The 57,512-nt window shown below is 74.5% G+C and carries 43 protein-coding genes (1 of these 43 only partly in view); 25 read left to right on the forward strand and 18 right to left on the reverse strand.

Translation table 11 applies throughout. The features are described 5' to 3' along the window. The first annotated feature begins 58 nt into the window (after positions 1-58). Positions 59-658, forward strand: coding sequence for a snapalysin family zinc-dependent metalloprotease (locus tag J0910_RS18230; RefSeq protein WP_420159739.1), 600 nt, complete (start codon positions 59-61; stop codon positions 656-658). A 110-nt stretch (positions 659-768) separates the two neighbouring features. Here J0910_RS18230 and J0910_RS18235 read toward each other — a convergent pair whose 3' ends face one another. Next, positions 769-1,440, reverse strand: coding sequence for an HNH endonuclease family protein (locus J0910_RS18235; protein WP_420159740.1), 672 nt, complete (start codon positions 1,438-1,440; stop codon positions 769-771). A gap of 283 nt (positions 1,441-1,723) precedes the next feature. Here J0910_RS18235 and J0910_RS18240 point away from each other — a divergent pair, with 283 nt between their 5' ends. After that, positions 1,724-2,251, forward strand: a complete 528-nt coding sequence (locus J0910_RS18240; protein WP_420159741.1) for a hypothetical protein — start codon at positions 1,724-1,726, stop codon at positions 2,249-2,251. Positions 2,252-2,413: 162 nt separating this feature from the next. After that, positions 2,414-3,757, forward strand: a complete 1,344-nt coding sequence (locus J0910_RS18245) for a DUF418 domain-containing protein (protein ID WP_420159742.1) — start codon at positions 2,414-2,416, stop codon at positions 3,755-3,757. 510 nt (positions 3,758-4,267) lie between these two features. Here J0910_RS18245 and J0910_RS18250 read toward each other — a convergent pair. From J0910_RS18250 to J0910_RS18260, 3 genes are all read right to left on the reverse strand, one after another. After that, on the reverse strand, positions 4,268-5,641 hold the full coding sequence (locus tag J0910_RS18250; protein ID WP_420159743.1) for a DEAD/DEAH box helicase: 1,374 nt from the start codon (positions 5,639-5,641) through the stop codon (positions 4,268-4,270). Between the two features lie 255 nt (positions 5,642-5,896). Then, positions 5,897-6,100, reverse strand: coding sequence for a cold-shock protein (locus tag J0910_RS18255; RefSeq protein WP_420159744.1), 204 nt, complete (start codon positions 6,098-6,100; stop codon positions 5,897-5,899). Between the two features lie 430 nt (positions 6,101-6,530). Then, positions 6,531-7,478, reverse strand: a complete 948-nt coding sequence (locus tag J0910_RS18260; protein ID WP_420162016.1) for an NAD(P)-dependent alcohol dehydrogenase — start codon at positions 7,476-7,478, stop codon at positions 6,531-6,533. Positions 7,479-7,609: 131 nt separating this feature from the next. Here J0910_RS18260 and J0910_RS18265 point away from each other — a divergent pair, with 131 nt between their 5' ends. The 3 genes from J0910_RS18265 to J0910_RS18275 all read left to right on the forward strand — a co-directional run bounded on the left by J0910_RS18265 (position 7,610) and on the right by J0910_RS18275 (position 10,161). Next, positions 7,610-8,293 carry a TetR/AcrR family transcriptional regulator gene (locus J0910_RS18265; protein WP_420159745.1) on the forward strand — a complete coding sequence of 228 codons (684 nt, stop codon included), beginning with the start codon at positions 7,610-7,612 and terminating at the stop codon, positions 8,291-8,293. Between the two features lie 106 nt (positions 8,294-8,399). Next, positions 8,400-8,882 (forward strand): MarR family winged helix-turn-helix transcriptional regulator, encoded by a 483-nt coding sequence (locus J0910_RS18270; RefSeq protein WP_420159746.1) that lies wholly within the window; start codon positions 8,400-8,402, stop codon positions 8,880-8,882. 34 nt (positions 8,883-8,916) lie between these two features. After that, positions 8,917-10,161, forward strand: coding sequence for an FAD-dependent oxidoreductase (locus tag J0910_RS18275; protein ID WP_420159747.1), 1,245 nt, complete (start codon positions 8,917-8,919; stop codon positions 10,159-10,161). Positions 10,162-10,327: 166 nt separating this feature from the next. Here J0910_RS18275 and J0910_RS18280 read toward each other — a convergent pair whose 3' ends face one another. Both J0910_RS18280 and J0910_RS18285 read right to left on the reverse strand, forming a co-directional pair. Further along, on the reverse strand, positions 10,328-10,558 hold the full coding sequence (locus J0910_RS18280) for a hypothetical protein (protein WP_420159748.1): 231 nt from the start codon (positions 10,556-10,558) through the stop codon (positions 10,328-10,330). A gap of 9 nt (positions 10,559-10,567) precedes the next feature. Next, a complete protein-coding gene (locus J0910_RS18285) occupies positions 10,568-11,143 on the reverse strand; it encodes a hypothetical protein (RefSeq protein WP_420159749.1) in 576 nt (191 codons plus the stop codon). A gap of 920 nt (positions 11,144-12,063) precedes the next feature. On the opposite strand from J0910_RS18285, the gene J0910_RS18290 reads away from it, so the two are divergent. Then, complete coding sequence (locus tag J0910_RS18290) at positions 12,064-13,455, forward strand: AMP-binding protein (RefSeq protein WP_420159750.1); 1,392 nt, start codon at positions 12,064-12,066, stop codon at positions 13,453-13,455. 1,418 nt (positions 13,456-14,873) lie between these two features. Here the strand turns inward: J0910_RS18290 and J0910_RS18295 are convergent. Then, positions 14,874-16,100 (reverse strand): ROK family transcriptional regulator, encoded by a 1,227-nt coding sequence (locus J0910_RS18295; protein ID WP_420159751.1) that lies wholly within the window; start codon positions 16,098-16,100, stop codon positions 14,874-14,876. Between the two features lie 111 nt (positions 16,101-16,211). Here J0910_RS18295 and J0910_RS18300 point away from each other — a divergent pair, with 111 nt between their 5' ends. From J0910_RS18300 to J0910_RS18345, 10 genes are all read left to right on the forward strand, one after another. Then, entirely contained in the window at positions 16,212-17,486 is a 1,275-nt protein-coding gene (locus tag J0910_RS18300) for an ABC transporter substrate-binding protein (protein ID WP_420159752.1), read from the forward strand. After that, on the forward strand, positions 17,483-18,400 hold the full coding sequence (locus J0910_RS18305; RefSeq protein WP_420159753.1) for a carbohydrate ABC transporter permease: 918 nt from the start codon (positions 17,483-17,485) through the stop codon (positions 18,398-18,400). Before J0910_RS18300 ends, J0910_RS18305 begins: the two co-directional genes overlap by 4 nt. After that, entirely contained in the window at positions 18,397-19,275 is an 879-nt protein-coding gene (locus J0910_RS18310) for a carbohydrate ABC transporter permease (protein WP_420159754.1), read from the forward strand. Before J0910_RS18305 ends, J0910_RS18310 begins: the two co-directional genes overlap by 4 nt. A gap of 56 nt (positions 19,276-19,331) precedes the next feature. Beyond that, on the forward strand, positions 19,332-20,585 hold the full coding sequence (locus tag J0910_RS18315; RefSeq protein WP_420159755.1) for a Gfo/Idh/MocA family protein: 1,254 nt from the start codon (positions 19,332-19,334) through the stop codon (positions 20,583-20,585). A gap of 398 nt (positions 20,586-20,983) precedes the next feature. Then, the gene (locus J0910_RS18320) at positions 20,984-22,228 is read left to right on the forward strand and encodes a sensor histidine kinase (protein WP_420159756.1); all 1,245 of its coding nucleotides are present in this window, start codon (positions 20,984-20,986) and stop codon (positions 22,226-22,228) included. Beyond that, a complete protein-coding gene (locus tag J0910_RS18325) occupies positions 22,228-22,671 on the forward strand; it encodes a roadblock/LC7 domain-containing protein (RefSeq protein WP_017592882.1) in 444 nt (147 codons plus the stop codon). The genes J0910_RS18320 and J0910_RS18325 overlap by 1 nt, the downstream gene beginning before the upstream one ends. Then, a complete protein-coding gene (locus tag J0910_RS18330) occupies positions 22,668-23,042 on the forward strand; it encodes a DUF742 domain-containing protein (RefSeq protein ID WP_420159757.1) in 375 nt (124 codons plus the stop codon). Before J0910_RS18325 ends, J0910_RS18330 begins: the two co-directional genes overlap by 4 nt. After that, positions 23,017-23,622 (forward strand): GTP-binding protein, encoded by a 606-nt coding sequence (locus tag J0910_RS18335; protein ID WP_420159758.1) that lies wholly within the window; start codon positions 23,017-23,019, stop codon positions 23,620-23,622. Before J0910_RS18330 ends, J0910_RS18335 begins: the two co-directional genes overlap by 26 nt. Before the next feature lie 47 nt (positions 23,623-23,669). After that, positions 23,670-24,926 carry a styrene monooxygenase/indole monooxygenase family protein gene (locus J0910_RS18340; RefSeq protein ID WP_420159759.1) on the forward strand — a complete coding sequence of 419 codons (1,257 nt, stop codon included), beginning with the start codon at positions 23,670-23,672 and terminating at the stop codon, positions 24,924-24,926. A gap of 131 nt (positions 24,927-25,057) precedes the next feature. Then, the gene (locus tag J0910_RS18345; RefSeq protein ID WP_420159760.1) at positions 25,058-26,764 is read left to right on the forward strand and encodes a formate--tetrahydrofolate ligase; all 1,707 of its coding nucleotides are present in this window, start codon (positions 25,058-25,060) and stop codon (positions 26,762-26,764) included. Positions 26,765-26,930: 166 nt separating this feature from the next. Here the strand turns inward: J0910_RS18345 and J0910_RS18350 are convergent, their stop codons facing one another. Continuing rightward, a complete protein-coding gene (locus J0910_RS18350) occupies positions 26,931-27,620 on the reverse strand; it encodes a nitroreductase (protein WP_420159761.1) in 690 nt (229 codons plus the stop codon). Positions 27,621-27,718: 98 nt separating this feature from the next. Between J0910_RS18350 and J0910_RS18355 the strand changes: the two genes are divergently transcribed. The 4 genes from J0910_RS18355 (at position 27,719) to J0910_RS18370 (ending at position 31,032) form a co-directional block, all read left to right on the forward strand. Continuing rightward, the gene (locus J0910_RS18355; protein WP_420159762.1) at positions 27,719-28,303 is read left to right on the forward strand and encodes a TetR/AcrR family transcriptional regulator; all 585 of its coding nucleotides are present in this window, start codon (positions 27,719-27,721) and stop codon (positions 28,301-28,303) included. Positions 28,304-28,487: 184 nt separating this feature from the next. Then, positions 28,488-28,967, forward strand: a complete 480-nt coding sequence (locus tag J0910_RS18360) for an RrF2 family transcriptional regulator (RefSeq protein ID WP_420159763.1) — start codon at positions 28,488-28,490, stop codon at positions 28,965-28,967. A gap of 458 nt (positions 28,968-29,425) precedes the next feature. After that, a complete protein-coding gene (locus J0910_RS18365; RefSeq protein ID WP_420159764.1) occupies positions 29,426-30,526 on the forward strand; it encodes an MFS transporter in 1,101 nt (366 codons plus the stop codon). Between the two features lie 74 nt (positions 30,527-30,600). Beyond that, positions 30,601-31,032 carry a RidA family protein gene (locus tag J0910_RS18370; protein ID WP_420159765.1) on the forward strand — a complete coding sequence of 144 codons (432 nt, stop codon included), beginning with the start codon at positions 30,601-30,603 and terminating at the stop codon, positions 31,030-31,032. A gap of 427 nt (positions 31,033-31,459) precedes the next feature. Here J0910_RS18370 and J0910_RS18375 read toward each other — a convergent pair whose 3' ends face one another. The 7 genes from J0910_RS18375 to moaA all read right to left on the reverse strand — a co-directional run bounded on the left by J0910_RS18375 (position 31,460) and on the right by moaA (position 46,105). Further along, positions 31,460-31,885, reverse strand: a complete 426-nt coding sequence (locus tag J0910_RS18375; RefSeq protein ID WP_420159766.1) for a CBS domain-containing protein — start codon at positions 31,883-31,885, stop codon at positions 31,460-31,462. Positions 31,886-32,428: 543 nt separating this feature from the next. Then, complete coding sequence (locus tag J0910_RS18380; protein ID WP_420159767.1) at positions 32,429-33,613, reverse strand: hypothetical protein; 1,185 nt, start codon at positions 33,611-33,613, stop codon at positions 32,429-32,431. Positions 33,614-33,673: 60 nt separating this feature from the next. Beyond that, entirely contained in the window at positions 33,674-37,396 is a 3,723-nt protein-coding gene (locus J0910_RS18385; RefSeq protein ID WP_420159768.1) for a hypothetical protein, read from the reverse strand. Next, complete coding sequence (locus J0910_RS18390; RefSeq protein WP_420159769.1) at positions 37,393-39,816, reverse strand: hypothetical protein; 2,424 nt, start codon at positions 39,814-39,816, stop codon at positions 37,393-37,395. The genes J0910_RS18385 and J0910_RS18390 overlap by 4 nt, the downstream gene beginning before the upstream one ends. After that, entirely contained in the window at positions 39,813-43,322 is a 3,510-nt protein-coding gene (locus J0910_RS18395; RefSeq protein ID WP_420159770.1) for a DUF6603 domain-containing protein, read from the reverse strand. The genes J0910_RS18390 and J0910_RS18395 overlap by 4 nt, the downstream gene beginning before the upstream one ends. Positions 43,323-43,795: 473 nt before the next feature. Then, positions 43,796-44,983 carry an RtcB family protein gene (locus tag J0910_RS18400; RefSeq protein WP_420159771.1) on the reverse strand — a complete coding sequence of 396 codons (1,188 nt, stop codon included), beginning with the start codon at positions 44,981-44,983 and terminating at the stop codon, positions 43,796-43,798. A gap of 132 nt (positions 44,984-45,115) precedes the next feature. Continuing rightward, positions 45,116-46,105, reverse strand: coding sequence for a GTP 3',8-cyclase MoaA (moaA, locus tag J0910_RS18405; protein WP_420159772.1), 990 nt, complete (start codon positions 46,103-46,105; stop codon positions 45,116-45,118). Positions 46,106-46,505: 400 nt separating this feature from the next. Here moaA and J0910_RS18410 point away from each other — a divergent pair, with 400 nt between their 5' ends. Further along, on the forward strand, positions 46,506-47,330 hold the full coding sequence (locus tag J0910_RS18410) for an alpha/beta hydrolase (protein ID WP_420159773.1): 825 nt from the start codon (positions 46,506-46,508) through the stop codon (positions 47,328-47,330). A gap of 248 nt (positions 47,331-47,578) precedes the next feature. Here the strand turns inward: J0910_RS18410 and J0910_RS18415 are convergent, their stop codons facing one another. Beyond that, positions 47,579-49,450 (reverse strand): AMP-dependent synthetase/ligase, encoded by a 1,872-nt coding sequence (locus tag J0910_RS18415; RefSeq protein WP_420159774.1) that lies wholly within the window; start codon positions 49,448-49,450, stop codon positions 47,579-47,581. Between the two features lie 125 nt (positions 49,451-49,575). Continuing rightward, positions 49,576-51,003, reverse strand: coding sequence for a MocR-like transcription factor YczR (yczR, locus tag J0910_RS18420; protein ID WP_420159775.1), 1,428 nt, complete (start codon positions 51,001-51,003; stop codon positions 49,576-49,578). A 64-nt stretch (positions 51,004-51,067) separates the two neighbouring features. Between yczR and yczE the strand changes: the two genes are divergently transcribed. The 3 genes from yczE (at position 51,068) to J0910_RS18435 (ending at position 54,782) form a co-directional block, all read left to right on the forward strand. Further along, entirely contained in the window at positions 51,068-51,751 is a 684-nt protein-coding gene (gene yczE / locus J0910_RS18425; RefSeq protein ID WP_420159776.1) for a membrane protein YczE, read from the forward strand. Between the two features lie 448 nt (positions 51,752-52,199). Further along, positions 52,200-53,996, forward strand: a complete 1,797-nt coding sequence (locus tag J0910_RS18430; RefSeq protein WP_420162017.1) for a glycoside hydrolase family 15 protein — start codon at positions 52,200-52,202, stop codon at positions 53,994-53,996. A 72-nt stretch (positions 53,997-54,068) separates the two neighbouring features. Further along, a complete protein-coding gene (locus J0910_RS18435) occupies positions 54,069-54,782 on the forward strand; it encodes an MgtC/SapB family protein (RefSeq protein ID WP_420159777.1) in 714 nt (237 codons plus the stop codon). A gap of 1,471 nt (positions 54,783-56,253) precedes the next feature. Here the strand turns inward: J0910_RS18435 and J0910_RS18440 are convergent. Further along, positions 56,254-57,512 carry the 3' portion of a protein kinase domain-containing protein gene (locus J0910_RS18440; protein WP_420159778.1) on the reverse strand. Its footprint extends 433 nt past the window's final position, so the window shows 1,259 of its 1,692 coding nt (coding positions 434-1,692); the start codon falls outside the window, past its right edge — the gene reads right to left on this strand; its stop codon occupies positions 56,254-56,256.

Consider the following 57,512-nt stretch of genomic DNA (forward strand, 5'->3'; position numbering starts at 1 on the left):
AGCCCTCGCCGGGCACCCGCAGTGCGACCTCTTCGCCCCCGCTCAGAAGGAGATGCGCATGCTGCGAAAGTCCCCCCTGCTCTCCCTGCTCACCACGGCGGCCGCCGCCTGCCTGCTCTCGGTCGCCGCGCCCGCCGCGGCCGGGGCGGCGACGTCGGCCCCGCAGCCGCGGGCCCAGGACGACGCCGCGGTCCAGCAGACCACGCTCCGCTACGACGACAGCCGCGCCGGCGAGTTCAAGGACGCCGTGGCGGCCGGCGCCGAGTCGTGGAACGCCTCCGTGGACAACGTCGAGCTGGTCCCCGCCGGGCCCGGGGAGCACGCGGAGATCACCGTCATCGCCACCGACGGGTGGCCCCAGGCGGTGCTCGGCCCGGTGCGGCCCGGCGGGTCGGTCTGGATCGAGTTCGGCCGCCAGGCCGTCCGGGAGGGCCACGACCCCACCCGGATCGCCGCCCACGAGATGGGGCACAGCCTCGGCCTCCCCGACACCAAGCCCGGCCCGTGCTCGCAGCTGATGTCCGGGGCGAGCGGAGGGGTCGGCTGCACCAACGCCACGCCGGACGCCCAGGAGCGCGCCCGGGTGGAGCGGCTGTACGGCTCCGGGGCCGCGAGCGAGCTGCCCGCCGACGGCCGGGTGCTGGTCGACGCCCCCTGACCGGTTCCCGCACCGGGCCCGGTACCGGGCCCCGATGAGACGGCGGCGCCCCGCCGGCCCGGTGGCCGGCGGGGCGCTCCGCGCCGCCCGCCCGGGGCGGCGCCGGTCCGTCAGCAGCCGTTCAGCACGCCCTCCAGGGCGCTCTTCTCCGCATCGTCGACGGCCAGGTCGTAGCGGTGCTTGGAGTTGATCCAGGCCTTGGCGTAGTCGCAGTGCGACTCGGCCCGCGGGGGCATCCAGTCCGAGGGGTCCTTGTCTCCCTTGGACTGGTTGCTGGAGCCGGTGACCGCCCACAGCAGCGGCCCCTCGACGTTGTTGGCGAAGGAGGTCCGCTTGGCCGAGCTCCACGAGTCGGCCCCGGAGCGCCACGCCTCCTTCAGCGCGACCATGTGGTCGATCTGGATGTCGGAGGCGTCGTCCGCGGTGACGCCGTCGAACTCACTGAACCAGCTGCCGGCCACCGCGCGGCAGGCGTCGTCGACCTCGACCCCGTCGCCGTCCCGGCGCAGCACGTACTCGCGGGCGTTGCAGTTGCCCTCGACGGCGTTCCAGTGCGGGAAGAGCGAGCGGTCGTAGGGGGAGGACTCCGACTCCTCGCGGACGTCGAGCCCGGCGAGCTGCGTGCGCGCGTCGGCGGTGGAGGGGATGCCCGGCGGGAGCGAGGCCGCCTGGACCCCGGCCCCGGCCGGGGAGGCGAACGCGGCCAGGCCGGCGGCGGCGAGCAGGACGGCGGCGGCTCCGCCGAGGAGGGTGCGGGGGAATCGGGGGGTTCGGTAGGGCATGGTGCTCCGTTTCTCCGGATAGAGCGGGTTCTCCGGCACCTTCGAGGGTGGACCGAACCGGCCCGGACCGCAATGACCGCCGGTTAAGCGTCGATGACGATGTGCGGCCGCGGCCATGGCCGGCGGGTGTCGGCCCCGGTCGGGCGGCCGCGGCTCCCCCGTCCACAGGCCCTTGTCCACAGGCCGCGGATCCGGTCCCCGCGGAGGGCCCCGGGCGGCCACGCTGATGGGGCACGAAGCAACCGGACACCGGGCGCGTCCGCGCGCCGGATCGGAGGTCACCATGGGTAGGGTCGTTCGCGACTGGGGCATCGTCCTCGTACTCCTGGCGGGCGTGCTGTCCGCCGCGGCGCCGGCATCGGCCGGCGCCGCCTCGGGGGCCGTCCCCCTCTCCCACCCGGAAGGCGGCACCTTGGACGGGTTCGCGATCCACCACGTCCCCTCCCCCGCGGCGGGGGCGGACGTCTTCGACACCGACTACGAGTGGGGCGGCGTCTCCTTCGCCGCCCGGTTCTGGGAGCGCGAGGCCGACGGCGGCCACCGCGTGGAGATGCAGGTCCTGGTGATGCGGGGCGGCTCCCTGGACTCCGCGGCCGCGCTCCGCTCCTTCCTCGCCGAGTACCACGAGCGCGACGCCGCCACCTGGGCGCCGGCCGAGTTCGACCACGACGGGGCGCCCGGCTTCCTCGGCGAGCGGGAGGCCTTCTGGCTCCAGGAGCCCGGGGTGGCGGTGGAGGTGCGCGACTCCTCCGGCGTCCTCGGCCGGGAGGAGCTGGTCGCCACCGCCCTGGGGGTGCGGCCGGAGGAGTGAGGCCGGCCGCGCCGCGGGCGGGGCCGCGCGGGCGCCCCGCCCCTGCTCCGACTTGGGTCGCCCGCCGGTCGAACTTCCGTCGCCGCGCGCCCGGTCTTCGGTCGGGGCGCCGGGTACCGGCGGCCGACGCGGCGGCGGGCCGCGGATTCCTAGGGTCGCGGTATGCACAGAGCCACTGAGGAGAACGGGACGGGCGGCGCACCGGAGCGGCCTCCGGCCGGGCGCGCGGGCGAGGAGGGGGCGAGCGAGGCGCGGGCGCACCGCGGCGGGGTCGGGTCCGCCGAGCGGGCGCTCGCCCCCGACCTCGCCCGCGGGATGATGCTGCTGCTCATCGTGGCGTCCAACACCGCGTTCCACCTGTGGGCGGCCGAGCACGGGCCGTCCGGGTGGCACCCGGTCGACGGGTCGCCGCTGGACCGCGCCGTCCAGTTCCTCATGATCGTCATGCTGGACCTGCGGGCCTACCCGCTCTTCGCGTTCCTGTTCGGCTACGGGATGATGCAGCTGCTGCTGCGGCAGAAGGCGCACGGGACCCCGGAGCGCACCGCGGTCCGGCTGCTGCGCCGGCGCGGGCTGTGGCTGATCGTCTTCGGGTTCGCGCACGCCGCACTGCTCATGGCCGGCGACATCATCGGCTCCTACGGGCTGGCGAGCCTGGTCATGGTCTGGCTGTTCATCCGGCGCGGCGACCGGACCCTGCTCGTCGCGGCGGGCGTGTTCGCCGTGCTGCTCTGGATCCCCGCCGCCTCCGGTCTGTGGGACATCGCGACGCAGGGCCTGGGGAACATCCCCGGGGCGGGCGCGGAGCCGTCCACCGCCGCCTACGCCGCCGAGCGGGCGGACCCGCTCGCCGCGGCCGCCACCCGGCTCACCACCTGGGGCTTCGTCACCATCGGCGGGGGCCTGCTGTCGTTCGGCGGGTTCGCCATGATGCTGCTCGGGTTCTGGTCGGCGCGGCGCAGGATCCTGGAGGAGCCGCACCGGCACCTGCCGCTGCTGCGGTGGACCGCGGTGCTGGGGATCGCCCTCGGCTGGCTCGGCGGCCTGCCGTCGGCGCTGGCCCACATCGGCCTGCTCGACGCCTCCCCCGGCGCCCTCTCCGATTCCGGCCCGCTGCTCGCCCTGCAGGACGCCACCGGGATCTTCTGCGGCCTGGGCTACGTCGCCCTGTTCGCGCTCGTCGCCCACCGGCTGTCGGCGCGCCGCCGGGGCACGGCGTCGAGCGCCGTCGCGGCGCTCGGCAAGCGCTCGCTCTCCGGCTACCTGACCCACTCGCTGCTGTTCTCCCCGGTGCTCGCCGCCTGGGGGCTGGGCCTGGGCGCTTCGCTGGGCAGCGCGACCATGGCACTGTTCGCCTTCGGGGTGTGGCTGGCCACCGTGGCCGGCGCCTACGCCCTGGAGCGCACCGGGCGCCCCGGTCCGGCCGAGGCGCTGCTGCGGCGGCTGATCTACGGCCGCTCCGCCGCCGGAGCCGCGGGACGGGGCGGGGCCGCCGCCGGGCGGTGAACCGCGGGGCGGCCCGCCCTGCGGGGGGCGGGGGGCGGCGATCCCGCACAACCGCCTCCCCCGCCCGGAAGGGCCGGGGTCCGAGGCCGGCACCGGCCGACCCGGCCCGCGTCATCCGGTTCCGCGCCGCCGGTGACGCACCACCACCCTGCGCCCTCAATTCAAGTTTGTCAACCGAAAAAGTAGGAAATCAATCCGGACACCCGGCGGCCAGGGCGGACCACTCCATCGGGGCGACACTCGCGACACCGACTCCCTACTGAACAAGTAGGAATTATGATTGACTGTTCCCTCGGCGGCCCGCACCGGCCCGGTAGACCCGGCCCGGCCCGGCGGCGGAGCCGCCGTTCGGGCGGGCAGCGGAACCGGCGGCGCGATACGCCCGGCCGCGCCCCTCCACCGCCGGGACCCGGCGCGGCGGCCGGTGCGCCGGACGGCCTCGGCCCACCCCGGCCGAAAGGGCGGGCCCCTCCGCCGCGGACGGCGAAGGGGCCCTGGCGGTACGGGCGGCTAGCGGCGCGGGCGGCGCCGGCCGCGGGAGGACCGGGGCGCCGGGGACGCGGACGCGGCCTCGGGCACCCGGGCCGGGACGCCCGAAGGGGCGCGGGCACCGGTGATCCGGGCCAGTTCGGCGTCGTCCGGGCGCACCTGCGCGATCCGCGCGTCGATGCCGGCGCGCTCCATCAGCCGCGCCATCTCCCGGTGCTGCTGCGGCAGCACCAGGGTGACCACGCTGCCGGACTCCCCGGCCCGGGCGGTCCGGCCGCCGCGGTGCAGGTAGTCCTTGTGGTCGGCGGGCGGGTCGACGTTGAGCACCAGGTCGAGGCCGCCCACGTGGATCCCCCGGGCCGCCACGTTCGTCGCGACCAGCGCGGTGACCTCGCCGTCCTTGAACTGGCGGAGGGTGCGGGTGCGCTGCGGCTGCGAGCGGCCGCCGTGCAGCCTGCCCGCGCGGACGCCGCTGGCGAGCAGGTGCTCGGTCATCGCGTTCACCGCGCGCTTGGTGTCCAGGAACATGATCACCCGGCCGTCGCGGGCGGCGATCCGCGTCGCCGTCGCCTTCTTGTCCGCGGCGGAGACCTGGAGCAGGTGGTGCTCCATGGTGGTGACCGCGCCGGCGGAGGGGTCCACCGAGTGCACCACCGGGTCCTGGAGGAAGCGGCGCACCAGGGCGTCGACGTTGCGGTCCAGGGTCGCGGAGAAGAGCATCCGCTGGCCGTCCCCGGGGACCTGCCGGAGGATGGCGGTGACCTGCGGCATGAAGCCCATGTCGCACATCTGGTCGGCTTCGTCCAGGACGGTGGCGCCCACCTCGTCCAGCAGGCAGTCGCCCCGCTCGATCAGGTCGCGCAGCCGCCCCGGGGTGGCGACGACCAGGTCGACCCCCTGGTGCAGCGAGCGGGCCTGCCGGGACAGGGACATCCCGCCGACCACGGTGGCCAGGCGGACCCCCACCGAGCGCGCGTAGGGCGCCAGGGACTCGGTCACCTGCTGGGCCAGCTCGCGGGTGGGGGCGAGGACCAGCGCGCGGGGGTAGCGGGGCCGGGCGCTTCCGCCGCGGAGCCGGGCGAGCAGGGGCAGGCCGAAGGCCAGGGTCTTACCGGAGCCGGTCTGGCTGCGGCCCAGGACGTCCCGCCCGCTGAGCGCGTCCGGCAGGGTCGCCGACTGGATGGAGGAGGGGGTGCTCAGGCCCTGGCGGCCGAGCGTCTCCAGCAGCCGGACCGGGAGGTCCAGCTCCTGGAAGGAGGCGGCCGGGGGCAGGGCCGGGGTCAGCGGCTGCGGGGCCGCGAAGTCGTCCCGGGGAGCGGCGGGGCGGGACGGCCGGCGGCCGCCCCTCGGCTTTCCGCCGCCGCGCCTTTTGTTCGTACGGACGGTGTCGTGCATATGGGACCTCTCGAATGAGCGGCGCCCGCCGGAAGGGGAGGAATGCATGGCCCCCTGCTGCTCGAAGACTGTCGGGCGATGCGCCGGGATGATGGCACAGGGGCGCCCGTGGGGGGCGCTTGCGGAACCCGCGGGGCCGCGAACGCGGCCGCCGCCGTCTCCGGGGCGGCCGGGGCCGGGCGGGTTCGGAGAAAACAGGCGGGACCCGCCCCCGGGAGGGCGGGCCCTGCGAAGACCTGGGGGGTCGAAACGCCCCTAGGCCGAAGTGATGTTCTCGGCCTGCAGGCCCTTGGGGCCCTGGACGACCTCGAACCGGACCGCCTGGCCCTCGGCCAGCTCGCGGTATCCGGAAGACTGGATGTTCGAGTAGTGCGCGAAGACGTCGGCGCCTCCGCCGTCCTGCTCGATGAAGCCGAAACCCTTTTCGGCGTTGAACCACTTGACCGTACCGGTCGTCATATCTTTTCTTCCCTGCTCTGCTGATTCAGGAAGATCCGCACTGCGCGGTCCTCCCATCGCTACGGCGATGATTTCCCGAGTGGAGATAACGATGGAGAGGACCTGGCCACCGGGCCGGTCGAAACAAAAGTCAAGCGGGAACCACTACTGCAACTCCGGTCAAGCTAGCATACGGATCCCGCTCCGGACAGCGCCGACGCCCCGTGGTGGGATGGCTCACTTCCGCGGGGGCGGCCCGCTCTCTCCATTTCCGGGGTGAATTCCCCGGGCCCGGCCGCCCTCCGGCCCCCGGTGCCGGCGGCGCCCGCTTCCCGGACGGAGAGGCGGAAGGGCGGGGAGGGTCCGGGCCGGCCCCTCCCTCTCCCCCGTCCGCCTCCGGCGGGCGCCCCGCTCCCTCGCTCCCCCGCCGGGAAGGGCCGGGGCGCCCGGGTCAGTCGATCCGCAGCACGTGCTTGCCGCGGACCCCGCCGTCCTCCAGGGCGCGGTGCGCGGCGGCGACCTCGGCGAGCGGGCGGACGGTGTCCACCACCGGGCGCAGCTCGCCGCGCTCCGCGTACCCCGCCAGCTCGGCGAAGAGGTCGTGCCCGGGGTTCCCGCTGAAGAAGCGGACCCGCCCGCGGCCGTGCACCGCCGAACCGGCGATGTAGCCCAGCGAGGGCAGCGGGTTCCGCATGTCGAAGGCGACCGCGACCATCCGGCCGCCCGGGGCCAGCAGCGCCCGGTACTCCGCGAGCCGCGTGCCCACCGCGTCCAGCACCACGTCGAACCGGCCCACCTCGGCGGGGGCGGTCCCGGTGTGGTCGAAGACCTCGTCGGCCCCGAGCCCGCGGACGAAGTCCAGGCTCGCCGGGCCGGTGAGCGCGGTGACGTCGGCCCCCAGCGCCTTGCCGAGCTGGACGGCGGCGCTGCCCACGCCGCCGCCGGCGCCGCGCACCAGCAGGCGCTCCCCCGGCCGGAGCCGGGCCTTGTCGCGCAGCGCGGTGATCGCGCTGGTGCCCCCGGCGACCAGGGAGACCGCCTGAACCGGGTCGAGGCCCTCGGGCGCGTAGGCGAGCAGCCGCGGGCGGACCACGACGTACTCCGCGGCGGTGCCGAACCGGCGCCCCAGGCCTCCCCAGACCCGCTCGCCCGGTTCCAGTCCGCGCACGCCCGGCCCGGTCGCGGCGACCTCGCCGGCGAAGTCGATCCCGACGCGGTTGGGGAAGCGGCGCCCGGTGAGCAGCCGGATCCGACCGGCCCGCGCGTGCAGCTCGCCGCTGTTGACGGTGGCGGCCCGCACCCGCACCAGCACCTCCCCCGGCCCGGGCCGGGGCCTGGGGACCCTGCCCACGTAGAGGACCTCGGGAGGCCCGTAGCGGTCGTAGAGGGCCGCGCGCATCTCGTCCACGTTCTCATCCCGTCTCTGCGGTTCGGTCCGCCTCGTCCTGCGGCCGCGGCGCTCCGCGCCCGGCCATCCGGGTCAACGCGGTAACCGGAGGGCCCCTTCCGGTTCCGGATAAAGTGAGAGGCATGCGCGAGCGGCCTTCTCAGAAGCACCGGTCCGGCGGCCCTTCCGGCCCGGGGGAGGCGGCGGAGGGGCTGCGCGCCGACGCGCGGGAGAACCGGGCCCGGATTCTGCGGGCCGCCCGCGAGGCCTTCGCCGAGCAGGGCATCGACGTGCCCGTCACTGCGATCGCCCGGCGCGCCGGGGTCGGCGTCGCCACCCTCTACCGGCGCTTCCCCACCCGCGACGCGCTGGTGGCCGAGTCCTTCGCCGAGCGGTTCACGGCCTGCCGGGCCGTGCTCGACCGGGCCCTGGCCGACCCGGACCCCTGGCGCGGGTTCTGCTCCTTCGCCTGGCAGCTGTCCGCGATGCAGGTCGCCGACCGCGGGTTCAGCGAGGCGTTCCTCGCCCGCTTCCCCGGCGCCGTCGACCACGACCGGGAGCGCGCCCGCGCCGAGGAGGAGATCGGCCTGCTGGTGGAACGGGCCAAGGAGAGCGGGCGGGTCCGGCCCGACGTCGACCGCTCCGACGTCCTTCTGCTGCTGCTGGCCAACTGCGGCGTCGCGGCGGAGGCGGGCCCGCACGCCCCCGCGGCCTCCCGGCGGCTGGTCGGCCATCTGCTCCGGTCCTTCCAGGCCGATCCCTCCGCGCCGCTTCCCGAGCCCGCACCGCTGGACCTGGGCGGGGCGGCCGGCCTGCCGCGGCGCTGAACCGGCCTTCCGGCCCCACTCACGATGGACACCCCCTTGCCATGCACCGCCGCGCCGCCTACATTTGCAAGGACACAATGTTTGCAGGTTCGCAAGAAAGGCGCGGATGCACGGCGAGGATCGGGAGCGGCTGGCCGGGGACATGATCGACCTCTGGCGGTCGGTGCCCTCGGAGGTCGTCGGGGCGCTGCAGGGCGCCGAGGGGGCCGGCATGACGATCCGCGAGTTCGCGGTGCTGTACCTGGTCTCCGAGGCCGGCCGACCCACGCAGCGGATGCTGGCCGAGCGGATCGGCCGCTCGGACTCGGCGGCCAGCCGGCTCGTCGACCGGCTCACCGGGCTGGGCCTGGTGCGGCGGGAGGAGGACCCGGACAGCCGCCGCTCGCGCCGGGTCGCCATCACCGAGGAGGGGGCGGCGCTGCTCCGCAGGCTGGAGCGGATGCGGGTGGAGCCGCAGGTGCGGATGGTGGAAGAGCTCGGCGCCGAGGACCGGGAGCTGGTGGTCCGCGCGATGGGGCTGCTGGCCGACGCCGCCCGCAAGCGGAGCGGGGCGCGCCGCACCGCCGCCGAAGAGGACCTGGAGCACTAGCGAGGAGTATCGGCGCAGAACAGGAGGCAGGACGATGACCGAGCGGACGACCTGTGCGATCGTCGGCGGAGGCCCGGCCGGAATGGTGCTGGGGCTGCTGCTCGCCCGCGGCGGCGTGGAGGTGACCGTGCTGGAGAAGCACGGGGACTTCCTCCGCGACTTCCGCGGCGACACCGTGCACCCGACCACCCTGCGGCTGCTGGACGAGCTCGGCCTCGGCGAGCGCTTCGCCGCGCTGCCGCAGAGCAGGATCGACGAGGCCGCCTTCCGCGACGCCGCCGGCCGCCGGGTGGTCTTCGCCGACTTCAAGCGGCTGCGCATCCCGTTCCCCTACATCGCGATGGTCCCGCAGTGGGACCTGCTCGACCTGCTGGCCCGCGCGGCCTGCGAGGAGCCGTCCTTCACCCTGCGGATGGACGCCGAGGCGACCGGGCTCATCCGGGAGGGCGGCGCGGTGGCCGGCGTCCGGTACCGGGACCGCCGCGGCGGCGGGGAGCACGAGCTGCGCGCCGACCTGACCGTGGCCGCGGACGGGCGCAACTCGGTGCTGCGCAAGGCGGCCGGGCTGGTGCCCCGGGAGTACCGGGTCTCCTTCGACGCCTGGTGGCTGCGGCTGCCGCGGCGGCCCGAGGACGACCTGGGGGCGCTGCAGCCCAACATCAGGGCGGGCCGGATGGCGGTGGCGATCCCGCGCGAGGGCTACTTCCAGATCGCCTACCTCGGCCCCAAGGGCGACGACGCGCGGATGCGCGCGGCCGGGGTGGAGCGGTTCCGCGAGGAGCTGGCGGAGTGCCTGCCGCTCTTCACCGACCGGGTCGGCGAGATCGCGTCGATGGACGACGTCAAGCACCTGGACGTCCGGCTGAACCGGCTGCGCCGCTGGCACGTGCCGGGGCTGCTGTTCATCGGGGACGCCGCGCACGCCATGTCCCCGGTGGGCGGGGTCGGGATCAACCTCGCGATCCAGGACGCGGTCGCCGCCGCACGCCTGCTCGCCGGGCCGCTCCGGCGCGGCCGGCCGTCCCCGAGCGACCTGGACCGGGTGCGCCGCCGGAGGCTGGTGCCCACGGTGCTCATCCAGGGGATGCAGCGGCTGATGCACAGGGCCCTGCTCGAGTCCGTGCTCTCCCGCCGCCGCTCGGGCCCGCCCGAGTTCGCCCTCCGCCTGTTCCGCCGGGCGCCCTGGCTGTCGGCCGTCCCCGCCCGCCTGGTCGGCACCGGCGCCCGCGCCGAACCGACCCCGTCCTTCGCCCGCCGCCGACCCACCGCCCCTCGCTGACCCCGGCCCCGGGACCGGGCACGCCCATCCGCCCCCTATTCCAGGTTGACTACGAGGGCCGTGGCCTGTGCGGCTGCGTCGTCGGAGACACTCTCGCCCCACCCCTCCAGGGCCGCCTTGAGTTCCTCCACCTCGGCCTCGTATTCGCCGGACAGGCCTTGGGCCACTATCGGAGCCGGGTGTCCTCGCCCTGGTAGGCGTCGAACATCTCCAGGGCCTGCAGCCGGTAGGAGAGCATGCCGACGGCGAACTCCATGTCGGAGTCGACGTGGCCGGGCGGAGACTCCATGGCGTCCTCGGGGCGCTTGCCCCCGGCTCTCTCTTCGTCTTCTCCGGTGTCCACTCGGACCAGGTAGACGGCGGCAAGGGCCAGGCCCCACAGGATTCTCTTCTTCATGACGGACTTTCACCCATGGACGAGAGTGTGCAGCGACTGGATCGCCGCGCTGAAGAACACGGACAGCGGAATGACGAGCACCGCACCGACGGCCACGCCGGCGGTGGCCGCGAAGAAGAGGCCCCAGCACACGTTGGACATCCGGTCGTAGACCGCTCGGGCGCACCAGGCGCCGATCCCTCCCGCCAGCCCTCCTCCCAGCGCCGCCCCCGGGAGGTTGAAGATGAGCAGTGGCAGGGAGAGCAGCAGGGAGAAGCTCGCCACGGCGAGCAGGACGACGGGCCTCAGGTAGGCCCGCCACGTCTGGAGCGGGTGGATCAGGCTGCGCAGCCAGGCGGCCGCGAGCGCGGCCAGGGCGATCCCTGCCAGGAAGGCGTCCACTCCGAGAACGGGGACCAGGGGAGGATGTCCGACACCGCTCGCCATGGCGCTGCCGGCCGCCGCGCCCGCCAGTGTGAACAGCACCAGGCAGTCGCGCGGCGCGGAGCGGGGCCGCCCCGGCGGGGGCACCACCGCCAAGACGGCGCTCAGCACCGCCCCGGCGGCGGCCCCTCCCCCGAGCAGGAGGGCCAGGTCAGGATGCATTACCGGTACCTTCCGGGTTCACGCGCCACAACTCCTTCTCTGCGACGGGGAGTCCAAGAGTCCCGAGATCGAGTACTGCTGGCACCGGGCCAAGGTCCGGTGGCTCGCCCGCCCGTTCGAGGAGTACCGGGAGTACTGGTAGACCTCGTAGGTCGGGAAATGGTCGGCGACCAGCCTGGCGTCGAACCTGCCGCCTCCCCGGTGGGTGATGGTGGTCCTGGTGTCGATCTTGCCGAGGAAGCGGCTCGTGGAGTTCGCCGCCTTCCAACTGGAGGAATGTCGCGCAGAGGGTGAGCGCGAGAAGGAGCGCACACGCCTTCGTTTTCTTCATGCGGCACGGTTCTCATGGTGGGGGATGAAGAGAGAAGGCCGGGCCGACCGCTTTTCCACTTCCAATTGAAGGAATGGCCGCTCCGCGATCCGAATCAGAGCTTCAGGCAGCGAACAGGGAAGATGCCGCAGATGTTTCCTATAGAAAAAACCCGACTTTGGAGCTGCGGACGATCTGGACGACGCAGAAAAAATAGGGCACCTACCCCTGAAACCGCAATGCATGACGAAGATCACAGGGCCATCGGGTTATTTATCCGGATGCACTCATCTGCGAAAATGAGAGGATTCCCGGACGACCGCCCTTTGGGTTCGAGAGGATTCCAAGACTGTCGGCACTCTATTTGCGGATTGACAGCCGGAAGGCGTTGTCCCTCCATGGGGTCCGGTGGTACCCCGCGCTCTCGTGCGGGGAGGTGTGGTGGCGGGCCTTGTGGAGGAACGGAGTTCGCCGCCGGGTCTGCGGTGGCGCGTGGGGCGGGTGGACCGGGCAGAGGGGCGGGCGGGGCGGCGTGCCATCCTTGCCCTGGGCGGTCCCGGCGCGGTCGGAGGTGCGGCGGGGCGGACCCCGCCCGCGGAGGAGAGTGAGCATGCTGCTCGGAGAGCCGGCCGGAGTACGGAGCGGCCTTCCCGCGGTGCGGGTGGGCGAGGAGTCCATCGACCGGGAGGGCCTGTGGGAGGCGGCGTCAGCGGTGGCCGCGCGGGTCGGCGGGGCCTCCGCGGTGGCGGTGCACGGTGAGGCGTCGCTGCGCACGGTCGTCGCCGTGGTCGGCGGCCTGCTGGCGGGGGTGCCCGTGGTGCCGGTCCCGGCCGACGCCGGCACCGCCGAGCGGCGGCACATCCTGCGCGACTCGGGTGCGCGGCTGTGGGTCGGACCGGAGCTGGACGAGGTGGACCTCCCGGTGCTCCCGGTGGACCCGGCCGAGCGCACCCCGGTCCGCTCCGGCGGCGAGCCGGACCCCGGCGCCACCGCGCTGATCATGTACACCTCCGGCACCACCGGCTCGCCCAAGGGCGTGCTGATCCCGCGACGCGCCGTCGCCGCCTGCCTGGACGGCCTGGCCGAGGCGTGGGTGTGGACCTCCGATGACGTGCTGGTGCACGGGCTCCCGCTGTTCCACGTGCACGGCCTGGTCCTGGGGCTGCTGGGCGCACTGCGCACCGGCAGCCCGCTGGTCCACACCGTCCGCCCCCGGCCCGCGGCCTACGCGGCGGCGGCCGAGGCCGGCGGGACGCTGTTCTTCGGGGTGCCGACGGTGTGGTCGCGGATCGCCGCGGACCCGTCGGCGCTGCGCCCGCTCTCTGCGGCGCGGCTGCTGGTCTCGGGCAGCGCGGCGCTGCCCGAGGGCGTCGCCCGCGCGGTCCGGGAGGGCAGCGGCCGGTCCGTGGTCGAGCGGTACGGCATGACCGAGACGCTGATCACCCTGGCGGCCCGCGCCGACGAGCCGCCGCTGACCGGGTGGGTGGGCCGCCCGATCGCCGGCGTCGAGGCGCGGCTGGTCGGCGAGCGGGGCGAGGAGGTCCCCGCCGACGGGCAGAGCATCGGCCACCTGCAGATCCGCGGCGCCACGCTGTTCGACGGCTACCTCGGGCTGCCCGAGGAGACGGCGAAATCGCGGACGGCCGACGGCTGGTTCGGCACCGGCGACGCGGCCGCGCTCGATGCCGAGGGCCGGTACCGCATCGTCGGCCGGACCTCGGTGGACCTGATCAAGAGCGGCGGGTACCGGGTCGGCGCCGGGGAGGTGGAAGCCGCCCTGCTGGACCACCCGTCGGTGCGCGAGGCGGCCGTGGTCGGCGAGCCCGACGACGACCTCGGCCAGCGCATCGTGGCCTACCTGGTCGGCGACGGCATCGTGGAGGAGGACGTGATCGGCTTCGTGGCCGCCCGCCTGTCGGTGCACAAGCGCCCGCGCGAGGTCCGCGTGGTGGAGGGGCTGCCCCGCAACGCCATGGGCAAGGTGCAGAAGTCGCTGCTGTGACCCGCGTCCCCGTGTGCCCTTCCGCCTTCTCCCCAGGGCGATGATCTTGAGGCTGCTGCCCTATCAGAGCGCCTCGCCGTCAAGTGGCCGTCGCAACGAGGAATTCGAGGAGGAAACGAGGGACGGGAGGGGGCCGGTCGCGGCCGGTCAAGCGTGGCGCCCCACGGGGCGAGGGTTCAAGCGGGCGGCGACGGCACGAGGAAGGGACGGGGCGAAGGTGATCGCCCGGGCGCGGCACCCCACAAAGCGAAGCTTCAAGCAGGCGGCGAAGGCAGGAAGGGGCACCGGCCGGTCGGTCAAGCGCGGGCCCCACGAGGCGAAGCTTCAAGTAGGCGGCGACGGCACAGGTAGCGGCGAGGCGGAGGCGGTCGCCCGGGCGCGGCGCCTCGCGGAGTGCAGGTTCAAGCGGGCGGCGAGGGCGGGAGCGGGGGCGGGGCGCCGTGTTCACCGGCCCCGGCGCGGCGCCTGCTCCCGGCGAGGGAGGCGGCGCCCCGGCGAAGGGAGCGGGCCCGCCTGCTCGCGCCCACCGGCGGATTTTATCCCTCTATGCCGGGTTTGCGGCGAGGGACGGGTGGGAGTGGGGGCGCCCTGCGTACCTCCGCGACACCCCGAATGTCATCTACCAGCGAGTAGTAAGCCCCAAGACCCCCACCGCCCCCTCCCCGGTCACCCAGAGTGGCCGAAGCGGGGCCCTACAGGAGAACAAAAGCGACATCCCGCCCCCGCACCCGCCCTGCCCGGGTTTCGGCCCCCGGCATCCCGGCCTTCCGGGCGGCTCGAACCCCTCACCACCGGCCCGGCCAGGGCGATTCGGGCCCCGGGAGGCCCGATCCGGCCCGGGATGCGCACCCCGGAGTCACCGGGGTGTTCTCGCGGTGTACAGGGCGCCGCACCCCGCCATCACCCTGCGTATTCACCCGGCTCAGGGAGGGGAGGCGGTTTCCCAGGCGGCCGGCCCGCCCCTTCCTCCGCCGTCACCGCCTGCTTGACCCCCCACCCCGTGAGGCGCCGCGCCCGGGTGGGGTGCTCGGCCCGGTTCCTGCCTGCGCCGTCGCCGCCTGCTTGAGCCTGTACCTCGTGGGGCCCGCACCCGGCCGACCGGCCGGCACGCCTCCCTGCCTTCGCTGCTTGCTTGAACCCTCACCCCGTGGGGCGCCGCGCCCGGGTGACCGCCTTCGCCCTGCCCCCACTCCCTCCGTCGCCGCCGGTCTGAACCCTCACCCCCGAGACGCCGCGCCCGACCGACCGGCCGGTCCCCCTCCCCGCCGTCGCCGCCCGCTTGAACCTCCGCCCCGCGAGGCGCCGCGCTCGGTTGGGGCGTCCAGCTCGGTTCCTGCCTGCGGCGTCACCAGGGAGACCCCGGGCGGCGGCCCGGCGGGTTCCCGGGGTCGCGGCGGTGGGAGCCCTTGCGGGCGGTCTCAGGCGGTGACGGTGGTGAGGACCGTCTCCTCGAAGGACTGCAGGGCGTGGTGGACCGCGCCCAGGACGGCGCCCTGGTCGCCGGTCTGGGAGAGGGCGACCTCGGGGGTGAAGAGCAGGCGGTCGGCGAGTTCGGCCTCCAGCGGGGCGCGCAGCAGGTCGCCCATCCGGGACACGCCGCCGCCCAGGACCAGCATCTCCGGGTCGAGGACGAGGAGCATGGGGGCGATGCCCTCGGCGAGGCGGCGGGCGAGGCGGGCCAGGACGCGCTCGGCGGCGGGGTCGCCGGCGCGGGCGGCGTCGGCCAGGGCGGGCAGCCGGGCGTCGCCGGCGGCCTCGCGCAGCCCGCGCAGCGCGGCCGTGCCGCCGGAGCGGTCCAGCTCCTGCTCGGCCATGGCGGCGATGGCGTCGGCGTTCACCCGGGCCTCCAGGGCGCCGAACCCGGCGGGCGGGCGCTCCCCGCCGGACATCCGGGTGTAGCCGACCTCGCCGCCGGCGCCGTGGTGGCCGCGGAGCAGCCGGCCGCCGATGGTGACGCCGGCGCCCAGGCGCTGGCCGAGCAGGAGCAGCACCACGTCGCCCCGCCCCCGGGCGGTGCCGATCGCGTGCTCGGCGAGCGCGGCCAGGTTGGCGTCGTTCTCCATCCGCAGCGGGCAGGGCAGGACGCCGGCCGCCCAGCCGGTGAAGTCCGCCTCCTCCCAGCCCGGCAGGGCCGGGGCGACCGCCACCCCGCGGCCGTCCGCGGCGACCACGCCGGGGGTGGCCAGCGTGGCGGCGTAGACCGGTGCCGCGCCGCCCGCGCCGCGCATCGCGTCGGCGACGGCCTGCCCGGCGGACTCCAGGCGCTCGGCGGCCGGGGTGGCCGGGTCGACCGCCCGCCGCCCCCAGGCGCGCGGGCCGCCGCGCAGGTCGGCCCGGCAGGCGGTGACCTTGTGCGCACCGACGTCGATCCCCAGCACCCAGCCGGCCTCGGCGTTGAAGGCGTAGGTGCGCGCCGGGCGGCCCGGCGAGCGGCGGCCGCCCTGCGGGACGCCCTCGGACTCCAGCAGCCAGCCCTGCCGGGTCAGCGACTCGGCCAGCGCCTCCACCGTGGGCCGGGACAGGCCGGTCCCGCCGGCGATCCCGGCGATCCGCTGCGGCTGGGCGGACGCGCGCAGCAGCCGCAGGACGTGCGCGGTGTTGGCCCGGCGGACCCGGGCCATCGATCCGGCCGGCGGTCGGGGCACGGCTTCCTCCTCCACTCCGGTGCGCGGGCACTGTGACCGTTGACACATCCGCGCCGCTCCTGTTCGATTAGTAAACCCTTTTTCGTAAATGCGCGCCCCCCAGGAGGCTCCATGGGCCGCCCGCGACCCCCCGCGCGAATCCGGACCGCGGCCGCCGTGCTGGCCGCACTCGTCCTGACCGGCGCGCCCGGCTGCGCCGGCAGCCTCCCCGACGCCGCCGAGGGCGCGGTGGTGACCTTCGCCGTCACCCGCGCCTCCGGCGGGAACATGGCCGGGATCGTCGAGGAGTTCAACGAGGCCAACCCGGACGCCCGGGTCCGGCTGGTGCACCTGGCCGCCGACGCCGACGCCCAGCGCACCGCGATGGTGCAGGACCTGCAGGCCCGCACCGGCCGCTACGACGTGCTCTACACCGACGCGGTGTGGACCGCCGAGTTCGCCGCGCGGGGCTGGCTGGAGCCGCTGGACGCCGAGCGGTTCGCCGGGCCGGACATCCTGCCCGCCGCGGCCGAGACCGGGATGTACCGGGGCCGGCTGTACGCGGCGCCGTTCGCCACCGGGACCGGGATGCTCTACTACCGCAGCGACCTGGTCGAGGACCCGCCGACCACCTGGGAGGAGCTGATCGCGGCCTGCCCGATCGCCGAGGCCGAGGGGATGGACTGCTACGCGGGCCAGCTCAGCCGGTACGAGGGGCTCACCGTGAACGCCACCGAGGCGATCGCCTCGGCCGGCGGCGAGATCATCGACGAGCGGGGCGAGGTGGTGGTGGACTCCGCCGAGGCCCGCGCCGGCCTGGGCTTCCTCGTCGACGGCCTGCGCGAGGGGCGCATCCCGCGGGCCGCGCTGACCTACATGGAGGACGAGTCCCGGCTGGCGTTCCAGCGCGGCGAGCTGCTGTTCATGCGGAACTGGGCGTTCGCCTGGCCGGCCATGCAGGAGCCCGGTCCGGAGTCGAGGGTGCAGGGGAGGTTCGACGCGGTGCCGCTGCCCGGCGACGGCGGCCCCGGCACCGGCACCCTGGGCGGCAACAACCTGGCGCTGTCGGCCTACAGCGGGCACAAGGAGGAGGCGCTGCGCTTCATCGAGCACCTGCAGAGCGAGGCGGTGCAGCGCGACTGGATGGCCGAGACCAACACCCCCACCTCCTGGGCGTCCAACTACGAGGACGAGGAGCTGATGGCGGGCGTCCCGCACCTGGTCCGGCAGTACGCCGCGCTGCAGTCGGTGCAGCCGCGGCCGGTCTCGCCCCGCTACAACGACGTGACCAACGCGGTGCAGCGGCACGTGCACGCCGCGCTGACCGGCGAGAAGTCGGTCGACCGGGCGGTCACCGACCTCCAGGAGGAACTGGAGACCGCGGTGGAGGGGGTGGCGGGACCGTGAGCGCCCCTTCTTCCCCCTCCGCCCGCGCCCGCCGCGGCGAGCGCGCCGCCGAGCGCCGCCTGGCCTTCTGGCTGCTGGTCCCGGCCCTGGCCGCGCTGGGCCTGGTAGTGGCCTATCCGGTGGCCTCGGCGGTCTACCGGTCGTTCTTCGACGACCCGATCGGCGCCGAGCCGTCCTTCGTCGGCCTGGCCAACTACGCCCAGGCGCTCATCGGCCACGACCGGGAGGAGTTCTACGCGGCGCTGACCAACACCGTCTTCTTCACCGCGGTCAGCGTCGTGCTGGAGACCCTGATCGGGCTGGCGATGGCGCTGGTGATGCACCGCGCCTTCCGGGGCCGGGGGATCGTCCGGGCCGCGGTGCTGCTGCCCTGGGCCCTGCCGACCGCGGTCAGCGCGGTGATGTGGGGGTGGATGCTGCAGCCGGACGGGATCGTCAACGCGCTCACCGGGACCGAGGTCGTCTGGGGCGGCGGCGAGTGGCCGGCGAAGTGGTCGATCGTCTTCGCCGAGGTGTGGAAGACCGCGCCGTTCGTCGCGATCCTCGTCCTGGCCGGGCTGCAGGCCATCCCGCCGCACCTGTACGAGGCGGCCGCGATGGACGGCGCCTCGGCGTGGCGGCGGTTCACCTCGATCACGCTGCCGCTGGCCAAGCCCGCCCTGGTGGTCGCGGTGCTGTTCCGCACCCTGGACGCGCTGCGCATGTACGACCTGCCGCAGATCCTCACCGGCGGGGCGAACGACACGGCGACGCTGTCCATGCTGGTGGTGCAGGCCGCCACCGGGGAGCTGAAGCAGGGGTACGGCGGCGCGCTGTCCACCATCACCTTCCTGTTCGTGTTCGGGTGCGCGTTCCTGCTGATCCGCACCCTGGGCGCGAACGTGTTCCGCCCGGCGGAAGGAGCCTCCCGATGACCGCGACCGCACCGGCGCGCGCGCCGCGCCGCAGCGCCGCGCGCCGCCGCCTGCCCGGCTGGGAGAAGTGGGTGATCGGGGCCGGGATCGCGCTGCTGGTCCTGTACTGCCTGGCGCCGTTCTCCTGGATGCTCGTCTCCAGCCTGAAGGGCCCCGCGGAGATCACCACCCCCCGGCTCTGGCCCGAGGACCCGACGCTGGTGAACTACCGGGGCGTGTTCGGCGGGGCGAACCACTTCGGCTACGCGGTGCGCAACAGCGCCGTCATCGCGGTCTCCACCACGGTGCTGGCGATGGTGATCGCGACGGCGTCCTCCTACGCCCTGGCCCGGCTGCGGTTCCGCGGCCGCAACCTGCTGCTCGCCCTGGTGCTGGCCTGCTCGATGTTCCCCGGGGTGGCCATCGTGACCCCGCTGTACCGGCTGTTCAGCGACTGGGGCTGGATCGACGAGTACCAGGCGATGGTGGTGCCCAACATCAGCTTCGCACTGCCGCTGGCGATCTTCGTGCTCACCACGTTCTTCCGGGAGATGCCCTGGGAGCTGGAGGAGGCCGCGCGGGTGGACGGCTGCGGGCCGGTCGGCGCCTTCGCCCGGGTGATCCTGCCGCTGGCCGCGCCCGGGGTGGCCACCACCTCGCTGCTGGTGTTCTTCGCCGCCTGGAACGAGTACCTGATCTCCAGCGTCGTCTCGATCACCCTGGCCTCCACGCCGGTGACGGTGGCGCTGGCCAAGTTCGCCGGGGACACCGAGTTCCAGCAGCCGTTCGGCTCGCAGATGGCGGCCGGCGTGGTGGTGACGCTGCCCCTGGTGGTGCTGGTGCTGCTCTTCCAGCGGCGCATCGTGCGCGGGCTTTCAGCCGGGAGCCACCGGTGAGCGGCGGGCCGGGCCGGACGGGCCCGGGAACGGACGGATCGATGGGGAGGTCGGCCATGGCGCCGGTTCGTGTACTGGTGGTGGGGGCGGGGTCGCGGGGCTCCGCCTACGCGCGCTGGATCCGGGAGCACCCGGAGGCGGCGGAGGTGGTGGCGGTCGCCGAGCCGCGGAAGGAGTACCGGGATCGGCTGGCCGGGCTCGCCGGGCTGGGGCCCGAGGCGTGCTTCGCCGACTGGCGGGAGGCGGCGGCGCTGCCGCGCCTGGCCGACGTGGCGCTGGTCTGCACCCTGGACGACGCCCACCTGGAGCCCGCCGTCGCGCTCGCCGGGCGCGGCTACCACCTGCTGGTGGAGAAGCCGCTGGCGCAGACCCGGGCCGACTGCGAGGCGATCGTGGCCGCGGCCCGGCGCGCCGGGGTGCTGCTCGGCGTCTGCCACGTGCTGCGCTACGCGCCCTACACCCGGGTGCTCAAGGGGATCCTGGACTCCGGGCGGATCGGCGAGATCGCGAGCGTGGAGCACCTGGAGCCGGTGGGGTTCTGGCACCAGGCCCACTCCTATGTGCGCGGGAACTGGCGGCGCACCGACGAGGCGGCCCCGATGCTGCTCGCCAAGTCCTGCCACGACCTGGACTGGCTCCGGCACGTCGTGGGGCGGGAGGCGGTGGCGGTCTCCTCCTTCGGGTCGCTGCGGCACTTCCGGCCGGAGGAGGCTCCGCCGGGCGCCGGGGAGCGCTGTCTGGAGTGCGCGGTCGAGCCGGACTGCCCCTACTCCGCGCCGCGCATCTACGGCCGGTTCCTGGAGCAGGGGCGCACCGGGTGGCCGCTGGACGTGCTCACCCCGGAGCCCACCCCGGAGCGGGTGGCCGAGGCGCTGCGCACCGGCCCCTACGGCCGCTGCGTCTACCACTGCGACAACGACGTGGTGGACCGGCAGGTGGTGGCCCTGGAGTTCGAGGGCGGGGCGACGGCGTCGTTCACCATGACGGCGTTCAACCGGCCCCGCCCGCGGCGCACCACGGTCTTCGGCACCCGCGGGGAGCTGCACTGCGACGGGGAGGCCATCACGGTCCACGACTTCCTGACCGACTCCACCGAGACCGTCGACGCCTCCGCGGAGAACGACGGCCTGATCGGCTCCGGGCACGGCGGCGGCGACGGCGGGCTGCTCGCGTCCTTCCTGCGCGCCGCCTCCCAGGGCGATCCGGCGCTGGTGGAGACCAGCGGCGAGGACGCGCTCGCCTCGCACCTGCTGGTCTTCGCCGCCGAGCGGGCCCGGACCGAGCGGCGGGTGGTCTCCCTCCCCGAGTGAGCCGCCCACCGCGCCGCCCCGCCGCTCCCGCCGCCTCCGCGCCGGCCGGGAGCGCGGGGCGGCGCGGGAGCGGCCCGCCCCCCGAAAACGCGAAAGCGACTAATCGCAAAACAATGCGTTTTCAGTCGAAGAAGCCGCTTTAAGGACATCTGCGGTTTTCCGCATCACTTCGTTTATGGCAGGCTGTGCCCCGTCCGATTCGGCGGCCGGTCCGCCGAAAAAGGCGCCGAGAAGGGCGCGGCCGACCCCGGACCGCCCCAGCCACCCCGTTCACCGCGGGTTTTCGGCGTTCTCCGGCGCAGCGAACCGAATACGAGACGAAGAAGGAAGCCGTCGCGCATGTCCCCTTGCGGAGCCCCCCGCACCCGCCTGCCCGGCGCGACTCCGGAACGGCGCCGGTGATCCGCTCGCGACTGCGCCGCCTCTTCGACGGCCGCACCCCCGAGCGCTCCTCCGGCCGGCCCGCCGCACCGCCCGCGGCGGCCCCTCCCCCGGCGGCCCCTGCGGCACCGCAGGCCTCCGCGCCGCCCGCGCCCGCCCCCTCGGCTCCGGCCCCCGCTCCGGCGGCGCCCCAGCCGCCGCCCGGGCGCACCGCCCCGGCCGCACCGCCCGCCGACCGCGCCCCCGCCCCGCTCTCCGCCCTGTGCGACCGGTTCGCGATGCGCATCCTGGTCCTGGCCGAGCAGCAGCGCGAGGCCCTGGACGGGCTGGAGCGCGACGAGCAGGACGCCGACCGCCTCAAGCGGCTCTACGACATCGACCACGCCACCGCCCAGATGCGGCGCGCCGCCCGCGAGATGCGCGTCCTGTCCGACCAGGGCGACGACGACCTCGGCGGCCGGGACGCCTCGCTGGTCGACGTGGTGCGCATCGCCGCCGCGTCCATCGAGGCCTACCCGCAGGTGTCGGTGGGCAGCGTCGCCGACCTGTCGGTGCCGGCCTACGCCGCCGACGACGTGGCGTCGCTGCTGGCCCCGCTGCTGGACAACGCCGCCCGCTACTCGCCGGGCCCGGTGAACGTGAGCGCGCACCCGCTGGAGACCGGCGGCGCGGTGTTCCGCATCACCGACTCCGGCATCGGCATCGACGAGGCGCGGCTGGAGGCGCTCAACGCCGAGTTCGCCGGCCCGGTCCCGCCGGTGGAGCGGCTCACCGACAACCACACCGGCTTCGCCGTGGTGCACCGGCTGGCCCGCAGGCACGGCGTCACCGTGCACCTGGCGGCGCGCGCGGCCCCGGGCGGCACCACCGCCTCGGTCTCGCTCCCGGCGCGCCTGGTCGGCGAGGCGGTGGACCGGCCGCAGGTGCTGGGCGACCGGCCCGGCGCGGGGCCGGCCGGCCCCGCGCGGCCGGGCGGCCCGCTGCTCTCCCCCGGCCTGCCGGGACCGGGCGGCGCGCCGCCGCCCGAACCGCCGCCCCCGCTCCGCCCGGCAGCCGGCGAGCTGCCCCGGCGCACCCCGCGCAGCCTGCGCGCCGACGGCGCCGCCGGAGGCCGGGAGCGCCCGCACCGGCAGGGCGGCCCGGCGGCGGACGGGCCCGCGGCGGCCGCGTCGTTCGCCGACGACCTGGAGGCGTTCGCCTCCGGCGGAGCCGCGCCGGAGGCCCCGAAGCCCCACGACCCCCCTGAGAACGAGGTGCCCTGATGGACGGCGCGCTGGACGGGCCGCGCAGCCCCCGAGACTTCGCCTGGCTGGTGAAGGACTTCGCCGCCTCCACCCCCGGGGTGGCGCACGCCCTGCTGGTCTCCTCCGACGGGCTCCCGCTCATCGTCTCCGAGGGGCTGCACCCCGACACCGCGGACTCGCTGTCCGCGATGACCAGCGGGCTGCTCAGCCTCGGCCGGAGCATCGCCGAGCACGTCGACGAGCCCGGGTGCGACCAGATCATGCTCAAGTTCCCGGCCGGGCACTTCCTCTTCATGGGGATCGGCGGCCTGGCCGGGCTGGCGGTGCTGGTGCGCGAGGGCGCCGCCCTCGGCGCGGTCGCCCACGAGATGACCCGGCTGGTGGAGAGCGTCGGCCACGTGCTCACCCCGCGGCTCCGCGACGACCTGCGCGGCCTGGCGACCGGTCAGGGCGCCTCGTGAGGCCGCCGCACGGGCCGGGCCCCGGGGGCGCCAACCCGTGGGTGCGCCCCTACGTGCTCACCGGCGGCCGGACCCGCGCCCGGCAGCGGCTGCACGTGCACACCCTGGTCGCGGTCCCCTACTACGACCCCGGCTACGCCGACCTGCTCCCGCCGGAGGCCCGCTCGCTGTACGACAGGGCGCACACCGCGGTCCAGTCGATCGCCGAGCTCTCCGCGCACTGCAGCGTCTCGCTCGGCGTGACCCGGGTGCTCCTCGGCGACATGGCCGCCCGCGAGCGCCTGGTGGTCAACCCCGAGGCCTACACGTCCCCCTACGACCCCCGCCTCCTGGAGAGAGTCATCGATGGGCTTCACCAGCTCGCCCGCTAGCGCCCCGCGGCTCGCCTCCGCCAAGATCGTCGTCGCGGGCGGGTTCGGGGTCGGCAAGACCACCATGGTGGGCGCGGTGTCGGAGATCCCCCCGGTGAACACCGAGGCGTGGATGACCCAGGCCGCCCGGACCGTCGACCCGCTCACCGGCGGGTCGGGCAAGGTCACCACCACCGTCGCCATGGACTTCGGCCGGGTCACCCTCGCCGAGGACCTGGTGCTCTACCTGTTCGGCACCCCCGGCCAGCCCCGGTTCTGGCAGATGTGGGACGACCTGAGCCGCGGCGCCAGCGCCGCCGTGGTGCTGGTGGACACCCGCCGGCTCGACGTGTCCTTCCCCGCCGTGGACTACTTCGAGAACGATTCCGACGTGCCGTTCGCGGTCGCGGTCAACCTGTTCGACGGCGAGCAGACCCACCGGCTCGACGACGTGCGCGAGGCGCTCCGGCTCTCCCCCGGGGTGCCCCTGCTGGCCTGCGACGCGCGCAGCCGGGAATCGGTGGTGCGGACCCTCGTCGCGGCGCTGCGGCACACCATGGACACGGCGGCCCCCGAGCGCGGCGGCGCGGCGGCCCGATAGCGGTTGCGGGCCCTTCGGAGCGGCCCGGTGGACAGGAGGAGAGCGCGATGCGCAGAGTACTGGTCGTCGGTTCCGGGCAGTCGGGGATGCAGCTGGCACTGGGGCTGCAGGCCCACGGCTACGAGGTGACGGTGATGTCGGCCCGCACCCCCGAGGAGATCCGCGAGGGGCGGCCGATGTCGACGCAGCTGATGTTCGCCCCGGCGCTGCGGATCGAGCGGGAGATGGGCCTGGACTTCTGGGCCGACCGCACCCCCCGGTGCGTGGGGTCCCGGCTGAGCATGGCCCCGGCCCCCGGCCACCTGGCCGCCAGGTTCCACCTGACCTGGGACGAGGAGGACTACGCCCAGTCGGTGGACCAGCGGGTGAAGATGTCGGCCTGGCTGGAGCTGTTCGAGTCCCGGGGCGGCGAGGTCGTCTACCACACCGCGATGACCTCGGAGCTGGAGGAGCTCACCCGGCTGTACGACCTGACCGTGATCGCCGCCGGCAAGGGCGAGCTGGTCGAGCTGTTCGACCGGAACGACGAGCACTCCCCCTACGACCGCCCGCAGCGGATGCTGTCGGTGATCTACCTGGAGGGGATGCGCCGCCCCGCCGACGACCCCGACCCGCGGCTGCACGTGACCTTCTTCCCCGGCAGCGGCGAGGTGGTCAGCATGCCCGGCCTCACCACCGGCGGCCGGCCCTGCGAGATCCTGATGTGGGAGGCGGTGCCCGGCGGGGCGCTCGACTGCTGGCAGGACCGGCCCTCGCCGGAGGCGTTCCTGGACCGCACGCTCGGCCTGCTCGCCGAGTACGCGCCCTGGGAGCACGAGCTGTTCACCGACGCGGTCCCCACCGACCGGCGGTGCACCCTGTTCGGCGGGTACGCCCCGATCGTGCGCCACCCGGTGGGGCGGCTGTCGGCCGACTCCCACGTGCTGGGGATGGCCGACGTGGTGGTGGCCAACGACCCCATCTCCGCCCAGGGCGCCAACAACGCGGCCCGCTGCGCCGACGTCTACCTCAAGGCGATCCTGGAGCACGGCGACCGCCCGTTCGACCCCGCCTGGATGCAGCGGACCTTCGACGCGTTCTGGGAGCACGCCGAGCACTCGACCCGGTTCAGCAACATGATGCTGAACCCGCCGGAGCACGTGCAGAAGGTGCTGGGCGCCGTCGCGGACAACCCCGCGGTCGCCCGCCGCCTGGTCTACGGCTACAACGAGCCCTCCGACCTCCAGCACTGGCTGTACACCCCGGAGCAGGTCGACGCCTACCTCGCCTCGGTCGCCGACCAGGCGTCGGCCCCGCCCGCCTGATTGCGCATAGCAGAACTCATTGCGCCATGGACAACTCTCGCTGAGAATGTGCGGTGTGGTACCCGGCCGCTCATCGTCGGGTCCCGGGCGGTGCCGCGCGGCGCCGCCCGGGGCCGTCAGGGGTGTTGTGCATGACGCTGCCAAGTGACCTGGAGATCGCGCGCGAGGCCGCACCGGAGCCGCCGGCCCGGATCGCCGAGCGCATCGGCATCGGGCCGGAGCTGGTCGAACCGTACGGCGACGGGGTGGCCAAGATCCGGCTCGGCGCCCTCGACCCGGCGGGGCCGCTCGGCTCCCGGCCCCGGGCCAAGTACGTCGTGGTCACCGCGGTGACCCCCACCCCGCTGGGCGAGGGGAAGACGACCGTCACCGTGGGGCTGGGCGACGGGCTCAACCGGATCGGGCGCAGCACCGCGGTGGCGATCCGGCAGCCGTCGATGGGGCCGGTGTTCGGGATCAAGGGCGGCGCCGCCGGCGGCGGCTACAGCCAGGTGGTGCCGATGGAGCGGCTCAACCTGCACCTCACCGGGGACGTCCACGCGGTGGGCGCGGCGAACAACCTGCTGGCCGCGCTGCTGGACAACCACCTGTACCGCGGGAACGCCCTGGACATCGACCCGGACACGGTCTCGCTCCGCCGCGCGCTGGACGTCAACGACCGGGCGCTGCGCACGGTCGACACCGCCGTCGGCCCGGCCTCCGAGGGCGAAGCGCGCCGGACGGGGTTCGACATCACCGCCGCCTCGGAGGTGATGGCGCTGCTGGCGCTGGCCCGCTCGCTGCCCGACGTGCGGGAGCGGCTGGGCCGGATCATCGTGGCCGAGGACCGGGCGGGGCGGCCGGTCACCGCCGAGGCGCTGGGCGCGGCCGGCGCGATGGCCGCGGTGCTGCGCGAGGCGGTCAAGCCCAACCTGATGCAGACCCTGGAGCACACCCCGGCCCTGGTGCACACCGGGCCGTTCGGCAACATCGCCACCGGCAACTCCTCGGTGATCGCCGACCTGATCGGGCTGCGCGCCGCGGAGTTCCTGGTGACCGAGGCGGGGTTCGGCGCGGACATGGGCGCGGAGCGGTTCTTCAACATCAAGTGCCGGGTCTCCGGCGAGGCCCCGGACGCCGCGGTGGTGGTGGCGACGGTGCGGGCGCTCAAGGCGCACTCGGGCCGGTTCGAGGCGGCCGCGGGCCGGCCGCTTCCGGAGGAGATGCTCAAGGAGAGCCCGGAGGACGTCCGGGCCGGCGGGGCCAACCTGCTCAAGCAGATCGAGAACTGCCGGCTGCACGGCGTCACGCCGGTGGTCGCGGTGAACGCCTTCCCCACCGACCACGCGTCGGAGATCGAGGCGGTGCGCGGCCTGGCCGCCGAGGCGGGGGTGCGCAGCGCAGTGTGCACCAACGTCGCCGAGGGCGGCGAGGGCGCCCGCGACCTCGCGGCGGCGGTCGCCGAGGCGGCCGAGGAGCCCTCGCGCTACGCGCCGCTCTACCCGCTGGACGCCTCGCTGAAGGAGAAGGTGGAGACGGTCGCCCGCGCCGTCTACGGCGCGTCCGGCGTCACCTACTCCGAGCGCGCCGAGCGCCGGCTGCGCTTCTGCGAGCGCAGCGGGCTGGGCACGCTGCCGGTCTGCATCGCCAAGACCCACCTCTCGCTCTCCTCCGACCCGGCCCTGCGCGGCGCCCCCACCGGCTGGACCCTCCCGGTCCGCGACGTCCGCCCCTCGGCCGGCGCCGGGTTCGTCTACCTGATCTGCGGTTCCATGCAGACCATGCCCGGTCTGGGACGCACCCCGGCGGCGCTCGGCATCGACCTCGACGACCAGGGCCGCATCACCGGCCTGTTCTGATACGGAGCCGTTCCCGCCGGGAGGCCGGCCGGACGCCCCCTCTGCGGCGCGCCGCGGGGGCCGGCGGAAGGCCTGCGCCCGCGGGCCGGCCGCGGCATGGCCGGGTGTCCGCCGGGGGCGGTCCGCCGGTCCGGCGTCGAGGGCGGGAGCGGCCCCCGGGGCCGCTTCAGCCGTGGAAGGTCGTGGTCTCCTCCAGCGCGGCGCGCCCGGTGTCGATGCGGTTCACCCGCGCGGCGCCGTCGGCGTATCCGAACGAGACCCCCACGAGCAGCCGCCCCTCGGTCACGCCGAGTTCGGCGCGCACGTCGTCGGCGTAGAAGCTCAGCAGCCCCTGAGGGCAGGCCGCCACGCCGTAGGCGGTCATCGCCAGCAGCAGGGTCTGCAGGTAGGCCCCCACGTCCCCGGCCAGGCGGGCGTCGCCCCGGCCGGAGACGAAGAGGAACGCCGCGTGGGGCGCGCCGTAGAACCCCAGGCTCTCGGCGTCGTAGGCGGCGCGCGCCGCGCGGTCGCCCGGGCCGATGCCCAGTGCCCCGTAGAGCCGGCCGCCGAAGGCGGCCCGCCGCTCCTGCTGCACCGGGGAGTAGATGTCGTCGCTGTAGGGGAAGTCGGCCGACGTGCGACCCGCGGCATGGGCCGCCCGGAGCCTCGCCGCCAGGCGGTCCCGCACGGCCCCGCCCACCACCTCGACCCGCCAGGGCTGGGCGTTGGAGTTGGACGGCGCCAGCGAGGCCAGCGAGAAGACCGCGCGCACCGTCTCCTCGGGCACGGGGTCGGGGAGGAAGGCGCGCGTCGCGCGCCTTGCGCGGATCAGCCGCTCGGCGGGGCCGCTCAGCTCGGTGCGGTGGGGTCGGTTCATGGAGGCTCCTCAGAGATCAAAGTAAACGTTTGCGTTTACTTGGTCGCCGAGCATAGCCGCACCCCCGAGCGGAGTAAACGCGGGCGTACACTTGCCGCATGGCCGAGGCGAGCGGAGCGAAGCGGCGGGGGCGCGGCGCCAGGGAGCGCATCCTGGCCGCCGCATCCCGGCTGTTCGCGGCCCAGGGGATCGCCGCGACCGGCATGGAGCAGATCGCGGCCCAGGCCCCGGTCTCCAAGCGGACCCTCTACGCCCACTTCCGGACCAGGGACGAACTGGCCATCGCCCACCTGCAGGCGCTGGTCTCCTCGGGGGCCACCATGGAGGGCGCGCTGCTCCGCACGGACCTCGGCCCCCGCGAGCGGATCCTGCTGCTGTTCGACCCGCCGCCCGCGGACACCCCTGCGGTGCGCGGGTGCCCCTTCATCGACGCCGCCGCGGAGTTCCCCGACCCGGACCACCCGGTCCACGCCTACGCCCGCGAGCAGAAGCTCCGCATGGTGCGGCTGGTGTCCGACCTGGTGGCGGAAGTGGGCCACCGCGACCCCGACGCGCTCGCCGAGCAGCTGGTCACCCTCGCCGACGGCGCCGCCAGCCGCGCCATGGTGCTGAACCGCCCGGACTACGGCCGGCACGGACGGGCGGCCGCCGAGGCCCTGCTGGACCGGGCCCGGCAGGGCTGAGCCCGCCTCCGCCCCGCCTCCTCCGGAGCGCCGGCGCCCCCCAGGCCCGGCGGCGCGCCCGGACTCCGGACCGGGTCCGGAGTCCGATCGGGAAGGAGCACCGCGAAGGCCGAGCCGGGGCCGTCCGCCCGCCGATCCCGGCGGGGGCTGGACAGATGATCCTGGACATGTATTATCCAGGACCATGCGGATGGGAGAAGGCGTCGAATGGGCGCTGCACACCTGCCTCAACCTCACCTGGGCCGAGGCGGGGCGGGCGGTGCCCGCGTCGCGGCTGGCCGCCTACTACGAGCTGCCCGCCGCCTACCTGAACAAGCAGCTCCAGGCACTGGCGCGGGCCGGCCTGGTGGTCTCCGCACCGGGGCCGCGCGGCGGGTTCCAGCTGGCCCGCCCGCCCGAGCGGATCACCCTGATGGACGTGGTCGCCGCCATCGAGGGCGCGGAGCCCGCCTTCCGCTGCACCGAGATCCGCGGGCGGGGGCCGGCCGGCGGCGGCCCCTTCCCCACCGCGTGCGTGATCGACCGGTCGATGCGGGCCGCCGAACTCGCCTGGCGGCGCGAGCTGGCCTCGCGGACCCTCGCCGACGTCAAGGCGGAGGTGGAGCGGGAGGCCCCCGGCGCCCCCGCGCGCTTCCGCGGCTGGCTGCCCGAGAAGGGAGCCTGATCCGGAATGCCCCGACCCGGGCGTCCCGCCGCGGACGAATCCAGGATATTCCCCATCCGGATAATGGGTTCACCGAGGACGGACCCCGGAGCGGCCGCCTCCACGGGGCCGAACCCCCTCCCCCGGCGGCGATCCCGCCGCCCCGGACGGCCCGGCGGCGGGCCGCCCGACCGCACACCCCGCCACCCCCGGGACCCCCCTCCCGAGCGGCCGGAGACCCCGGCCCCGCCCACCCGATGAGCACCGCCCGCACCGGGCTCCCCCTTTGAAAGGAAATCCTGGATGTTCCCTATCCAGATGATCGGATCGAGCCGCCGGCCGGCGGCACCGGACCGCACCGGGAAGGCCGCGTCGTGAAGCAGAGCACGGGAACCACCGGGGCCCCCGCGTCCGCGCGGTCCGGGCGCCGGGGCGGAAGCCCCGCCGTCTGGACGGTCGCGCTCGGCATCTTCACCCTGATGACCTGCGAGCTCCTCCCGGTCGGACTGCTCACCCCGGTCGGCTCCGAACTGGGTGTGGCGCCCGGAACCGCCGGGCTGATGGTCACCGTGCCCGGCCTGGTGGCCGCGGTGAGCGCGCCCGCGGTCAGCGTCGCCGGAGGCAGGTTCGACCGGAGGGTGATCCTCGCGGTGCTGATCGGCGGAACGGCGGCGGCCAACCTGGTCTGCGCGCTCGCCCCGCACTTCGCCGTCCTCCTCGGGGCCCGGATCGCGGTGGGGGTCGCCATCGGCGGCTTCTGGGCGCTGGGCGGCTCGCTGGCGACCCGCCTGGTCCCGGCGGAGAAGGTGCCGCGGGCCACCGCGATCGTCTTCGGCGGGGTCTCGGTCGCCTCCGTCGCCGGGGTGCCCGCCGGGACGCTCCTCGGCGACCTGGCCGGATGGCGGGCCTCGTTCGCCGCCCTCGCGGTCCTCGGGGCGCTGGCCACGGTCCTGCTGGTCGCGCTGCTCCCGGCGCTGCCGCCCGAGCGGCCGGTGGACGTCACGACGCTGGGCCGCCTGCTCACCACCGACCCGGCGGTGCGCACCGGGGTCGCGGTCACCCTGCTGCTCATCGGCGGCCACTACGCGGCGTTCACCTTCGCCCGGCCGCTGCTGGGCGGGTTCTCCGGGCTGCAGGCCGAGCACATCGGGCCCGCCCTGTTCGGCTTCGGGGCCGCCGGGATCGCGGCCAACTTCGTCCTGGGCCCGCGCACCGCGCAGGCGCCCAAGACCTCCCTCGTGCTGATCGCCGGCGCGCTCGCCGCGGTGCTCGCGCTCTTCGCCCTGCTCGGCGGGGCGGCGCCGGCCGGGGCGGTGCTGATGCTCGGCTGGGGCCTCGCCTACGGCGCGGTCTCGGTCGCCCTGCAGAACTGGATGCTGGCCGGCGCGCCGGAGGCCGCCGAGGCGGCGACCGCGCTGATGGTGTGCGCCTTCAACCTGGCGATCGCGCTGGGGGCGCTGGCCGGCGGGGCGGTGCTGAACGCCTCGGCCGAGCCGGCCGTGCTCTGGTGCGGCGCCGTACTCGCCCTCGCCGCGGCGGCGGCCATGGCGGCGGCCCGCCGCCCCGGCACCGCACCGTGAGCACCCCGGGGGCGCGGCCGGACCGCGCCCCGGACCTCCACCGGCAACCGCGTGAAAGAACGGGAGTACCTCACATGGCACCCGCCATCTCCAACCCCGACGGCCTGCACGACCCCACCGGCTTCGGCTACAGCCACATCGCCGAGGTCTCCGGCGGCCTGGTCCTGATCGCCGGGCAGTACGCCTCCGACGCCGAGGGCGGCGTCGCGGCGGAGGACTTCGCCGCACAGGTCGAACTGGCCTTCGCCCGCCTGGGGACCGCGCTGGAGGCGGCCGGACTGGGCTACGCCGACGTCGCGGCGCTGCGCACCTTCGTCGTCGACCACGACCTGGACCGGCTCGCCGTCATCGGGCGGGTCATCGCCGGCATCTGGGGCGACCGGCCGCCGGTGCAGACGCTCACCGGCGTCGCCTCGCTGGCCCTCCCCGGGATGCTCTTCGAGGTGGACGCCACCGCGGAGCGCCCGCCCCGGACCGGCCCGTCCCAGGACCGGGCCGACGACTGACACGGCCGAAGGGCGGCCCGCGCCGCGGAAGGCGGACGGGACCGGCCACGGCCCCACGCCCCGGACACGCGCTCGGACGCGTCCTCCGGAGGACGGCCGGGCCGACGGCGGCTCTCGGGCGCCGACGACGAGTCTCCCCGGCGGCCGCCCTCACCGGGCGGTGGGCGCCCCGAGGCCGCTGCGGGCCGGAAGGGAGCCGGAAGGGAACCGGAGCGGCCCCGGCCCTCCGGCGCCCGCCGCCCCTCGGAACCGGCCGGACCCGCTCCCCCGCGACCGCCCCGAAACCGATCCGGAGATCCCCGCCCGGAGCCGCCGGTCCGCCGGGGCGGCCCCCGGGCCGCCGCGGGGCCGGAAAGCACGGAAGCGGCCCCGGTGGTCCGGCTCCACCGTGCCTGTGGAGCCGACCGGGCGCCGCTTCCGAGTCCGGTCAGGTGTAGACGCGCTCCACGAAGTGGGCGAGCTGATCATCGCTGAGGTGGCGGGCCAGGTCCGCCTCGCTGATCATGCCGATCAGCCTCTTGTCCGCGTCGATGACGGGCAGGCGGCGGATCTTGTGGCCCTCCATCTCGGAGAGGACGGCGCCGACGTCGGCGTCGCTGGAGATCCAGCGCGGGGTCCCCTGGCACAGCTCGCCAGCGGTGACCCGGGCCGGGTCGTGCCCGGCGGCGACGCAGCGGACGACGATGTCGCGGTCGGTGATGATGCCGCACATCCGGTCGTCGGAGCTGCCCGGGTCGGAGACCGGGAGGGCGCCCACGTCGAATTCGCGCATCATCTGCGCGGCCCGGTCCAGCGTCTCGGTGGCGGGAATCCAGTGGGCCCCCGGGCTCATGATCTCGGCTGCGGTGGTCATGGCCTTCTCCTGTCGCTGCTCGGGGCGGAGGCGACCCGCCCGGCCGTGCGGTCGTACTCCGAGAAGCGGCGGGTCAAGCCTTCCGCCGGTGTCGTGCACCCCGGCCCCGCGCCGGGGCCGGGTGGCGCCACTGCGCCGGAAGGACGTGCTCGTCCCGCTGGTCATCCTCCCCACCGCGGCCGCCGGTCATGGGCGGACCGGCCCCGAAGTGGGCTCCCACTGGCGAAGAGTTGGCGGAGGCGTGGTGTGCGGGCCGCCGTCCCGGCCGGTCCCGCCGGAGAAGGCGCCGCGGGGCTCCGCAGCCGGGGCGCGGACGGGTGGCGCCGGGGGCCGCTAGCGGCATGTCCGATCCTGCTTTCCCTCCTGCGCTGGAGGACCCGGCCGGGTTCGGTGGCTCCGACGAACCCGAGTTCGAGATGTTCGATGGGTTCGAGTCGCCCGAGGAGACCGCGGACCGGCTCGACATGCGGACCGGCGAAGACGCGACCTCTAGAGAACTCTGGATGTACAGCACCTCCCCTTCCGCCCCCAGAGAGGCGACATTCACCTCTCTAGAAACCAGTCCGGGTCCCGGAAAGGCAACCAGAAGGCCTCCGCCCGAGACCCCTTAGGGTTGCCCGCATCGGTAGAGAATTCAACAGTGCACCTCGCCCCGACCACCAAAACAAAAGTCTCCATCCCCAAATCCTCTTTAACCCTGGCCTCCTTCTTGCGAATAATTTTCCCCCTTTTATTTTTCACCGTCGCCGTCACATGCGACTCACAGAACTCCCCGGTGCCGCCAAAGCTCTCAACGCAACCAATGATCACCCCGTACATGCCTTCATCCAGAGTAACGGGATTCTCGAGCCTCAGCTTCTTCATCCTTTTAATGACTCCGCCGTCGGCCTTCAGCTCCCCGTTGACGGTGACGTTGCGCGCGGTGATGTCTCCCCCGACGACCTGCACCTGGGCGAGAAGGGTGTGCTCCACCTTGGAGTGGTCGGCGTGGGTGGCGGTGAGCTGGTAGGCGGTGGTGGTGTACAGCGGCCCCGTGTTGAAGATGGTCTGGGTGCTGGCGAGCTTCCGCGGGGTCCCCCCGTTGGCGCTCAAGGTGTAGGTCACGGTGGGGTCGGGCGGAGCCGACCAGGTCAGGGTGGTGCCGCTCTTCCCCGCCTGGTCGACCGAGATGACGGGGATCGCCGCCTGGAAGTCGCGGAGGTAGTAGCCGCTGGGGAACTTTCCCACGGCGAATTCGCGCTCGGCGATGATGCCGTCGTCCTCATCGCGCAGCTGCACACCGATCGTGGTGACGCCCGTCCTGCCACTGACCGGGATGTCGGACAGGTGGAAGCGGAAGATGTCCCCGTCCTTCAGCCCCTTCCTCCCGCCCCCCATGCCGCCGGCCCTGTAGACGCACTGGCCGGCCTCACCCCCGATGGGCTCCTTCTCCCAGCCGTCCGGCGGGGTGGCGCTCCGCTTGCACCGGCTCCACTCCGGGGTGAGCAGTTCGGCGCCGTCTTTCTCCCAGCCGTTCTCCAACGCGTTGAAGGACAGGACGAGCTTCTCGAAAGGGAACGCAGCTCCGGTGTCGTTGGCGACCAGGATCTCCAGCGAGGCGATGTTCGGCTTGTCCCCGGATGGAGAGACGGCGAGCGGCTCGGGCTGGGATGCGATGACGGCGCTGAGCGGGAATTCGTCGGCGGCTCCGGGGCCTCCGCTCCGGTCCTGTTCGGCGATCGGGTACATACGGGTCACTTCTTCCCGGTCGGGTTCTTCTCGGTCGGGTTCTCTCTACGGGCTGCGGGGTCAGGACGTCTCACGTTCCGGGCGCAGCCGGAGCAGGCCGGTGCGGACGTGGGTCCGGTTCTTCGGCTCGATGCGCGCCGACGGGTCGGCCGGCGTGAGGGGCACCGGGGTGGTGGAGCCGTCGTCGGTCCAGCTCCAGTCACCGTGCTCCACCGCGGGCAGGGGCAGGGAGAAGGCGTCGACGAGGGGGCGGCCGTCCTCTCCCTTGCGCTCCGAGGCGCGCAGTGTGCCGACGGCCGGGCCGACGTGGAAGACGGCCTCCATCCGGGCCAGCGCGGCCTGCACCGGTTCCGGTTCCAGCCGCAGCTCGGCGGTGGGCAGCACGTGCGTCCAGGCGTGCACCGGCGCCCACGGGTCGGCGAGCAGGGTGAGGGTGTGCGGTGCGGCCTTCAGGCTCTGCCCGAGCGCGGCGCCGTTCGCGCGGGACCGGGTGTAGACGGCCCCCTCGGCCGGTTCTGGGACCGTGTACAGCGCCTTGTAGGCGTCGGTCCCCGAATCGATGTAGTAGCCCACCAGGCCGTCCTGGGCCGAGCGGGTGGAGCCGAGCAGGACCGGCCAGGTGTAGTCGCGGTAGTCCGGGTCGGGGGCGGGGTCCGCGGCGGCGAGCAGCGCCGGGCGGATCGGCACGGTGGCGCCGGCATCGGCCTCCAGGTCGAGGCGGGCGCGGACCACCGCCAGCGGGCGCCCGAGCATGTGCAGCGAAGGGTGGCGGGCGGAGGACTCGGCCTCGGGGCCGATGGTGGCCCGGGCGGCGCCGGTGGCCTGCAGGAACTCCCGCATCGCGCTCCCGGGTGAGGCGTGTCCGGTCAGGCCGTCGCGGATTCCGGCGAGGTGTGCGTTGGGCTCGGCGGCCGCGTACTTCTCCCAGACCGGCCCGGAGGAGGCGTCCGGGTCCTGGCGCAGACCGCCGAGGAGCAGCCCCTCGTGGTCGTAGAAGAGCAGCCCCTGGTCGAAGTCGTTGGGCAGCAGCCACCCGCTGATCTGCTCGCCGTCCAGCGGGCGGGTGACCGGGGCGCCGCCGGTGCGGGAGAGCGCGTCGAAGCTCAGCCGGGCCGGCTGGACCAGGCGCGGGCGCAGGTGGACCAGTTCCTTCTTGCGGTGCTCGGCGTCGCCGCTGAAGACGATGGCGTCGGCCTTGCCGTTCGGCTTCCCGTTCGCCGACCGGTCGTCGGGCAGCAGGGTCGCCGACCGGGTCGGCCTGTCCCGGGCGGCGGGGCCCTGGTTCGGGTTGACGATGTCGATGCTGCGGCCGAACCGGTCGACGACCGCCACCTCGTCGAAGTAGAACTGCCCGGCTCGCAGCGGTTCGAAGGGCGGCGGGGAGAGGTAGTCCTCCGGGGCCGGATTCAGGCCCGACGGCCTGTTCATGTTGGGGTCGAGAGCGCTGGGCGCCTGCCCGCACCCGTCCGCGATCAGGGGGGCGATCGGGCTTCGGGGCGGCCGGGCGAGCAGCGGGGCGCGGCCGGTCAGCCGGGCGGTGAAGCCGTCGAGCGCCTGGGCGATCAGGTCGAGGTCGGAGCCGGAGCCCATCAGCTTCTTCAGTGCCTTGGTGAAGGAGGCGGGCTGGGCGGGGGCGTCCTCGGCCATGCCCCCGTAGCGGCGCCTGATGTTGTGCACGGCGCCGGCCGAGAGCAGGATACGGCCGGTGAGCACCCTGGGGACCAGGTCGGTGTCGCTGTCGGAGGGCCGGTGCCCGGCCCCGCGCCACTGGTACATGCCGTCGGTGAACTCCCAGTTGCGCTCCGACTCCCTGCCCTCGCGGCGGTCGTGGTAGGGAACGGCGTAGTACCTGGCCTTCCATTCCAGGTAGAGCGGGGTCCAGGGCTGGCGCCAGGGCGCGCGCTGGGCGCGCAGCGCCGCGAGGCGGACGTCGTCCTCGGCCTTCCAGTCGGCGGCGCGCTCCGCCCCCCGGAAGGTGACGGTGGCGGGCGGGCGGCCGGCGTCGAGGGCGGTGAACTCGGTGAGCAGCGCTCGGAAGAGGCCGGAGGGCAGGTCCCGGGCCCCGGGCAGAACGGCCGCCTCGCCGAGGCCGGCGAGCACGGGCACGCCGGGTGCGGTGCCGTTCACCTCGGCGGCGAGCTGGCGGTCGTCGGAGGCGGTGACGGTGCGGCAGTGCTGGGCGGTGGGGTGCTCGACGAGCCGGTCGGCCTTGGCCCCGCGCAGCATCACCACCGGCTCGGTCGGGGTGTGGAAGGGCGGGCGGGGCAGCCGGGTGAGGGTCCCGGAAAAGGGCCTCCCCCACTTCTTCTCGAGTTCCTCGGTCTTCTCTGCGATCGCGGCCTGCAACTCGTCGGGGTCGGCGGTGGTGAAGATCCTCTCGTGGCCGTCCAGCTCCTCCTGGAGTTCGGTGATCCGCCGGGCCGCGCCGCCCTCCCGCTCGGGGTCGAGCTGGTGGCCGTACGCGCTGAGGACGGCGGCGAACCTGGTCTCGTAGGTTCCGCGGAGCTTGCGGGGGAGGCCGCTCAGCCGGGTGCGGAGCCACGCCACCTGGGCCAGGTACCACCACAGCTCGTAGAGGCGCTCCCGGAGGCGGGCGAGCCGGCGGCGCCCGGCGTCGTAGGCGGCCTGGGTCTCATTGGCAGAGGCGAGCCAGGCGCGCTCCTGGGGGGACAGGCCGGAGAACGGGGACGGGGGAGCGCCCGGCTCGGACGGGCGGGCGAGGATGTCCCAGGTGTATCCGCCGTCCATGGGTTCGAACCGGGCCAGGTGGGCGCGGTGCTGGACGGCGGCCCGGGTGGAGGGGTCGGAGTACTCGTCCAGCAGCCCGTACTGGAGGGCCTGCAGCCGCCGGAGGTTCTCCCCCTCGGACCACTTCCTCGGGTCGGTGGCCATGGCCAGGGCGCTCAGCGTCTCCGCGGAGCTCTCCGCGACCGCGAAGGTGATGTCCTCGCGCTCCGGTTTCTCTTCCAGGACCGCCTCGGGGCGGGCGTCCTTCTTCCAGGCGACGCCGACCAGGTTTCCGGCGTAGACGGCGCGCGTGCCCGGGTAGGGCCCGGCCTCGGCGGCCTCTGCGGTGGTCCAGCCCAGCCGGTCCAGGGTGCTCTTCAGGGCGTCCGGGTCCGCGGCCTGTGCCAGCGGGTCGTGCTCGGAGTCGGCGTGCCAGCCGACGACCGCGTAGCTCAGGTCCAGCGCGGCATCGGTCGGCAGGCCCTCCAGGCGGTCGTGCAGGGAGAAGACTCCGAGGTTGAAGGGCTGGAAGGCGGCGAACTCCAGCACGCCGGCCCCCAGCGCGGTCAGTGGGGCCCGCTCCGCGGGCTCGTCCAGGGGGCCGGACAGTTTCAGCACCCGTCCGATCCTCTTGGGCACCACCAGGGAGGGGTCGGATGCCGACGGGATCGCGTGAGCGGAGTTGTCCCCGGAGGGGGTGCCCTCGTCCGGGCGCAGGCAGTCGCTCTGCACCAGCCATCCGGTGGCCGCGCGGGTCTTCGAGCCGGGAGGGGTGTGCAGGCGCACCACCAGCCAACGGTCGGGCACCCGGGGCGGCTGCGTGCTTCCGGCGTCCTGGTGGCGCAGTGCGGCGGGGAGCTCCCAGTGCAGGATCACCCCGTTCTCCAGGTTCGCCGGATCGGTCGGCAGCGGCTTCAGGCCCTGGTGGGCGGAGCCGGCCTCGGCGGCGGAGGAGAAGTCGAACCGGGTGCGGCGGAACGGGGTGCCGCGGACGGGGTCGGTGACCGCCAGGGCGCTCAGCCGGACCGGGACGACGACGGCGTTTCGGTCGGTCATCGGTTCGCCTCACTCTCGGGCACGGTGATCTCGATCCGCTCCGGGGACCGGACCATCTGGAGGGCCAGTTCTGCGGGGGTCGTCCGCGCCGGGTGGGCGGGGTCCTTCGGTTTGGCGTTCGCCGGCAGGGCGCTCCACAGCGCGGCGGGCAGGCCGGTGGTGGGTGAGAGGTCGATGACCCGGTCCACGGTGTCGGTCCCGGACCGGTAGGGGACGGCGGCGGAGGCGCCGCCGTCTCCGGGCAGTACGGCGCCGAGGTCCGCCCGGTCCAGGCTGCGCAGGCGCACCCGGTCCTCCTCGCCGTTCGAGGAGGCGCGCTTCTCCACCCCCAGGTGCAGCCCGTGGAAGGGTTCCACCAGCGATACGGTCTTGGGGCGGCCTTTGAACAGCACGAGCAGGATGTCGGGGGCGATCCGGTCCTGGCGCAGCACGGAGCAGCGTTCCGTGAAGGCGCCGCCGACCTGCTCGGCGGAGGCCTCGACCCGGAGCTCGGGGAAGGCCGACACCAGTTCCGAGCGGATCAGCAGCCCGGTGTCCGGGGTGGTGCGGTGCGGTTCGTAGGCGTTCCACAGCGCGGTGATCCGGGCGGGGTCGTGGGCCAGGCAGAGGCCGGCGGCCAGCGCGCCCCGGGTGAGCGCGTCCAGCCAGTCCGGGTCCACCCGGAACAGGCGCAGGCTCTCCACCGGCAGCATCGAGGCGTGCGGCACCAGGTGGTCGAAGGGGACGGGCCGGAGCAGCCGCAGCCCGTCCAGCCAGGCGCCGAGGGCCGGCTCGTAGCCGGGGGCCTGCTCCTCCCCTCCGGCGTAGGCGCCGCCGACGGTCGAGGAGGGGAGCAGGGCGTAGGCGGCGACGGTGTCGGCCACCGCCGTGTCCGCGGTCAGGGCCTGCACCGCCTCTTGGAGGGGCGGTGCCGCGGAGGGGAAGTTGACGTCGCCCTCGCGCAGGCGCCCGACCAGGTCCTCGTAGGAGACCTCCGCCGATGCGGGGCCGCCCGCGGCCCCCTGCGGGGGCTCCTCCGCTCCGCCCTGCTCGGGGGCGGCCGCGGTGAGGGCCTCCCAGTGCCGCTGCACGGGTTCCCCGGCCAGTACCCGGGCGAGGGCCTCGGCCCCGGGCCCCTCCGCGTAGAGGGCCCCCGGCAGGACGCCGCCCGCGAGCGGCGCCCCGCCCGCCTCCGGGGCGCCCGCCTCTTCTCCGGTCGGTGCGGGCGGCGGTTCGGCGGCGAACACCGCGGCCAGGTCGAGGACGGTCTGGTGGGCGCGCGCCAGGTGGCGGGCGAGTGCGCCGGAGAACTCCTGGTCGGCCAGGGCCAGACCGCGCCCCAGCGTCCACGCGGCGTGGTGGCCGGTCTCCCGGACGCCGTAGGGGTCGGTGGTCGTCCTCCACCACTCGCCGTCCCGGGCGGCAGACTCGACCGGGAACGGGACGAGCGGGCCCCGGTAGAACACGTAGTCGTGCTCGGCGTCGCCGAGGTGGCGCAGCGGCACCCAGCCGTTCTCCAGCCGGTGCGCCAGGTGCCGGGTGTAGGCGGTGGGGTCGTCGGCCTCCCGGGCGGTGGGGCGCAGCAGCAGCTCGGCGGGGCGCTCCTTCCCCGGCCGGACCAGCCGCTCGGCGATGTCGGCGAAGGTGCGCGCGCCGGTGTCGGCGGTGCTGGTGAAGGTCCAGGAGTGCAGGGAGAGCAGCCGGATGTTCTCCTTTCCGACCTTCCGCCGCACGTGCTCCTCGTGCCCCTCCAGCGAGACCAGGTGCGCGACGTAGCGGCCGCCGGTCTCGGCGGGCAGCCGGTCGGACACGGCGAAGGCGTACTCCTGTTCCCGCCGCTCGGCCTCGTTCTCCGCCGCCCTCGGCAGGTTCTCGCCGGGCAGCGGGCTGCGCACGTGCGTGCGGTAGGCCAGTACGTCCAGCGAGGGGACGAGCGCCTTGAAGACCTCGGCGCGGGTGCGCACGGTGTGCACCCCCAGTTTCTTCTCCCCGTCGTCGGCGAGGGTGATCGCGGGCAGTGCCAGATCCGGAGGCGGGGAGGAGGGGGTGAGCAGATCCTCGGCCCTGCCCTCCTCCACCTCGCCCAGGCAGTGCGGGTCGTCGAGCAGTTCCCCCTCGCCGAAGAGGAGCAGGGCGATCCAGGGCGTCCCGGCGGGTTCTCCCGCCGGCCGGTTCTCCCAGGGGATGATCCGCCGCTCCAGGGCGATGTGGGCGAGCAGGTCGGTGTAGGCCCCGGCCGCCCCCCGCGGCGGGTAGACGCCGTGCACGTCGCCCTCGGCGAGGGCCAGGCGCGTCCCGGTCACGTGGACGGTCTGGTCCGCGGTCGTCAGGGAAGCGGCGGGGTCGCCGCTGAAGACCTCGTGGTCGACGGTGATCCGATAGGTCCCCTGGGGCGCTCTGGGGACCAGGTTGTCGGAGAACGTCAGCTTTCCCGTGTTCACAGGGCCTCCTCCAGGGCGCCGAGATCGATCATGGCCGCGCGCAGTTCGGCGCGGGCCGTCCGGTCGTCCACCCCGCCGGGGCGCGGGACGTCGGGCTTCACTCCGACGGTGGCGGTGAACGGGTTGGCCCAGTAGCGGGTGGACGCGGTCTCCACCCGGGACGCCTCCGCGCTGACCAGCGAGTACTTCGGGAAGTCGCTGGACAGGGCGGGCGGCGGGACGGTGACCCGGGTGCCGGACGCGTAGACGGTGGCCTGGGTCTTTCCCGGCAGGGCGGGCGAGGTCTGCCTCGGGCCCCAGAGCGCCTGCGGGAACGCGGCGGACTCGGCCCGGACGCTCCAGTCCTTCACTTCGCCCTCGGGCCCGGTCACCTTCACCTTGTGCACGGCGGTCTTGCCGCTCACGCCCATCGGCCGTACGGAGAGCGAGTCGGCGGCCGCCTCGTCGAGCCGCACCTCCCGGCCGTTGAAGGCGACCTCGGTGGCGGGGGCCGCACTGCAGGTGGTGAAGGAGAACCCGTCCACCGACACCACCCAGGCACCGCCCTCGACACGGGAGGTCTTGGCCGGGTCGGTGAGCAGCCCGTCGACCGCGCCGATCCCCAGCGGCCTCTCGGGCAGCTGCTTGGTGCGGAAGTCCGTCCACCCCATTGCCGCGGTCTCGAGCCCCTTGGGCTCGCCGAAGCGGACGGTCTTGGAGAACAGCCCGGCCACCCGGACGGTGACCTCGCCTCCGGTGGGCGGCCCCCACACGTGCATCACGGCCTCGAGCTCGCCTTTGAAGGTGTGGCTGAGACTGACGGACCAGGCTGAGACGGTCCAGGTGTAGCTGACCCCGACGGTGACGCCGATCTCGACGTCGAAGTAGAGCGGCGCCCACCAGAGGGCCGCATTGAAGGAGGCGTTGAGCCAGGCGTGCAGGCCGCCGACGCGGCAGTCCAGGCTCAGTCGGCCGCCCACCATCGCCGCGGCCGGGGTGACGGCGGCGTAGAGCTCGCCGGTGATGGCGACGGTGTCGCCGTAGGCCCAGTTCAGAGCGAGGCGCGGCACCGACGGGTAGTGGTCGGGCTTTTCGTAGCCCGGGTGGTAGCCGCCGACGGTGGCGACGAAGTCGCCGGCGTGGGGGCTGCCGGGCAGCCAGAGGAGGAACGCGGCGCCCCCGGTGAGCTTGCAGTCCTCGGAGACCAGCCACGACCCTTCCTTGAGCGCGGCCTCCAGCGACAGCCGGTGCGCCGCGTGCTCGTAGAGGGCGCGGAAGGCCAGCTCGATCCGGGCGATGCGCGGGGTCTCGTCGTCGTCGCTCCTGCGGGTCGGGAACTCGGCGACGGCCCCGCCCAGCAGGGCGGCGGTGAACTCCTTGCCGAACTCGGCGATGAGGACGGCCTTGGCCTTGAAGGTCTCGGCGACGGCGATGCTCAGCCCTGCGGCGCCCCAGATGCTCCCCTGCTCCGGGCGGACGGCGGCGGAGCCCCCGCCGGTGAAGCGCTCGAGGGCCTGGGCGGCCTTGGGCGGGTCGCCGGCGATCCCGGCGATGTCGCCGAGCGCCGTGACGAAGGGGAAGTCGGCGGTCTCGTCGATGGGCGGCAGCGCGATCGCGCTGTTGTAGCCGAAGCCCAGTACCAGGCCGGTGAAGTCCACCGGGGGCGGGCCGCCGATCTTCCCTTCCAGGGCGCCGAAGACGAACAGGGAGGTGAACGCGGGGTCGTTCAACCGGGCGTAGGAGCCGACGGCCATGAGCCCCCGGTCGGCGACCTTGACCGTGATCAGGCCGTCGTAGCAGAAGTCGTACTTCGCGTCCTGCGGGCGGACCGCCAGGGAGCCGGTCATCTCCAGCGGGGCGCGGGTGTATCCAACGCCCAGGCCGCGCAGGGCGACCCGGGCGGCGGGCGGGTCGGTGAGGTCGACCGTCAGGCCCAGCCCGGTGACGTCCAGGCCGAAGCCGGCCGCGGCGAAGGAGGCGTCCAGGCCGATCACCAGCCGCGCGGGAGCGGAGCCCGCGGGCGGTGCGTAGGAGACGCGCAGCTTCTCCACGTGCAGGGGGCCCAGGTCTGTGTGGACGGAGAGGGTGGCCGATCCGATCTCCGCGGCGGCCTGCGGCGGTTCCTCCGCCCCCGGCGCGACCGCGCCGTACCAGGAGGCGAGGGGTCCGACGGGCTCGGGGCGGTGCACGGTGATGACGCGGCCGTCCGCGCCGTCCACCGTGATCGCGGGGGGTTCTGCGGCCGTGTAGGTCCTCTCTTTGGGCGGTGCCGGTTTGCGCAGGACGAACCCGTGGGTCTTGGAGCCCAGCTTCACCTGCCCCGCCAGGGTGATCCCGGCCTCCAGGTCCTTGGCGTCCGGAAGCGCCGCGGTCTCCGCCTGCAGTTCGCCGTTGAGCTTCTTGATCGCGGCGGTGTCCAGCTTCTGCGAGGTGTAGACGGCCTGGGCGGCGAGCCGGAGGTCGTCCTCGGCGGAGATCTGCCCCTTGAGCAGGGGGAGGTCGGCGAGCCGGACGGCCGGCCCCAGCGGCAGCCGGGCGGAGAGCACGACGGGGCGCTTCCCGTCCGCTTTCGGCTTCGGCAGGATCGCGATCAGCCAGGAGGAGGCGCCGGCGTCATCGGTGGAGGCGCGCAGCAGGCAGCGGACTCCCGCACCGGTGGTCTCGATGTGCAGCTTGAAGCCGTCGATGTGCGGCAGCGGGAACGTGGACAGCAGGTCCGCAGAGGCGCCGGTCAGCTTGTCCAGCAGGCCGGCCAGGGTGACGTGCTCGCCGTTGGGGGCGGTGGCCTGGAGAGTGAGGCTCTTCTTGCCGCCTTCGGCCTTCTTCGCCTCCTTGCCCTCTTCGGCCTTCTTTCCCTCTTCGGGCTCCTTGCCTTTCTCGGCCCTTTCGCCCTCCTTGCCCTTCTTGCCCTCCTCACCCTTCTCGCCCTTCTCGCCCTTCTCGCCCTCTCCCTTGAGCGAGCCGACCAGGGTGAGCTTCGGCTGCCCGGGGATCGCGACCGAGGCCTCGACGGAGAGGCTCCCGGTGTTCTTGTCGCCCAGCCGGCTCTCCAGGACCAGGGCGAGGTCGGAGAGTCCCAGTTCCTGGGCGGCCGCCAGTGCCGGATCCTTGGCCTTCACCGCCTCCTTACCCTTGCCCTCCTCCTTGTCCGACTTCTTGAGCGGGAATTTCAGGGACACCCCGTTGACGGCGTCGGCCGACTCGGAATCGGAGGAAGCGGTCCCGGTCGATTCAGAGTCCGAGGAGCCGGTCATGGCCGACTTGGAATCGGAGGGGGCGGTGAGGAGGGTGAACACGGCCTTCACGCCGCCGAGCTCCCCGGACACCTGCAGCTTCTCGGGGTCGATCTCGAGGGGGCTCCCCGTGAGGGTGGCCGGTCCGTCCTCCAAGGGGATCCGGGAGCGGATCCCATCGAGTCCGATCTGCCCGTCCAGGCCGGAGAGGTCACCGGGAAGGTGGGCCGGGATGCTCAGTTCCCGGACTTTCTCGATGGACTTGAGCCAGTCTTTCGCCGTCTTGACTGTCAACGCCATGATGGTCCCGAGCACCGACCCTCTTCCAGTGGCCGAGGAGGGGGCCGCGCCGATTCGCTGGTTTTCATCGCACTTCTTCGACGACCACACCACCGGCCGTCCATCGATATCCGAAAAGCGAAACGAGGCCACCGGCGCCGGACCGAGCATAAGCCTTCAGGGCCGCCCCTCGAAGGAACAATAAAGTATCGACGCGATTCACGCCGAAGATCCTTCTTGTCCATTATGTGTGGCCCATAAAAACACTCCCGGAGATTTCGGCCGCCGAACCGAATACTTTCCCCGGAGAAACGGTCGGCCCCTGCCCCGGCCGCCGCTTCGACCACTTCTCCGCGCAAGCGACCCCGAGGCGGGCGCCACCGGGGGCCGCGCCCTCGCCCGCGGTACGGGAACGGCGGAGGCGGGCGCCGTCCTCGCCCGCCTCCGCGTCCGCGCCGCCCGGGGCGGCGTCCTCGTTCTGCGCCGGCTCAGCCCTTGACGCAGACCACCTGGCGGAGGTGGGCCACGACCTCGACCAGATCGGTCTGGGCCGAGACCACCTCCTGGATGTCCTTGTAGGCGCCGGGGATCTCGTCCACCACACCGGCGTCCTTGCGGCACTCCACGCCCGCGGTCTGCTCGGCCAGGTCGGCCTCGGTGAAGGTCTTGCGGGCCTTGTTCCGGCTCATCCGGCGGCCCGCGCCGTGCGAGGCGGAGTTGAACGACTCCGGGTTGCCCAGCCCGCGCACGATGTAGGTGCCGGTCGCCATGCTGCCCGGGATGATCCCCAGGTCGCCCTTGCCGGCGCGGATCGCGCCCTTCCGGGTGACCAGCACGTCCACCCCGTCGTAGCGCTCCTCGGCCACGTAGTTGTGGTGGCAGGAGATCCACTGGTCGAACCGCGTTCCCGGGAACGACGTGCGCACCACGCCGCAGGCCAGGCCCATCATCACGTCGCGGTTGCGGCGCGCGTAGTCCTGGGCCCAGAACAGGTCGCGGCGGTAGGCGTCCATCTCCGGGGTACCGGTGACGAACACCGCGAGGTCGCGGTCGGGCAGGTCCTGGTTGTGCGGCAGTCCGCGGGCCTTGCCGATGTGGTGCTCGGCCAGCTCCTTGCCGATGTTGCGCGAGCCGGAGTGCAGCACCAGCCAGACCGAGCCCTTGCCGTCCAGGCACACCTCCAGGAAGTGGTTGCCGCCGCCCAGGGTGCCCATCTGCTTCTCGGCGCGGTCGCGCCGGCGGTGCACGGCGGGGGCCAGGTCGTCGAAGTGCTTCCAGAACCGGCCCCAGTCGGCCGTCTTGAGCCCGTGGATGCGCTGGAGGTTCACCGGCGCCTTGTGCATGTGGAAGCCGACCGGGACGGCCGCCTCCAGGTCCGAGCGGAGGCGGCGCAGGTCGTCCGGGAGGTCCTCGGCCTTCAGCGAGGTCTTGACCGCGGTCATCCCGCAGCCGATGTCCACCCCGACCGCCGCCGGCGACACCGCGTCGCGCATCGCGATCACCGAGCCGACCGTGGCGCCCTTGCCGTAGTGGACGTCGGGCATGACCGCCAGGCCGTGCACCCATGGGAGCCGGGTGACGTTGCGGAGCTGGTCCATCGCCGCGGACTCCACCCCGTCGGGGTCGGCCCACATGCGGATGGGCACCCGCGCCCCCGGCACCTCGGTGTACGACATGGCTGATCACCTTCTCGGTCGTTCTTCGCTGGGGCGCGGCGCCCCCGCCGCCGCGCCCCACCATGACGCCAGAACCCCGCCGCCCCCGGCAACAGGTTTTCCGGCGGGCGGGGCTCTTCCGAGGCGGTCCGGTCAGCCCCCGATGGCCGACATCGGGCGGGCCGGCTGCAGGAAGCTGGGGTCGTCGATGCCGTGGCCGGGCCGCTTGGACGCCACCGCCGCGCGCCACCGCTCGGCGATCTCGGCGTCGGTGCCGCCGCCGCGCAGCAGCGGCCGCAGGTCGGACTCCTCCCTGGCGAACAGGCAGTTGCGGATCTGGCCGTCGGCGGTGAGCCGGACCCGGTCGCAGGCCCCGCAGAACGGGCGGGTCACCGAGCCGATCACGCCCACCGTCTCCGGCCCGCCGTCGACGTGGAACAGCTCGGCCGGCGCGCTGCCGCGGGTCGCGGCGTCGGCGGGGGCGAGGTCGAACTCGGCGGAGAGCCGGTCCAGGATCTCGTCGGCGGTGATCATGGTGTCGCGCCGCCAGCCGTGCTGGGCGTCCAGCGGCATCTGCTCGATGAACCGCAGCCGGTAGCCGTGCTCCAGGCAGTAGCGGAGCAGGTCGGGCGCTTCGGCGTCGTTGACGCCGCGCATCAGCACCGCGTTGACCTTGACCGGGGTGAGGCCGGCCTCGGCCGCCCCGGCCAGACCGGCCAGCACGTCGTCCAGCCGGCGCCGCCGGGCCAGCTTCTCGAAGACGTCGTGGCGGAGCGTGTCGAGCGAGACGTTCACCCGGTCCAGGCCGGCCTCGGCGAGCGCCGGGGCCGTCCGGGCCAGGCCGATGCCGTTGGTGGTCAGCGCGGTCCTGGGGCGGGGCTCCAGGGCCGCCGCCGAGGCGACGATGCCGGGCAGGCCCCGGCGGAGCAGCGGCTCGCCGCCGGTGAACCGGACCTCGGTGATCCCCAGCATCGTGACGCCGATGCGGATCAGCCGGTTCAGCTCGTCATCGGTGAGCAGCTCCGGTTTGGGCAGCCACTCCAGCCCTTCCGGCGGCATGCAGTACGTGCAGCGCAGGTTGCATTTGTCGGTGAGGGAGACCCTCAGGTCGGTGGCCACTCTCCCGTAGGAATCAGCCAGCACGGGCGTCACCTCCCTTTTTCGTCCGCGGGGGCCGGCCGGGGGGCCGCCCGCTGCGGTCCGCTCCCGCCGTGCGGAGCGGGACCGCGCCGCCATGTGGTTCCCGACACACACCACCCTAAGAGACGCCGCCCCCATTCCGGCATGGCGGACCCCGGTCCGGCCCGGCGGGAGCCGGTCTCCCCGGCCTGCGCGGGGCGATCTCCGTCGCCCGGCACAAAGCGGCCCCTCCCGTGCGGCACGGGTTTCGGCCGAAGCCACATGCGGCACAGGCGCCGGCCCCCGCCCCGCGGGCGGGCCGGCCGTCCGCGGGCGGTCGTCCACAGGCCGCGCGGCGCCCCTTCCGTCCGCGCCGCCGGGCGCAGCACACTACCTTCGGACACCTCGACCCGAAGGAGTGCGGATGATCGGTACACGCGAATGGGGACTCCCCGGAGGCCCGGGCGGCTCGCAGCGGCTGCACGCGCGGGCGTGGGCCGCGCAGGGGGCGGAGCCGTCCTGGCTGGCGGTACTGGTGCACGGCTACGGCGAGCACATCGGGCGCTACGAGCACGTCGCGGCGCACCTGTGCGCGGAGGGCGCGGCCGTGTACGGGCTGGACCACCGCGGGCACGGGCGCTCCGCCGGCGAGCGGGTGCTGATCGAGGACTTCGCCGGGGTGGTGGAGGACGTGCACCGCCTGGTCACCCAGGCGCGCACCGCCTACCGCTCCGTCCCGCTGGTGCTGGTCGGCCACTCCATGGGCGGCCTGATCGCCGCCCGCTACGCCCAGACGCACCCCGGGGAGCTCGCCGGCCTGGCGCTGTCCGGCCCGGTGCTGGGCCGCTGGGACGTCGTGCCGCACCTGCTCTCCTTCGAGGAGATCCCGGACACCCCGATCGACCCGGCCACGCTCTCCCGGGACCCTGCCGTGGGCGAGGCCTACGCCGCCGACGAGCTCGTCTGGCACGGCCCGTTCAAGCGGCCGACCCTGCAGGCCATCGACACCGAGCTGAAGCGGACCACCGCGGCCGGGAGCATCGGCGCGCTGCCGCTGCTGTGGGTGCACGGCTCCGACGACTCCCTGGTGCCGCTGGACGGCACCGCCGAGGGCGTCCTCTCCCTGGCCGGGGACGACGTCACCGCCCGCATCCTGCCCGGCGCCCGGCACGAGGTGTTCAACGAGACCGACAAGGAGGTGCCCCTGGGCGAGGTGGTCCGCTTCGCCTCCCGGTTCACCGCGGCCTGACCCGGCGGCCGCCCGTCGGGGCGGGACCGGGGTCCGCGGCGGTGCGGGGCCGCCCCTTCCGCCGCGCCGCCCGGAGCGGGCGGGGCGGGCACCGGGTGCCGCGGCGGCTCCGCGGAGGGGGCGGCCGCATCAGGAGAGGGGCGCCGCGCCGCCGGGGCGGGGCGCGCCCGGCGCCCTCCGGGCCTTCGGGCCGCCCGCCGCGGCCGGTGTCGGCGCGGGGAGGCGTCGCGTGCGCCTCCGGGGCGGCCTCACTCCTCGTAGAGGGCGTCGATCACGTCGGCGAACTTGCTGTGGATGACCCTGCGCTTGAGCTTGAGCGAAGGCGTCAGCTCCTCGCTCTCCACGCTCCACTCCCCCGGCAGCAGGCGCCAGCGCTTGACCTGCTGGACGCGGGCCAGGCCGGTGTTGGCGGCCCGCACCGCGCGGGCCACCTCGTCCTGGACCTCGGGGTGCCCGGCCAGTTCGGCCAGGCCCATGCCGCCCAGGCCGTTGGCGGCGGCCCAGGCCGGCGCCGCCTCGCCGTCCAGGGTCAGCAGCGCGACCGGGTAGGGGCGCCGGTCTCCGTAGGCGAGCGCCTGGCCGATGAGCGGGTGCTCCTTGAGCCTGCCCTCGATCGCCGCCGGGGCGATGTTCTCCCCTCCGGCGGTGATGATGATCTCCTTCTTCCGGTCCACCACGTAGAGGAAGCCGTCCTCGTCGAGGCGGCCGATGTCCCCGGTGTGCAGCCAGCCGGCGGCGTCGAGGAGCGCGGCCGACTCCTCGGGCCTCCCCAGGTAGCCGGAGACGTTGATCGGGCCGCGCACCAGGATCTCGCCGTCCTCGGCGATGCGCAGCTCCATGCCGTCGGAGGCCGGGCCGACACTGCCGAACCGGTAGGCCTCCGGCCGGTTCATGGTGACCGCGCCGCAGTTCTCCGTCATCCCGTACAGGTCGCGGACGAGCAGCCCCAGGCCGCTGAAGAAGCGCACCGTCTCCTCGGGCACCGGCGCGGCCGCGGTGAGGCAGTAGACCGCCCGGTCCAGGCCGATCAGCGCCCGGATCGGGGCCAGCACCTCGGCGTCGGCGCGGGCGAACCGCTCGGCCAGTCCGGGCTCGCGCACCCTGCCGTACTGGCCCTGCTCGAAGTGGTCCCGAGCGATCTCGGCGGCCGCCTCGATGGCGGTGCGCTGCTCCGGAGGGGCGGCGGACAGCGCCGCGGCCAGCCCGGCCTGGAGCTTCTCCCAGACCCTCGGGACGCCGAACAGCCCGTGCGGGCGGACCAGCCGGAGGTACTCGCCGAGCCGGGAGAGGTCGGGGCAGAAGTAGAGGTGGCCGGCGACGCGCAGCGGCAGGTAGGCGCTGAGCACCCGCTCGGCGATGTGCGCCATCGGCAGGTAGGACAGCGCGGCCGCCCGGTGCGGGGTCTGGTTGGCGCGCAGCGAGATGGTGCACTGGAACAGCACCTGGTGGTGGGTCTCGTAGACGCCCTTGGGGTCGCCGGTGGTGCCCGAGGTGTAGAGCAGCGTGGCGCTGTCCTCGGGGCGGACGGCGGCCATCCGCTCCTCGACCGGGGCCGGGTCGGCGGCGCGCAGCCGGGCGCCCTCGGCGGTGAAGTCGGCCCAGGAGACGTAGCGGCGGCCCGGCGGGGCGTCGGCGGGGACCGCGCCGGCGTCGAGCAGGACCACGGTGTGCAGCTCCGGGAGCCGGTCCAGGGCGAGGCTCCAGCGCTCCAGCTCCGCGGCGCCCTGCAGCACCGCGACCCGCGCCCCGCAGTCGGCGGCGACGAAGGCGACCTGCTCGGGGGCGAAGGTGGCGTAGACGGTGAGCGGGACCGCGCCGGCGTGCACCGCGCCGGAGTCGGCGATCAGGTGCTCGGAGCGGTTCGGCAGCATCAGGGCGACCACCTCGCTGGGGCGCAGCCCGGTGTGGACCAGCGCGGCCGCGGCGTCCAGGGCGGCCCGGCGGTACTCCGTCCAGGTCAGGGTCGTCCATCCGGCGTCCGGGCCCTCGCCGGCCCGGTCGGAGAGGGCCGGCGCGTCGCCCGACTCCTCCGCGGTTCTGCGGAACCAGTCCACCAGGGTCTGGCCCGCGATCTCCGCCTCCACCTCGGCGCGCTCCGCCAGGACGTCCCTCTGCCGCATGCAGCCCTCCAGCCGCTCGTCGTGACCCAGGTCACCCCGTGCGGCTTATAGGACCACGCGGCGGCCGGGCCGGGCAAGCCCGGACCGGCCCGGGAGCGCCGCCCCCGCAGGCGGTCCCGGCGGCCTCAGAGGTAGAGCCCGCCGCGGGCCGGGGCGGGCAGCGCGACCGCCTCGGCGTAGGCGTCGGCGAGCCGGTCCACCACCTCCCCGAAGACCTCCGGCGGCTGGGTGTAGGCGAGCCGGATGTAGCGCTCCAGGGTGCCCTCGGTGCCGAACACCGGGCCCGGGGCGGGGTGCACGCCGTGCCGGTGGGCGGCCTCGCTGAGCGCTCCGGCGACCGGCTGCGGCAGCGCCGCCCAGAGCACCAGCCCGCCGCTGGGGGTGGTGAACCGCCAGTCGGGGAGGCGCTCGCGGAGCCGGGCGGTGAGGGCGTCCCGGCTGCGCCGCAGCCCGGTGCTGCGCTCGGCGCGGATCCGGGTGACGTCGGCGAGCAGCCGGGTCACGATGAGCTGGTCCAGCAGCGGGCTGCTGATGTCGACCCGCTGCCGGACCGCCATCAGCCGCTCCACCATGGGCGGGGTGGTGCGCACCCAGCCCAGCCGGAGCCCGCCCCAGAGCAGCTTGGAGACCGAGCCGACGCTGAACACCCGGCCGTCGGTGTCGTAGGCGGCCACCGGGGCGGGCTGGTCCCCGGAGTCGATGGCGAGCTCGGCGACGCTCTCGTCGATGATCAGCGAGCTGCCGGCCCGGCGCGCCTCGGCGACCACGGCGGCCCGCTCGTCGTCGTCCATCAGCGCCCCGGTGGGGTTCTGGAAGTCGGGGATCAGGTAGGCGGCGCGGGGCCGGGCGCGCCGGAAGGCGTCGGCCGCGTACTCCATGTCCCAGCCGTCGGAGGAGACCCCGATGGTGCGGATCCGCGCCTCCCGGCGGCGCGCGCTCTCCAGGGCGTGCGGGTAGGTGGGGGTCTCCATCAGGATCGCGTCGCCCGGCTCCAGCAGCAGGTCCAGCAGGAGGGTGACCGCGTGCTGGGCGCCGTTGGTGACGAAGATCTGGTCGGGGGTGGTGGGCAGGCCCCGCTCGACGTAGCGCCGGGCGACGGCGTGCCGCAGCTCGGGCAGGCCGCGCGGGGTGTAGCCGAGCTTGCCGACGTGCGCGGGGAGCTGCTCGACCGCCAGCCGGGCGGCCTCCTGCAGCCCCTCCACCGCCGGGGAGGCGGCCACGCCCACGTCGTAGAGCTCCGTCTGCGGGACGAACGGCGCGCCGGGGGACGCGCTCGGCTCGGGCAGCACGGTCCAGCTGCCGGCGCCCTGCCTGCTGTCGAGGTAGCCGTTGTCCCGGAGCCAGGTGTAGGCGGCGGTCACCGTGTTCCGGCTCACCCGGAGGGCGGTGGCCAGGTCGCGCTCGGCGGGCAGCCGGGTGTGGGTGGGCACCCTGCCGTCGAGGATGAGCCCGCTGATCGCCCTGGCCACGGCGAGGTAGTAGGGGCGCCCCTGGGCGCTGTCGCCGACCAGCCGGGCCAGTAGGACGCCGTTGATCCGTCTTTCGCCGACCATGAGAGGGCCACTTTCGCCGATTGGATCTGTTCTTTCCGGTTCAGATGGCGCCAATATTACGCACATGCCCGGATCTCCGACGAATCCCGCCTCCCGCCCCTCCTCTTCCTCCCCCCGCTCCGGCAGGGCCGCCGCCCTCCTCGACACCGTGCTCCCCCGCCCCCGCCTCAGCAGGCTGGTCCGGCTCTTCGCCGGGCTCCACCTGTTCGGGGCCGGCGGCGCCCTGCTCATCGCGGCCGACCTGGGCAGCTCCCCGTGGGACGTGCTCCACCAGGGGCTGTCCCGGCACACCGGGCTCTCCGTGGGCACCTGGAGCATCATCATCGGCGCGCTGCTGATGCTGCTGTGGATCCCGCTGCGCCAGCGCCCGGGGCTGGGCACGGTCAGCAACGTGGTCGTGGTGGGGCTCTCGGTGGACGCGACGCTGTGGTGGCTGCCCGACCCCGAGGCCGGCGGGCTGCCGCTGCGCGCCGGCTACCTGGCCGCGGGGATCGTGGTCACCGCGGTCGCGACGGGCTGCTACATCGGCGCCCGGCTGGGTCCGGGCCCGCGCGACGGGCTGATGACCGGCCTCGCCGCGCGCGGCCTGTCCATCCGCGCGGCCCGCACCGGGATCGAGGTCTCGGTGGTGGTGCTCGGCTTCCTGCTCGGCGGCACCGTCGGCCTGGGCACGCTCGCCTTCGCCCTGGCCATCGGCCCGCTCGCCCAGGTGTTCATCCCGAGGATGCGGCTGCGCGAACCGGAGTGACGCCCCGGGCGTCCCACGGGGTGACGGACGCCACCCGCCCCGGGCCTCCACCGGGCCCGGGGCCCTGATCCGTCGAGGGGGTGGGATCGGCGGTGCCCCGCGCCCGGCGCCGCGCCCGCGCGGGCGCCCCGGGTACCGGCCCCGCATGGGTAGGCTCTGCCGGACAGGCGCGAGGCGCCTCGGACGGACGATCCGCCCACTCCGGGCGGACCGTATCCGGAACCCCCACGGATCGGACCGGCGCACCGGCCCCAGAGCCGCTGACCGGCGGCGTTACCAGAATTCCGGCTAAACCACCCGGTTTCTGGACACAACGCTTCCGAGGGGGATCCGGACCGTTGCGGGCGAGTTCGGCGGAGCCCCCGCCGGAGCGGTTCGGGGCCCTCCCAGAGTTGGATACGGTACGTCCGGCGACGACGTGATCTTGATCATTCAGGGGGTGAGCCGCGTGTCCGACCGGATCGAGGACTATGCGCTTATCGGCGACATGCAGACGGCCGCGCTCGTGGGGCGCGACGGCTCGGTCGATTGGCTCTGCATGCCGCATTTCGACTCGCCCGCCTGCTTCACCGCGCTGCTCGGCAACGAGCAGAACGGCAACTGGTGGATCCGCCCGACCGACGGCCCGGTGCGGGCGACCCGCCGCCGCTACCGCCCCGACACGCTCATCCTGGAGAGCGAGTGGGAGACCGACGAGGGCACCGTCCGCGTCATCGACTTCATGCCGCCCCGCGGCGGCGCCCCGCACCTGGTCCGCATCGTCGAGGGCGTGCGGGGCCGGGTGCGGATGTCGACCGAGCTCCGGGTCCGCTTCGACTACGGCAACGTGGTCCCCTGGATCACCCGCAGCGGCACCGAGCTGGTCGCCGTGGCCGGCCCCGACTCGGTCTGGCTGAGCACCACCGTCCCGCTGCGCGGGCACAACTTCGTGCACGACGCCGAGTTCACCGTCAGCGCCGGCCAGCGGGTGCCGTTCGTGCTGACCTGGCACCCTTCGCACGCCGAGGAGTCCGACCACCTCGACGCGGAGAAGTCGCTGTCGCGCACCGAGCGGTTCTGGAAGCAGTGGGTCGACGACTGCAGCTACAAGGGCGAGTACCGCGAGGCCGTGGTCCGCTCCCTGATCACCCTCAAGGCGCTCACCTACCGGCCCACCGGCGGGATCGTCGCCGCCCCCACCACCTCGCTGCCCGAGGAGATCGGCGGGGTGCGCAACTGGGACTACCGCTACTGCTGGCTGCGCGACGCCACCATCACCCTGGAGGCGCTGATCCGCAGCGGCTACACCGAGGAGGCGCGCGCCTGGCGCGAGTGGCTGGTGCGGGCGGTCGCCGGCGAGCCCCAGCACATGCAGATCATGTACGGCGTGCGGGGCGAGCGGCGGCTGGCCGAGTGGGAGGCCGACTGGCTGCCCGGCTACGAGGACTCCCGGCCGGTGCGGATCGGCAACGCCGCGGTGCAGCAGTACCAGCTGGACGTGTACGGCGAGGTCATGGACGTGCTCGACCTGGCCCGCCGGTGCGGCCTGAACGGCGGCGACCACCTGTGGGGCATGCAGCGCTCGCTGGTCAACTTCCTGGAGTGGTGCTGGGACGAGCCCGACGAGGGCCTGTGGGAGGTGCGCGGCCCCCGCCAGCACTTCGTGCACTCCAAGGTGATGGCCTGGGTCGCCGCCGACCGCGCGGTGCGCGCCATCGAGGAGTTCGGCGAGGAGGGCCCGCTGGACCGGTGGCGGTCGCTCCGCGACACCATCCACGCCGAGGTCTGCGAGTACGGCTTCGACGCCCGCCGCAACACCTTCACCCAGTACTACGGCAGCACCGAGCTGGACGCGGCGCTGCTGCTCATCCCCGAGGTCGGCTTCCTTCCCTACGACGACCCGCGGGTCATCGGCACCATCGAGGCGATCCGCGATGACCTGATGGTCGACGGCTTCGTGATGCGCTACCGGACCGACCGGGAGGAGGCCGCGGACAAGCTCCCCGGCGACGAGGGCGCCTTCCTCGCCTGCAGCTTCTGGATGGCCAACGCGCTGCTCTCCATCGGCCGGGAGAAGGAGGCCCGGGAGCTGTTCGAGCGGCTGCTCTCGCTCCGCAACGACCTGGGGCTGCTCGCCGAGGAGTGGGACTCCTCCGCCGGCCGCCAGGTGGGCAACTTCCCGCAGGCGTTCAGCCACGTGCCGCTGGTGACCACGGCGCTCAACCTGGCCCACTCCGACGACCGGGTCCGCGGAACCGGCGACTGACCTGCCCCTTCGGGTCCGCCGGTGCGGGCCCGAAGGGTGCCGGGTGGGCCCCGGGTGGGAATGATCCCCTCCATGCTGGACTTCACCGGCCAAGGATGGGAGCAGGTCGGCGCCCTGCTCGTGGCGCTGCTGCTCTGCTCGCTGATCGGCCTGGAGCGCCAGCTCCGGCAGAAGTCGGCGGGGCTGCGCACGCACACCCTGGTGGGGGTGGGCGCCGCCCTGTTCATGCTGGTGAGCAAGTGGGGGTTCAGCGACGTCCTGGAGCTGGACGACGTCACCCTGGACCCGTCCCGGGTGGCCTCCCAGATCGTCTCCGGCATCGGCTTCATCGGCGCCGGGCTGATCTTCGTCCGCCGCGACACCGTGCGCGGCCTGACCACCGCCGCCACCGTGTGGGTGGTGGCCGCGGTGGGCACCGCGGCCGGGGCCGGGCTGTGGGTGCTGGCCGCGGCGGTGACCGCCGCGCACTTCCTGGTCGCCTACGCCTACCCGTCGCTGACCCGCCGGATCAGCCGGTCCGCGCCCTACTCCACCCTGTTCGAGGTGGAGTACCTGGACGGCCGGGGCGCGCTGCGCCGCATCCTCGCCGAGGCCACCCGGCACGACTGCACCGTCCGCGACGTCCGCACCTCCCGCGGCGGCGCGGGCCCGGCCGGCCCCGCCTCGATCGACCTCTCGCTGCTGGTGGTGGGCAGGACCGACCCGGGCCGCCTGGCGGCCGCCCTGGCCGAGGTGGACGGCGTCCTCTCGGTCCACACCGCCGACCCCGACGACGTGGAGGGCTGATCCCGAGCGGAGTGCAGGCGGTCGGTCGGTCAAGCGCGGCGCCTCACGGGACGGGGGTTCGAGCGGGCGGCGACGGCGGGAGTGGGCACCGGCCAGTCGGTCCGGCGCGGCACCCCACGGAGCAAGGGTCCGAACAGGCAGCGACGGCGAAGGAAGAAACGCGGCCGGACGCCCCAGCCGGGCGCGGCACCTCACAGAGCGAAGCTTCAGACAAGCGGCGACGGCGGGAGTGGGCACCGGCCGGCCGGTCCGGCGCGGCACCCCACGGGGTGGGGTTCAGACCAGCGGCGACGGCACAGGCAGGGGCGAGGTACAGGTGGTCACCCGAGCGCGGCGCCCCACGGAGCGTGGCTTCAAGCAGGCAGCGAAGGCGGCGGTGGGAACGGGCCGGTCGGTCGGACGCGGTAGAGCAGGATGGGTGCAGCCGGGGCGGGCAGAGGAGGCGGGACGCCCTTCCCGCGTCGCCCGGGCCCCCTTGCCGGCCGCCCCTGAAACCGCTCCCCCTCCCTGACCTGGGTAAATACTCAGGGTGATGGTGAAGTGGGGCGCCCTGCGCACCGCGAGAGCACCCCGGTGATTCCCGGGCGCGCATCCCGGGCCGGAACCGCCCCGGGAGGCTCGATCGGGGCCGTTCGGGCCGGTGATCGGGGGTTCGAGCCGCCCGCAAGGGCGCAAAGCAGGGGGCCGGAACTCTGACAGAGGCGGAGCGGGGGCGAGATGTCGCTTTTGCCCTGCCGAGAGGCCTCGCTTTGGCCACTCTGGGTAACCAAGGAGGGGGCAATGGGGGCTTCAGGGCTTACTACTCGCTGGTAGATGTAATCGGGGTGCTGCCGAGGTGCGCAGAGCGCCCCCGCCCCCGCCCGATCCCCGCCGCGAACCCGGCATACGGGATATGACCACCCCCGGCGGGAGCACGCGCCGGGCCGGTGAACGCAGCGCCCGCCCCCTCCCACCCTCGCCGCCCGTTTGAACCTTTGCTCTGCGAGACGCCGCGCCCGACCGACCGGCCGGTCCCCCACTGCCGCCTTCGCCGCCCGCTTGAACCTTCGCTCCGCGAGGTGCCGCGCCCGGCTGGGACGCGCCCGGCTCCGTCCCACCGCTGCCGTCGCCGCCCGCCTGGACCCCGGCCCCGTGGGGTGCCGCGCCTGACCGACTGGCCGGTCCCCTGCCCGCCGTCGCCGCCTGCTTGAACCTCCACCCCGTGGGGCGCCGCGCCCGACCGACTGGCCGGCACGCCCCCTTCCGCCTTCGCTGCCCGCTTGAACCCCGGCCACGCGAGACGCCGCACCCGACCGACCGGCCGGTCCCCTTCCTGCCTTCGCTGCCCGCCCGAACCTTCGCTCCGTGGGGCGCCGCGCCTGGTCAGGGGCCTCCCGTCCCTCGGCCCTCCCCGGGGTCCTCATTGCAACGGCCGCTTGACGGCAAGGCCGGTCGGGACGGCGACGACGCCAAGAGCAACGCCGGAGGGGCGTCAGGTGAGCTTGGGGTCGCCCCACACGCCGACCGCGCCGGAGCAGTCCCCGGACCACTCCACGGTCAGCCGGAGCCGGAGCACCCCGGAGACGTCCGCGCTGATCTCGGCCGGGGATCCGGGGCCCGCGGTGGCCGAGGCCAGCTCCTTGCCGTCGCCGACCACGGTGAAGACCGCCCGGGGGCCGGAGGAGCCGTCGTCGACGCCCACCGTCGCCGCGAACGAGGAGGAGCCGCGGCCCAGGTTGTACTCGGCCGACGGCTTGCCGCAGGCGCCGGAGACGGTCAGCGACTCCTGGTAGCGCACCCCGTCCAGGACCGCCTCCCCCGAGCCGTACTCCTGCGCGGGCAGGATGGTGGAGCGGTCGGACAGCGGGCTGCCGGGGCGCTCGTTGACCCGCTCCTCCTCCTTGCCGCCCTCCTCCTTCTCCTCCTCGGCCTTCGCCGAGGGGGAGGCGCTCGCGGAGGCGGACGCGGAGGCGGAGCCGCCGCGCTCCGGCTCGGCGCCGGGCGGCTCCGCCGCCTGCCCTCCCCCGCCCCGGCCGGGCTCCTGCTCGCCTCCCAGCAGCGCCCAGGCGGCGGCCCCGCCGCCGCCGAACAGCGCCAGGGCCAGCACGGCGGCGCCGCCGACCAGCGCCGCCCTCTTCGCACCGCTCCCCTTCCTCCCGGGGCCGGCGGCGCCGGCCTGGGGCCCGGCCGGAGCGGCGTGCGGCGCGGGGCCCTCGGGCACGGTGTCGGGCGGCTGCGGGGCGGGCGGCCGCGGAGCGGGCGGCGGCACCGGGGCCCCGGCCGCGAACGCCGGGGACTCCCCGCGCCCCGCGGCCAGGGCGCGCAGCTCGCGGATCCACGCCCCGGTGCCGGGGCGCTCGTCCGGCTCCACCGAGAACATCGACAGGATCCGCTCCCGCCGCTCGGGCGGGGCGGCGGCCAGCGGCGGCAGCGCCTGGAAGGCCTGCCGGACCTGCTCCGGTGAGGGCGGCGGGTTCTCCCCGCGCAGCGCGTAGTAGACGATGCCGCCGAAGGCGTAGCGGTCGGTGGCCGGCGAGTACTCGCCGACGAACACCTCGGGCGCCGCGTAGCCGGGGGTGAACCAGGGCGTGCGGGTGACGTGCCGGGCCGAGATCCGGCTCAGCCCGAAGTCGACCAGGGTGGCCTCGCCGGCGCCGCCGAGCATGATGTTGCCCGGCGAGAGGTCCCCGTGCACCACGGGCCGCCCCGAGGGGGTGGCCCGGCCGGAGTGCAGGTGGTCGATGACCTCGG

Origin of the sequence: Nocardiopsis oceanisediminis, assembly GCF_048595525.1 — a bacterium.
Classification (GTDB): Bacteria; Actinomycetota; Actinomycetes; order Streptosporangiales; family Streptosporangiaceae; genus Nocardiopsis_A; species Nocardiopsis_A oceanisediminis.

What these genes read in the sequence shown, in the direction of transcription:
- J0910_RS18315 (WP_420159755.1), top strand. Translation starts at nt 19,332, where the DNA reads ATGGCGCCGGTTCGTGTACTGGTGGTGGGGGCGGGGTCGCGGGGCTCC.
- J0910_RS18325 (WP_017592882.1), top strand. Translation starts at nt 22,228, where the DNA reads ATGGACGGCGCGCTGGACGGGCCGCGCAGCCCCCGAGACTTCGCCTGG.
- J0910_RS18280 (WP_420159748.1), bottom strand. Translation starts at nt 10,558, where the DNA reads ATGAAGAAGAGAATCCTGTGGGGCCTGGCCCTTGCCGCCGTCTACCTG.
- J0910_RS18410 (WP_420159773.1), top strand. Translation starts at nt 46,506, where the DNA reads ATGATCGGTACACGCGAATGGGGACTCCCCGGAGGCCCGGGCGGCTCG.
- J0910_RS18245 (WP_420159742.1), top strand. Translation starts at nt 2,414, where the DNA reads ATGCACAGAGCCACTGAGGAGAACGGGACGGGCGGCGCACCGGAGCGG.
- J0910_RS18265 (WP_420159745.1), top strand. Translation starts at nt 7,610, where the DNA reads ATGCGCGAGCGGCCTTCTCAGAAGCACCGGTCCGGCGGCCCTTCCGGC.
- J0910_RS18250 (WP_420159743.1), bottom strand. Translation starts at nt 5,641, where the DNA reads ATGCACGACACCGTCCGTACGAACAAAAGGCGCGGCGGCGGAAAGCCG.
- J0910_RS18435 (WP_420159777.1), top strand. Translation starts at nt 54,069, where the DNA reads ATGCTGGACTTCACCGGCCAAGGATGGGAGCAGGTCGGCGCCCTGCTC.
- J0910_RS18340 (WP_420159759.1), top strand. Translation starts at nt 23,670, where the DNA reads ATGCGCAGAGTACTGGTCGTCGGTTCCGGGCAGTCGGGGATGCAGCTG.
- J0910_RS18260 (WP_420162016.1), bottom strand. Translation starts at nt 7,478, where the DNA reads ATGCGCGCGGCCCTCTACGACCGCTACGGGCCTCCCGAGGTCCTCTAC.
- yczR (WP_420159775.1), bottom strand. Translation starts at nt 51,003, where the DNA reads ATGGTCGGCGAAAGACGGATCAACGGCGTCCTACTGGCCCGGCTGGTC.
- J0910_RS18355 (WP_420159762.1), top strand. Translation starts at nt 27,719, where the DNA reads ATGGCCGAGGCGAGCGGAGCGAAGCGGCGGGGGCGCGGCGCCAGGGAG.
- J0910_RS18290 (WP_420159750.1), top strand. Translation starts at nt 12,064, where the DNA reads ATGCTGCTCGGAGAGCCGGCCGGAGTACGGAGCGGCCTTCCCGCGGTG.
- J0910_RS18385 (WP_420159768.1), bottom strand. Translation starts at nt 37,396, where the DNA reads ATGACCGACCGAAACGCCGTCGTCGTCCCGGTCCGGCTGAGCGCCCTG.
- J0910_RS18310 (WP_420159754.1), top strand. Translation starts at nt 18,397, where the DNA reads ATGACCGCGACCGCACCGGCGCGCGCGCCGCGCCGCAGCGCCGCGCGC.
- J0910_RS18400 (WP_420159771.1), bottom strand. Translation starts at nt 44,983, where the DNA reads ATGTCGTACACCGAGGTGCCGGGGGCGCGGGTGCCCATCCGCATGTGG.
- J0910_RS18240 (WP_420159741.1), top strand. Translation starts at nt 1,724, where the DNA reads ATGGGTAGGGTCGTTCGCGACTGGGGCATCGTCCTCGTACTCCTGGCG.
- J0910_RS18300 (WP_420159752.1), top strand. Translation starts at nt 16,212, where the DNA reads ATGGGCCGCCCGCGACCCCCCGCGCGAATCCGGACCGCGGCCGCCGTG.
- J0910_RS18230 (WP_420159739.1), top strand. Translation starts at nt 59, where the DNA reads ATGCTGCGAAAGTCCCCCCTGCTCTCCCTGCTCACCACGGCGGCCGCC.
- J0910_RS18380 (WP_420159767.1), bottom strand. Translation starts at nt 33,613, where the DNA reads ATGTACCCGATCGCCGAACAGGACCGGAGCGGAGGCCCCGGAGCCGCC.
- J0910_RS18415 (WP_420159774.1), bottom strand. Translation starts at nt 49,450, where the DNA reads ATGCGGCAGAGGGACGTCCTGGCGGAGCGCGCCGAGGTGGAGGCGGAG.
- J0910_RS18270 (WP_420159746.1), top strand. Translation starts at nt 8,400, where the DNA reads ATGCACGGCGAGGATCGGGAGCGGCTGGCCGGGGACATGATCGACCTC.
- J0910_RS18285 (WP_420159749.1), bottom strand. Translation starts at nt 11,143, where the DNA reads ATGCATCCTGACCTGGCCCTCCTGCTCGGGGGAGGGGCCGCCGCCGGG.
- yczE (WP_420159776.1), top strand. Translation starts at nt 51,068, where the DNA reads ATGCCCGGATCTCCGACGAATCCCGCCTCCCGCCCCTCCTCTTCCTCC.
- J0910_RS18365 (WP_420159764.1), top strand. Translation starts at nt 29,426, where the DNA reads ATGACCTGCGAGCTCCTCCCGGTCGGACTGCTCACCCCGGTCGGCTCC.
- J0910_RS18360 (WP_420159763.1), top strand. Translation starts at nt 28,488, where the DNA reads ATGCGGATGGGAGAAGGCGTCGAATGGGCGCTGCACACCTGCCTCAAC.
- J0910_RS18235 (WP_420159740.1), bottom strand. Translation starts at nt 1,440, where the DNA reads ATGCCCTACCGAACCCCCCGATTCCCCCGCACCCTCCTCGGCGGAGCC.
- J0910_RS18350 (WP_420159761.1), bottom strand. Translation starts at nt 27,620, where the DNA reads ATGAACCGACCCCACCGCACCGAGCTGAGCGGCCCCGCCGAGCGGCTG.
- J0910_RS18345 (WP_420159760.1), top strand. Translation starts at nt 25,058, where the DNA reads ATGACGCTGCCAAGTGACCTGGAGATCGCGCGCGAGGCCGCACCGGAG.
- J0910_RS18275 (WP_420159747.1), top strand. Translation starts at nt 8,917, where the DNA reads ATGACCGAGCGGACGACCTGTGCGATCGTCGGCGGAGGCCCGGCCGGA.
- J0910_RS18335 (WP_420159758.1), top strand. Translation starts at nt 23,017, where the DNA reads ATGGGCTTCACCAGCTCGCCCGCTAGCGCCCCGCGGCTCGCCTCCGCC.
- J0910_RS18370 (WP_420159765.1), top strand. Translation starts at nt 30,601, where the DNA reads ATGGCACCCGCCATCTCCAACCCCGACGGCCTGCACGACCCCACCGGC.
- J0910_RS18255 (WP_420159744.1), bottom strand. Translation starts at nt 6,100, where the DNA reads ATGACGACCGGTACGGTCAAGTGGTTCAACGCCGAAAAGGGTTTCGGC.
- J0910_RS18375 (WP_420159766.1), bottom strand. Translation starts at nt 31,885, where the DNA reads ATGACCACCGCAGCCGAGATCATGAGCCCGGGGGCCCACTGGATTCCC.